38 protein-coding genes (1 of these 38 running past the window's edge) are annotated in these 57,671 nt (G+C 41.3%); 34 read left to right on the top strand and 4 right to left on the bottom strand.

The window, feature by feature from the left end:
• Positions 1 to 51, bottom strand: partial view of an RNA polymerase sigma-70 factor gene (locus DXB58_RS06210; protein WP_009000122.1) — the beginning only. 537 nt of this gene lie to the left of the window's left edge; the window shows 51 of its 588 coding nt (coding positions 1-51); its start codon is at positions 49 to 51; its stop codon lies beyond the left edge, outside the window.
• A gap of 328 nt (positions 52 to 379) precedes the next feature.
• Here DXB58_RS06210 and DXB58_RS06205 point away from each other — a divergent pair, with 328 nt between their 5' ends.
• The 6 genes from DXB58_RS06205 to DXB58_RS06180 are packed head-to-tail and all read left to right on the top strand — an operon-like array spanning position 380 to position 12,214.
• Positions 380 to 3,943 (top strand): TonB-dependent receptor, encoded by a 3,564-nt coding sequence (locus tag DXB58_RS06205; protein ID WP_122136249.1) that lies wholly within the window; start codon positions 380 to 382, stop codon positions 3,941 to 3,943.
• An 11-nt stretch (positions 3,944 to 3,954) separates the two neighbouring features.
• Positions 3,955 to 5,733 carry a RagB/SusD family nutrient uptake outer membrane protein gene (locus tag DXB58_RS06200; protein WP_122136248.1) on the top strand — a complete coding sequence of 593 codons (1,779 nt, stop codon included), beginning with the start codon at positions 3,955 to 3,957 and terminating at the stop codon, positions 5,731 to 5,733.
• Between the two features lie 13 nt (positions 5,734 to 5,746).
• Positions 5,747 to 7,033, top strand: a complete 1,287-nt coding sequence (locus tag DXB58_RS06195) for a family 43 glycosylhydrolase (RefSeq protein WP_158571550.1) — start codon at positions 5,747 to 5,749, stop codon at positions 7,031 to 7,033.
• Positions 7,034 to 7,045: 12 nt separating this feature from the next.
• Positions 7,046 to 8,569: an IPT/TIG domain-containing protein gene (locus DXB58_RS06190; RefSeq protein ID WP_122136246.1), complete on the top strand. Its 1,524-nt coding sequence runs from the start codon at positions 7,046 to 7,048 to the stop codon at positions 8,567 to 8,569.
• 38 nt (positions 8,570 to 8,607) lie between these two features.
• Complete coding sequence (locus DXB58_RS06185) at positions 8,608 to 9,681, top strand: cellulase family glycosylhydrolase (protein WP_099146839.1); 1,074 nt, start codon at positions 8,608 to 8,610, stop codon at positions 9,679 to 9,681.
• A gap of 7 nt (positions 9,682 to 9,688) precedes the next feature.
• Positions 9,689 to 12,214 carry a family 20 glycosylhydrolase gene (locus tag DXB58_RS06180; RefSeq protein ID WP_122136245.1) on the top strand — a complete coding sequence of 842 codons (2,526 nt, stop codon included), beginning with the start codon at positions 9,689 to 9,691 and terminating at the stop codon, positions 12,212 to 12,214.
• Positions 12,215 to 12,266: 52 nt separating this feature from the next.
• On the opposite strand, the gene DXB58_RS06175 is transcribed toward DXB58_RS06180, so the two are convergent.
• On the bottom strand, positions 12,267 to 13,292 hold the full coding sequence (locus DXB58_RS06175) for a LacI family DNA-binding transcriptional regulator (protein WP_122136244.1): 1,026 nt from the start codon (positions 13,290 to 13,292) through the stop codon (positions 12,267 to 12,269).
• A 397-nt stretch (positions 13,293 to 13,689) separates the two neighbouring features.
• Between DXB58_RS06175 and DXB58_RS06170 the strand changes: the two genes are divergently transcribed.
• The 14 genes from DXB58_RS06170 to DXB58_RS06105 are packed head-to-tail and all read left to right on the top strand — an operon-like array spanning position 13,690 to position 33,614.
• Positions 13,690 to 15,009 carry an FAD-dependent oxidoreductase gene (locus tag DXB58_RS06170; protein ID WP_122136243.1) on the top strand — a complete coding sequence of 440 codons (1,320 nt, stop codon included), beginning with the start codon at positions 13,690 to 13,692 and terminating at the stop codon, positions 15,007 to 15,009.
• Between the two features lie 5 nt (positions 15,010 to 15,014).
• Positions 15,015 to 16,805, top strand: a complete 1,791-nt coding sequence (locus DXB58_RS06165) for a sodium:solute symporter family protein (protein ID WP_122136242.1) — start codon at positions 15,015 to 15,017, stop codon at positions 16,803 to 16,805.
• A 31-nt stretch (positions 16,806 to 16,836) separates the two neighbouring features.
• The gene (locus DXB58_RS06160) at positions 16,837 to 18,201 is read left to right on the top strand and encodes a BACON domain-containing protein (protein WP_122136241.1); all 1,365 of its coding nucleotides are present in this window, start codon (positions 16,837 to 16,839) and stop codon (positions 18,199 to 18,201) included.
• A 5-nt stretch (positions 18,202 to 18,206) separates the two neighbouring features.
• Positions 18,207 to 21,293, top strand: a complete 3,087-nt coding sequence (locus DXB58_RS06155) for a TonB-dependent receptor (protein ID WP_122136319.1) — start codon at positions 18,207 to 18,209, stop codon at positions 21,291 to 21,293.
• A 24-nt stretch (positions 21,294 to 21,317) separates the two neighbouring features.
• Positions 21,318 to 23,057 carry a RagB/SusD family nutrient uptake outer membrane protein gene (locus DXB58_RS06150; RefSeq protein WP_032853741.1) on the top strand — a complete coding sequence of 580 codons (1,740 nt, stop codon included), beginning with the start codon at positions 21,318 to 21,320 and terminating at the stop codon, positions 23,055 to 23,057.
• 21 nt (positions 23,058 to 23,078) lie between these two features.
• Positions 23,079 to 24,032: a DUF6772 family protein gene (locus tag DXB58_RS06145; RefSeq protein WP_122136240.1), complete on the top strand. Its 954-nt coding sequence runs from the start codon at positions 23,079 to 23,081 to the stop codon at positions 24,030 to 24,032.
• 15 nt (positions 24,033 to 24,047) lie between these two features.
• Positions 24,048 to 24,377: a hypothetical protein gene (locus DXB58_RS06140; protein WP_009000107.1), complete on the top strand. Its 330-nt coding sequence runs from the start codon at positions 24,048 to 24,050 to the stop codon at positions 24,375 to 24,377.
• Complete coding sequence (locus DXB58_RS06135; protein WP_122136239.1) at positions 24,365 to 25,750, top strand: ComEC/Rec2 family competence protein; 1,386 nt, start codon at positions 24,365 to 24,367, stop codon at positions 25,748 to 25,750. Before DXB58_RS06140 ends, DXB58_RS06135 begins: the two co-directional genes overlap by 13 nt.
• Entirely contained in the window at positions 25,750 to 27,024 is a 1,275-nt protein-coding gene (locus tag DXB58_RS06130) for an FAD-dependent oxidoreductase (protein ID WP_122136238.1), read from the top strand. Before DXB58_RS06135 ends, DXB58_RS06130 begins: the two co-directional genes overlap by 1 nt.
• A gap of 40 nt (positions 27,025 to 27,064) precedes the next feature.
• Positions 27,065 to 29,302, top strand: a complete 2,238-nt coding sequence (locus DXB58_RS06125; protein WP_122136237.1) for a histidine phosphatase family protein — start codon at positions 27,065 to 27,067, stop codon at positions 29,300 to 29,302.
• Entirely contained in the window at positions 29,289 to 30,611 is a 1,323-nt protein-coding gene (locus DXB58_RS06120) for a mannitol dehydrogenase family protein (protein ID WP_122136236.1), read from the top strand. Before DXB58_RS06125 ends, DXB58_RS06120 begins: the two co-directional genes overlap by 14 nt.
• Before the next feature lie 21 nt (positions 30,612 to 30,632).
• Positions 30,633 to 31,718, top strand: a complete 1,086-nt coding sequence (locus tag DXB58_RS06115) for an SGNH/GDSL hydrolase family protein (protein ID WP_122136235.1) — start codon at positions 30,633 to 30,635, stop codon at positions 31,716 to 31,718.
• Positions 31,715 to 32,743, top strand: a complete 1,029-nt coding sequence (locus tag DXB58_RS06110) for a zinc-binding dehydrogenase (RefSeq protein WP_122136234.1) — start codon at positions 31,715 to 31,717, stop codon at positions 32,741 to 32,743. The genes DXB58_RS06115 and DXB58_RS06110 overlap by 4 nt, the downstream gene beginning before the upstream one ends.
• A 4-nt stretch (positions 32,744 to 32,747) precedes the next feature.
• On the top strand, positions 32,748 to 33,614 hold the full coding sequence (locus DXB58_RS06105; RefSeq protein WP_122136233.1) for a carbohydrate kinase: 867 nt from the start codon (positions 32,748 to 32,750) through the stop codon (positions 33,612 to 33,614).
• Between the two features lie 102 nt (positions 33,615 to 33,716).
• On the opposite strand, the gene DXB58_RS06100 is transcribed toward DXB58_RS06105, so the two are convergent.
• Positions 33,717 to 34,607, bottom strand: a complete 891-nt coding sequence (locus tag DXB58_RS06100) for an AraC family transcriptional regulator (RefSeq protein ID WP_122136232.1) — start codon at positions 34,605 to 34,607, stop codon at positions 33,717 to 33,719.
• A gap of 127 nt (positions 34,608 to 34,734) precedes the next feature.
• On the opposite strand from DXB58_RS06100, the gene DXB58_RS06095 reads away from it, so the two are divergent.
• From DXB58_RS06095 to DXB58_RS06070, 6 genes are all read left to right on the top strand, one after another.
• Entirely contained in the window at positions 34,735 to 35,991 is a 1,257-nt protein-coding gene (locus DXB58_RS06095) for a uroporphyrinogen decarboxylase family protein (protein WP_122136231.1), read from the top strand.
• A gap of 1 nt (position 35,992) precedes the next feature.
• A complete protein-coding gene (locus tag DXB58_RS06090) occupies positions 35,993 to 37,006 on the top strand; it encodes a uroporphyrinogen decarboxylase family protein (protein WP_122136230.1) in 1,014 nt (337 codons plus the stop codon).
• A 7-nt stretch (positions 37,007 to 37,013) separates the two neighbouring features.
• Complete coding sequence (locus DXB58_RS06085; protein WP_122136229.1) at positions 37,014 to 37,649, top strand: corrinoid protein; 636 nt, start codon at positions 37,014 to 37,016, stop codon at positions 37,647 to 37,649.
• Between the two features lies 1 nt (position 37,650).
• A complete protein-coding gene (locus tag DXB58_RS06080) occupies positions 37,651 to 38,328 on the top strand; it encodes a vitamin B12 dependent-methionine synthase activation domain-containing protein (protein ID WP_122136228.1) in 678 nt (225 codons plus the stop codon).
• Positions 38,329 to 38,477: 149 nt separating this feature from the next.
• Complete coding sequence (locus DXB58_RS06075; protein ID WP_122136227.1) at positions 38,478 to 38,681, top strand: hypothetical protein; 204 nt, start codon at positions 38,478 to 38,480, stop codon at positions 38,679 to 38,681.
• A 342-nt stretch (positions 38,682 to 39,023) separates the two neighbouring features.
• Entirely contained in the window at positions 39,024 to 43,049 is a 4,026-nt protein-coding gene (locus DXB58_RS06070) for a two-component regulator propeller domain-containing protein (RefSeq protein ID WP_122136226.1), read from the top strand.
• Between the two features lie 240 nt (positions 43,050 to 43,289).
• On the opposite strand, the gene DXB58_RS06065 is transcribed toward DXB58_RS06070, so the two are convergent.
• The gene (locus tag DXB58_RS06065; protein ID WP_122136225.1) at positions 43,290 to 44,804 is read right to left on the bottom strand and encodes an SLC13 family permease; all 1,515 of its coding nucleotides are present in this window, start codon (positions 44,802 to 44,804) and stop codon (positions 43,290 to 43,292) included.
• Between the two features lie 177 nt (positions 44,805 to 44,981).
• Between DXB58_RS06065 and DXB58_RS06060 the strand changes: the two genes are divergently transcribed.
• The 8 genes from DXB58_RS06060 to DXB58_RS06020 all read left to right on the top strand — a co-directional run.
• The gene (locus DXB58_RS06060) at positions 44,982 to 45,572 is read left to right on the top strand and encodes an RNA polymerase sigma-70 factor (protein ID WP_004307060.1); all 591 of its coding nucleotides are present in this window, start codon (positions 44,982 to 44,984) and stop codon (positions 45,570 to 45,572) included.
• A 71-nt stretch (positions 45,573 to 45,643) separates the two neighbouring features.
• The gene (locus DXB58_RS06055) at positions 45,644 to 46,657 is read left to right on the top strand and encodes a FecR family protein (RefSeq protein ID WP_122136224.1); all 1,014 of its coding nucleotides are present in this window, start codon (positions 45,644 to 45,646) and stop codon (positions 46,655 to 46,657) included.
• 267 nt (positions 46,658 to 46,924) lie between these two features.
• Positions 46,925 to 50,290, top strand: coding sequence for a SusC/RagA family TonB-linked outer membrane protein (locus DXB58_RS06045; protein ID WP_122136223.1), 3,366 nt, complete (start codon positions 46,925 to 46,927; stop codon positions 50,288 to 50,290).
• Between the two features lie 10 nt (positions 50,291 to 50,300).
• Positions 50,301 to 51,956: a RagB/SusD family nutrient uptake outer membrane protein gene (locus tag DXB58_RS06040; RefSeq protein WP_122136222.1), complete on the top strand. Its 1,656-nt coding sequence runs from the start codon at positions 50,301 to 50,303 to the stop codon at positions 51,954 to 51,956.
• Positions 51,957 to 51,987: 31 nt separating this feature from the next.
• Positions 51,988 to 52,986 (top strand): family 43 glycosylhydrolase, encoded by a 999-nt coding sequence (locus DXB58_RS06035; RefSeq protein ID WP_122136318.1) that lies wholly within the window; start codon positions 51,988 to 51,990, stop codon positions 52,984 to 52,986.
• 26 nt (positions 52,987 to 53,012) lie between these two features.
• Positions 53,013 to 55,061 carry a DUF5125 domain-containing protein gene (locus tag DXB58_RS06030; RefSeq protein ID WP_122136221.1) on the top strand — a complete coding sequence of 683 codons (2,049 nt, stop codon included), beginning with the start codon at positions 53,013 to 53,015 and terminating at the stop codon, positions 55,059 to 55,061.
• A 135-nt stretch (positions 55,062 to 55,196) separates the two neighbouring features.
• Positions 55,197 to 57,308: a beta-galactosidase gene (locus DXB58_RS06025; RefSeq protein WP_122136220.1), complete on the top strand. Its 2,112-nt coding sequence runs from the start codon at positions 55,197 to 55,199 to the stop codon at positions 57,306 to 57,308.
• A gap of 16 nt (positions 57,309 to 57,324) precedes the next feature.
• Positions 57,325 to 57,671, top strand: a 347-nt coding sequence (locus DXB58_RS06020; protein ID WP_304650858.1) for a glycoside hydrolase family 3 N-terminal domain-containing protein, incomplete at its 3' end; no start/stop codon positions are given.

Below are 57,671 nucleotides of genomic sequence, written 5' to 3'. Positions count from 1 at the left end.
TGCTATTACCAGAAAACGGTCGTCGGAAGTCTGTTGTTGGATATTTGACATAGTATTGTAGTAGAGATTCTATTGTTGGGGGTAAAAATAGAAAGATTATTTGGGATAAACGATAGTTTGATGAAAAAATAGTCCGGATGAAAAAATAATGTGATATGGGATGTGGCTTTTATTTTTAGAAACGTCTTATTGATAGGAACGAGAGAAAAACACATTTATTAACCTTTAAATAATACAAGCCATGGGAAAGACATAATCAGTGAATTTTACTTCCGAAAAAACTGATAAAAAAGGAAGGTCTGACTCACCTTCCTTTCCTAAGATTCAGTTATTCGTTAATCAACTTATTTGTAGAACCAATAACCAAACATGTAAAGGTATGAAACTTATTTCAATTAGAAAAATGAAAAAGAGAATTAATGTACCTGCGAATGTAAAAATGGGGAGAATTTGTGCTATATGGTTGTTTTGTATAGCTCTGCAAGCCGTCAGTATACCTATCCTTGCACAATCCGCCAAAATTACATTACGACTGAAGAACGTGACTGTAGAGGAGGTCTTGACTAGTATCGAAAATCAGACAGAATATCGCTTCCTGTATAACAAAGATATTGTTGATGTTAGCCGTATAGTGAGCATTTCTGTGAAGAATGAACTGATGACTCTGGTACTGGATAAACTTTTTAAAGGCGAAGGAGTATCTTATACGATTGAAAAACGCCAGATTGTATTAAACAAAGTTTCATCTCAACAGCAGGATAACAAGCCGACAGTCAAGGTGACAGGAAAGGTCGTGGACGAATCTGGAGAGACTCTTCCGGGAGTGACTGTGATGATAGAGGGGGTGACTCAAGGAACCATCACCGGTATAGACGGCAATTATCAGTTGCAGGTTCCGGAAGGTTCGACACTGAAATTTACTTCGATAGGTTACACTACATATACGCAGAAAATAACCAGGCCGATGACGTTGAACGTGACGATGAAAGAAGATTCAAAACAATTGGATGAGGTTGTTGTGGTAGGTTATGGAACGCAAAAGAAAATAAACTTAACAGGAGCCGTTTCAACGATTAATGTTGAAAAAGAATTGGATTCTCGTCCTTTGACTAATCTTTCAATGGCATTGTCCGGAATGAGTGCTGGAGTGCAGACTTTGCAGTTATCTGGTAAACCCAATAGTGATATGGCGACTATACGCATTCGTGGTGTTGGTACTTTGAATAATTCTAATCCTTTGGTGTTGGTTGACGGAATGGAATTATCATTTAATGATATTAATCCTAATGACGTTGCCTCCATTTCCATTTTAAAGGATGCAGCTTCATGTGCTATTTATGGTAATCGCGGGGCAAATGGCGTTATAATGATTACCACTAAAGAAGGAAAAAAAGGAAAAACATCAGTGAATTATTCGGGGAAATTTTCTTTAAATCAACCGTCGAATCTAATTCAGCTTGTGAGTAATAGCGCCGATTATTTCGAATTAATGAATGAATCTGCACGAAATATCGGGCAAAGTGATATTTTCAGTCAAAATACAATAAACGAATGGAGAGAGGCAGAAAAGAATCCAAATGAACTTACGGAGTCAGGTTATCCTAACTATGTCGCTTATCCAAATACAGATTGGTATAAGGAACTGTTTCAAAATAAAATTATGAGTGAGCACACAATTTCTGTTGTTGGTGCTTCTGATAATGTGAATTATAATTTCTCCGGTTCTTTTCTGGATAATCCAGGATTGGTGCAAAATACAGGACTACGGAAATATTATATACGCTCAAATATTACTGTAAAAGTGAAAGATTGGTTACAGATAGGCAACCGTTCACATGGCTATCATACAGACCAGGACCGTAATGAGGTAGATGCTTTTACAGGTGGAATACATGGGCAGAAACTTCCGCCGGATATTTATCCTGAATATGATGGAAAATTAGGACTTCCCGAAGCTGTGGAAGAAGATCCGACGTCTTCTAATCCTCTTCATTTATTAGCTTCTTCGGGTGGTTCTTTTAAATATGAACAATTAAATACTTCTATGTTTGCTGATGCAACAATTCTCAAAGATTTTGTATATCATGTAGAGTTTGACTATATGCGTTATCGACATGATGCAGACTGGCTTTCTAAACAAATTGGGAGATATAGTTTTAGAAGAGGTAAGTTAGTAGAACAACCTACAACTTTGGAAAACATGTCGAAGGCTGTTTATTCGGAAGAGTCTAAAAGATGGCGTTTTGTACAGACGTTGGATTGGACTAGAAGTTTTGGTAAACATGATTTGGGAGCACTTGTTGGTTATGAGGCTATACGTAATTGGGGATTTAATACGGATATGGCCAAGCAAGGAGCTGCCGATGCTAGTCTGACTGACTTGTCTACGTATACGGAATTGAGTAACATAACAGGGACTACTTGGGAAAATACTTCCCGGTCTTTTTTCGGTCGTTTGACTTATGCTTATAAAAGTAGGTATTTGTTTGAGGTCAATGCCCGTTATGATGGTTCCTCTCGTTTCGCACCGGAAAGCCGTTGGGGATTCTTTCCGTCTTTTTCTGGGGGGTGGCGTGTTTCTGAAGAATCGTTTATGCAGGGTTCACCTTTTGATAATCTAAAAATACGGTTGTCATGGGGGAAATTAGGTAATAATAGTATTGGAGACTATGAGTGGCAAGCTACTTATTCAGGGAGTAATTACATTTTTGGAGATAAGTTAACTTCAGGATTGGCACAAACTGTGATTGCTAACCAGAAATTACGTTGGGAGAGTGTTACGCAGACTAATATCGGACTGGATTTTGCTATTTTGAATAATAGATTGGTGGGAGAGTTTGATATTTATAATAAAGTAACTGATGGTATTCTCTATCGTCCGGGCGTTTATGCAACTATGGGAAACAAGACACCGGCTCGGCAAAATTATGCAGAGGTTACTAATAAGGGTGTTGAGTTCACATTAAATTGGAATGACCGTGTCGATGAATGGTCCTACTCTTTCTCTGGAAATTTCTCTTATAACAAGAATCTTGTTAGTAAATTTAAAGGAGCCTTAAAAAAAGGTTGGGAGTATGATGAAAATGGTAATTATATCTATAAATCAAATTTAGGGGATGTTTCTGATGGAGGAGATAACAGGATAATTGAGGGACATATCATAAATGAATATTATTTAAAAGAACCTTATAAAGGAGATGCTACTTACTTTTTTAACAATGGATTGGTTAATCCTGCCGGAGGTCCTAAAGATGGGATGATTCGTACAGAGCAAGATATGCAGTGGTTGAAAGCGATGCAAGATCAGGGTTATGTGTTTTATCCTAACCAGAAGATTGGGAAGGCCAATTTATGGTATGGTGACTATATTTATGCAGATATAAATGGAGATGGACTTTATGGGAATGATTATGATAAGAAATTTCAGAAGGTATCATCCGTTCCGAAATATTATTATGGATTACAAGGAGCAGTAACGTGGAAGGGATTTGATGTTTCTATGAATTGGCAAGGGGCAGCAGGATTTTCTATTTATTGGTATTCGGTAGGACAGAATTCTACATCCACAATTTTGGGTTATGGACTGTCGAAAGAACTTCAAAAAGATCATTATTTTTATGATCCGGAGAATCCCAATGATCCTCGTACCAATTTATATTCGAAAAACTCTCGTTTGACACTTAACCAAACTAATCAGGCTACAGAAGCTAGTACGCTGCATCTTGAAAAAGGAAACTTCTTGAAGCTACGTAATCTGACTATTGGTTATACACTTCCACAGGCATGGACACAGAAGTTTTATGCCAATAAAGTACGTATATATTTTTCGGGTGAGAATCTGCTGACTATCACTAAATTTTCTGGCATGGATCCGGAAATGCAGACTGGTATGGGGTATGTTACAATGCGTCAGTTAGCATTAGGTATTAATATTAATTTTTAATCTGTACAACAATGAAAAAGACTATCTCGATTATTACATTTGGAGGTATATTAATGTTGTTTGTCTATGCTTGTTCTGCAGACTTCTTAGATACGAAACCGGCTAATGTTATATCTACAGCCGGAGTTTGGGATAACGCAGATTTGGCAGTTCAAGTTGTGAATGGAGTGTATAATGCTCTAAGAGCCGACTATGCGACAAATAGCGGGTACGACGGTGATTTGCATTTTTATGATTATCGTTCCAGTATAATGGATATGGATCGTAATTGGATTTGGCATACACCGACGCTTTTTGGCGTAGCTACTCCTTCATCAACAGAGTTTCTCTCGGCTTGGAAGCGTTACTATGAATTAATTCACAGAGCTAATGATGTAATAGCCAATATAAAAAAGACACCGGGTATGAGTGACGGGAAAAAGGCACAATATATTGCAGAATGTAAGTTTCTTCGGGCTTACAACTATTATCGGATGAATATTTTATGGAAAGGAGTTCCGCTTTATCTGGAGCCTGTGACTGCAGAGGAATGCATTAAAGGGCGTTCTACGGAACAGGAAATCTGGGATGCAGTGTTGACAGATTTAACAGCTTGTGTCGAGGAATCTAATTTACCAGAAAAATATGCTGCCAGTAGCTCTGAGTATGGACGGATAACTAAAGCTGCTGCTTATTCATTGCGGGGGAAAACTTATTTGTGGCTGAAACAATATGATAAGGCAGAGGACGATTTCAGGGCAATTACTAAAATGGGGTATTCATTATTCGGAGATTATAAGGCTCTTTTTAAAGAAGCTAATGAGCGTTGTGATGAAATGATATTTACTATTCCTTGTATAGAGAATCCATCAGGTTACGGGTCTGTATTTAATTGGGCTTTTGGCAATCGGACAACGAGTGGCTCCGGATGGAATAATTATCTGCCGAATCCAGCTTTTGTGGATAGTTATGAATGTGTGGATGGTAAACCGTTCAGTTGGGATGATTATTTGCCCGGTTATTCTACAATGACTCCGAGGGAACGTTCTGTATTTTTTTTAAGGGACAATCTAACCGATGGAGAAATTAAAATAATGGGGAGTTATGGTGCTGATATGAAGCAGTATCTTCCCGATGGTAATGAAGCACGTATTAAAGCTGCTTATGCTAATAGGGATCCACGTCTGGCTATGAATGTAATAACTCCTTATGCTACATATTTGGGAGGTGTAACTGGCTCTGCTATTTCATATACATTACGTTGGCCATATCGAGGAGCTGATGATGCGGAACCTTATGATATTCGGACAGACACTAATGATAAATTTTATTATTTGATCCGTAAGTTTGTGTATGAAGGTACGGAACATACGATAATGGAGCGTTCTCCGATTGATATTCCATTAATTCGTTATGCAGATGTACTTCTAAATTTGGCTGAGGCTTTGACCGAACAAGGGAAATGGGAAGAAGCTATACCGTATGTAAATGATGTTCGTAACAGAGTAGGAGTGCAGGCTTTGAATTCTAATGATTATACAACAGTAAAAGGTTTGGATGATATGCGCCAACGTATCCGCAAAGAACGATATTGGGAATTAGCCTTTGAAGAATATATGTTTTTTGATGAACTTCGATGGGGAACCTGGAAAGAGAAAAAGTTTTACGAAGGTAACGGTCTAATGGAAGTCTGGGGAAATACTACCTATTCTTATATGTGGGGTGGCGATTATCTTTGGAAATGGGCGGTACCTGCTTCGGAGATGGAAAAAAACTCAAATTTAGTACAAAATGAAGGATGGAATAATTAATATGAAAACACATATGTTTATTATAATAAATTTATTAACTACATTGATGTTTTTTACATCATGTAAGCAAGATGCAGAAGAGTCTTTTTTCTTTAAAATAGAAACTGGATTATTAGAATGGCATGTAGGGGCAGAAGGAGGACAACAGGAATATATAGTTGAATCTAATGCTCCGTGGCAAATTGTACATAAAGGTATAGGCACATGGGCTAAAGTATCTCCTCGTAGAAGTGAAGGGACAGGAAGCTTTCTGATAACAGTCAAGGAGAATGAGAGCGAGGAAGAGCGTTCTGTATCACTTGCTGTACAACTGGCAGGTAAGGATTATCCTGTTAATATTACTATTATGCAGGAAGGCATATCTTCAGAACCTGTGCCGCCGGTAGAGGAAGATTATCCGATAGTGTATAATTCATTCCGTATACGTGATCCGTTTATTTTTGCCGACCCTGTATCTAAAAAATATTATTTGCATGTTCATGCGGATGATGCGCTTTATCCAACAGCAGCTAATCAGATAGCTGTGGCCATTAGTCGTAATTTGCGTGATTGGCAGAAAGGTGGAATCAGCTACGAAGCACCAGCAAGTTTCTGGGGAAAGGCAGATTTCTGGGCTCCTGATCTTTATTATTATGAAGGTAAATATTATATGTTTGCTACTTTTAGTGGAACAGATGGAATACGGGGAGCATCTGTATTGGTATCTGATAAACCGGAAGGTCCATTTATTCCATTGGTTAACCGGCCGATTACCCCTAATGGATGGCAAGCATTGGATGCCGCACTTTTCGTTGATGAGAATAAAGATCCGTGGATTGTATTTAGCCATGAATGGACACAAATTTCAGACGGAACAATTGTTGCACAGAAATTAACAAAAGATTTGAAAGAAGCAGCTGAAGAACCGGTAACCTTATTTGCGGCGAGTGAAGCACCTTGGGTTATAAGAAATTCATATTATGTATCAGATGCTCCATTTTTATATAGGGCAAATAATGGTGAACTTTTGATGCTTTGGTCTAGTTTTTTGTTGGGAAAAGATGGGAATGGCCAATATGCCATTGGGGTGGCACGTTCTCAATCGGGTACTATTTTAGGACCTTGGCTACAAGATCCACAGCCATTGAATCCGAATGACAATGGAGGGCATGCTATGATTTTTAGGGATTTTGATGGGGTTCTGCGTATCTCGTATCACTCTCCTAATACTCCGGGGGGAAGTGAGAGGCTTACAATACATAGAATTGTTGATAATGACGGACAATTATCTATTGATTTTACCTCGGCATTAAGTAACTAAACTTGATATAATATGAAGTACATAATTCTATATGGAATGTGTATAATAGCGCAGATGTTATTATTCACAGGATGTGAAGATAAAGAACAGGTTTCTTCTTATTTGGCATTGGATAAAGATGAACAAAGTCAGTCGTTTACGGCTGCGGCTAGTACAAAAGAGATAACTCTGTTTTCTAATTTGGGAGTTATTGCTGATATATCTCCTGCGGAGGCAACAGCTTGGTGCCGGTTTAGTTTAAAAAGTGTGACAGAAGCTGAATCGGTTCTGATTATTAGTGTAGATGAAAATACGGTAAAGAAAGGGAGGAAAGCGATCATAACTCTCACTGCCCCTGATTATCGGAATGTAAAAGTCAATATTACCCAATCTGGTATCATTTTACCCATCAAATTAACAGAGTTTGAACCACATAATGGAGGGAAGGGTGATATAGTGACACTCAAAGGTGAAAATTTTGGAGATATAGCAGCTAATTTACATGTTTCTTTTGGAAATACTGTTGCAGAGATTCTTTCGGCAAGTGATACGGAACTACAGGTTAAGGTTCCTAAAATTACGAATAATCAACCTTGTAGAATAAGTGTGAAATTGGATAAAATGGAGGAAGCTTATACTGATAATTTTGTTTATGAGAAGCGCTGGTGGATAGAAAATTTGAAAGTGGATGTATTACCTTCAGCAATTGCTGTTGATAATACAGGAAAGAACATTCTCTTTCTACGTCGTTTTCCAGATGATCGGATTCCGGCAGAATTGGGACTTTATCGTTTGTCGGAAACTGGTGAAGTATCTTTTCTCGCTGGCTATGATCGTGTTGCGGGAGGGTATGGTTTTACGAGTGTTGTTTATGATAATGTTTCTAAGAAGTTTTACGCAATAGCTGAATGTGGAGGTACAGCTATTCAACTAATTGTAGTTGACCCAACTAATAACTGGTCGACTGAGGTGAAGGCTGTCGAAGCGGGTATTGATGGCTATTGGGGTGTTGGATTGACAGCTAGCAAAGATGGTAAATTATATACTCGTCAAGGGTGGACTAATACAGTTATAGAAATAGATCCTGCAACATGGACTGCAAAGACAATAGGAATAGTGGAACGACATGGTAATCAGGAGTTTTCAACTGCCCTTGCTGTTGCGACCGGTACGAATAATTTGTATGTGCAAATTAGATCAACATCTGAGTTAGCGTATATTGATGTTGTGACAGGCGAGGTTACTTGGTTGAATACTTCTGTTGAAACAGGTTATTGGGATGGTATATTTGCTGAAGCTCGTTTCTTGAGAGGTGAACAGATGTGCTCGGACGATGCAGGCAATATCTATATTGTCGATCAGGATAATCATGCGATTCGTATGGTGAATAGTACAGGAGTTTCGACAGTCATTGGGGGGAATGGTTCTGGCGCTGTTAATGGTGTTGGCAAAGATGCAAAATTATGTGCTCCTTCAGGATTATGTATGGATGCTAATGGGGTTATGTATATTGGAGACACATGGAATGCTAGTATTAGAAAAGCCGTCTTTGAGTAGTCTTTCTGATTATAAAATTTTGAAATATTAATTCGATTATGAAAAAGATATTACTCTTATTTTTTATTGGCATTATGTTAATTGCCTGCAGTCAGAAAACAGTCTCTGTTCGTGAAGTCTGGACAAAAGAACAGGCTAATGAATGGTATCAACAATGGGAATGGCTCCGAGGGTGTGATTTTATTCCGAGCACGGCAATCAACCAATTGGAGATGTGGCAGGCTGATACTTTTGATCCGGTGACTATTGACCGTGAACTAGGCTGGGCAGAAGATATCGGAATGAATTGTATGCGTGTATATTTGCACCATCTGGTTTGGGAAACGGATAAGGAAGGTTTTAAGAAACGTATTAATGAATACCTTACTATTGCCGCCAAGCATCATATCTCTACCATCTTTGTCTTTCTGGATGATTGCTGGAATCCTACTTACCAGGCAGGAAAGCAACCGGAACCACAACCGGGAGTACATAATTCGGGATGGGCGCGTGATCCGGGAGATTTGTATTATAAAGGTGATACGGCAGTGATACTTCCGGTCTTGGAGAATTATGTGAAAGACATTCTTACCACCTTTAAGGATGATAAGAGAATTGTGTTGTGGGATTTATATAATGAGCCCGGCGGTTCGGGTGGATATAGATACGGTGAAAGAAGTCTGCCGTTATTGCAGAAGATATTTACGTGGGGACGAACGGTTAACCCGTCGCAACCCTTGTCAGCCGGAGTTTGGGATATGAGTTTGACTAATTTGAATAAGTTTCAGTTGGAAAACTCGGACGTGATAACCTATCACACGTATGAAGGTCTGGATTCGCATCAACAGCTCATTGACACATTGAAGCAATATGGGCGTCCGATGATTTGCACGGAATATATGGCACGTACTCAAAATAGTACTTTCCAGGATATTATGCCGATGCTGAAGAAAGAAAATATCGGTGCAATAAACTGGGGACTTGTAGCCGGAAAGACAAATACAATCTTTGCATGGGATACTCCGTTGCCTGACGTAGCTGAACCGTCTTTGTGGTTCCATGATATTTTCCGTAGCGATGGGACACCTTATTCGACAGAAGAAGTGGAATGTATTCGTTCATTAACTAAATAATTCCCTTATGATAACTATGAGGAATATATGGATAATGATGTTGGGGATATGCTTGTTTGGTTGTGGGGCTGGTAAACAGCCCCCTTCCTCACAGCTTTCTTTGACATGGAAACTGGAAAAAGATAGTGTGGAAGCCAGATATTTTAAGAATACATTCTGTTTGACGAATAACGGGAATAAATCCTTGGCTGATAATTGGGTGATCTATTTTAATCAGACACCAATTTATTATCAGCAACCTATTAATGCCCCGTTGGAAATAGAATGTATTGGTTCGACTTACTATAAAATGTATCCTACTGAACACTATCAGGCGTTGGCACCGGGTGAAACACTCTCTTTTACTATATTGAGTGAAGGAAATGTGATTAATGTATCTTCGGTTCCTGAAGGGGCTTATATTGTAGCTACCGATGAAAAAGGGAAAATGTTGCAGCCGCAAAATATTCCGATTGAGATCGGACTGTTTACGCCCGATGCCCAATGGATTCGTTCGAAGAATAGTTTTCCCTATGCAGATGGAAATTATTTGTATAAGCAGAATGATGATTTCAGCAAGCCTGTAGATTGTGATATACTTTCTCTCTTTCCTACTCCTAAAAAAGTAGAGAAGACGGGTGGTGTTTCTACTTTCTCTCCAAAGTTAGGTCTGAAGTTTGACGGTGTATTTAAAGAAGAAGCTCTTTTGTTGAAAAAGCAATTGACTTCACAGTTAGGATGTACCGTTTCTGACAAGGATGAAGAAACAATCATTGAATTGAAGAAAACAGAACTTCCTGCCACCTGCCAATGTCCGGATGAGTATTACGAAATTGTGATAAAGAATAACCTGCTGACTTTGAAAGCTAATGATGCGCATGGCATATTTAATGCTTGTCAGACATTGGTTGCTTTATTGGATAACATGAAGCTAGCTTCCTCTCCGCTCCCCAATCTTCATATTACCGATTATCCGGACATGGGACATCGGGGAATCATGCTGGATGTAGCCCGCAATTTTACAAAGAAGACGGACTTACTGAAACTGATAGATATACTGTCATTCTATAAAATGAATGTACTGCACCTGCATTTGAGTGATGATGAGGCTTGGCGTGTAGAAATACCCGGATTGGAAGAATTGACAGAAATAGCCTCTCGCAGAGGACATACTACAGATGAACTGACATGTCTTTATCCTGCTTATGCTTGGGGATGGAATGAGGTAGATACCACCTCATTGGCTAATGGGTATTATTCTCGCAGTGACTTTATGGATATTTTGAAATATGCAAAAGAAAGGCATATCAGAATTATTCCTGAAATAGATATTCCCGGCCATTCACGGGCAGCAATAAAAGCCATGAATGCCCGTTACCGGAAATATATCGATACGGATCAGTCGAAAGCGGAAGAATATCTTCTGATTGACTTTGCAGATACTTCCCAATATCTATCGGCACAAAATTTCACTGATAATGTTATTAATGTCGCCATGCCTTCTACATACCGTTTTCTTGAAAAAGTGATTGATGAAATCGGGCGGATGTATCAGGATGCGGGAGTAGAATTGCCTGCTTTCCATGTAGGTGGAGATGAAGTGCCGGAAGGCATTTGGGAAGGTTCTTCTATCTGCCGTACTTTTATGAAAGAACATGGATTGGCTAAGATACGGGATTTGAAAGATTATTTTCTGGAGCAAATTCTGGAAATGTTGGATAAACGCAATATACAGGCAGTTGGATGGCAAGACATTGTTATGAAGCCGGATAATACCGTGAACGAACATTTCAGAAATAGCAAGGTCTTGAATTATTGCTGGAATACAATTCCGGAACAGGGTGGGGATGAAGTTCCGTATAAGTTAGCAAATGCGGGCTATCCTATTATACTCTGTAATGTGGGTAATTTCTATTTGGATATGGCCTATTGTTATCATGTGGAAGAACCGGGATTGCGTTGGGGTGGTTACGTAGATGAGTACGTAACGTTTGATATGTTGCCTTTTGATATTTACAAGTCTTTACGGCGGAATCTGAAAGGTGAATCTGTGGATGTAAAAACAGCCTCAAACGGTAAGCAACCCTTGACAAAAGAGGGTTATAAGAATATCAAAGGTTTGTCCGGACAAATTTGGGCGGAGACAATCCGTAGTTTCGAACAAATAGAATATTATCTTTTCCCAAAAGTTTTTGGGCTGGCAGAACGCGCTTGGAACGCTCAACCATCGTGGGCATTATCTCCGGACAGTAAGGTATATGCAGATGCCAAACGAAAATATAATGCTGGTATTGTAACTTATGAGTTGCCCCGTTTGGCAAAACGAGGTATTAATTTCCGGGTATCTCCTCCAGGTATTATAGTAAAGGATGGATTGTTGTTTGTCAATGCCACAAATCCGAATGCGGTAATCCGGTACACCACCGATGGTAGTGAACCAACGGAAAATTCCGTGAAATGGCAAACTCCGATAGCATGCGATGCTCCACAGATAAAAGCAAAGGCATTTTATTTAGGGAAGGAAAGTGTAACTACAGTATTGATAAACGAATAGTATTCAACAATGTGCAAAACCCTCTGAAGAAGAATTTCTTTGGAGGGTTTTATTATTTATATACTTCTATGGGTGGGGTGGATGCACGCATTTTGATTTCTGCGTTCAGCACGATTGAGTGGTTCGGTGATGCCGGATCCTTGATCTTTTCTAAAATCAGTTCGGCTGCACTTTTCCCCATTTGGTACAGAGGTGGTTCGACGGTAGTCAGTTTGGGATAGACTATGTTGGAAAGCTCAGTTCCTGAAAAGCTGGCTACGGCAATTTCGTCCGGTATCTTTTTTCCAAGTTCTTTCAATCTGTTCATGGCTCCAATGGCTAGTGTTTCCGTGAAAGCAAAAACAGCATTGAAAGGTATATTTCTTTCCATTAATATATCCGCTGCTTTTTTTCCTTCTTCAAAAGTTATACCGGTTCTTATCAGCATATTATCCTTATCAAAAGGAATCCCGAATTTCGCCAAAGCGTCTTTGTATCCTCTGACACGTTCTATGGAGTTATAAATATCGTCCGGTCCCTGTATATGAACAATCTGCTTGCGCCCGCTTCGGATAAGACTTTCCACGAGAAAGAAGGATTTCATATAATCGTCCACTATTACCTGTGGAACTTCAAGCCCATAGGGAATACGATCATAGAATACCATAGGCATTCCTGCTTCCTGTAAACGGAAATATTCCTCCTTGTTTCTTTTATAACTGCAAAGACAGATGATGATACCATCCACCATGAATCGTTCCATCAGTTGCAAGTTCTCTTTCTCTTTTTCCGGATCTCCTCCTGACTCTGCAATAATCACCTTTATATTTTTAGCATGGAGCACTTCTTGTATCCCGTTTATTACTCGTGAAGCAAACGGGGTAACCATTTCAGGAACTATCACTCCCACGGCATTAGTATGTCCGTATTTAAGGTTGATTGCTACAGGATTGGGTCTATATCCCAATTCTTTAACCGCTTCCATCACCTTTTCTTTCGTTTCCTTACGGATATTCTTATCATCCCCCAATGCACGAGATACAGTGGAGACAGATATTGACAAATGTCTGGCTATGTCTTTAATGGTTATATACTTCATGGTTGATGATTGTTTAAATCAAAACAAAGATATCGGTTTCGATCAACAAATCCTAATTTTTAAGAACGTTTGTGCTAGAAGCCGAATGCCGTTCATGTTTATGCAATGCTTTTGTAACGTTTGCAGATTTTGGGAACGTTCCCGCAATCGTTTGCAGGAAAAAGATCTGCAAAAAAACATTTTTCCAGGTTCCCATTCTTTATCTTTGTTACATCATAATTATGTCGAACTAAATCTAAAGAAAGTATGAAAACACAATTCTTTTCTTGTAAGTGCGATCCAAAACAAATCAAAGTTTACTATACATTGAATCGGTAAGATTCTAAATATATGAATGATTTTGAAATGATTCATTTTGAATTTAACACCAAAGTTAAACTTAAGGATAAAAATAGGAATGGACAAGAAAGTACTAAGTATGGAAATCACGAAGCGGGGTCCAATAGTGGGCAACTATGATGTAGTTGTTTGCGGTGGAGGGCCTGCTGGTTTTATAGCAGCAATTGCTGCTGCTCGATGTGGCGCGAAGACTGCTGTTGTGGAACAATATGGCTTTTTAGGTGGAATGGCTACAATGGGGCTTGTAACTCCTTTGAGTGTATTCACTTATAATAATGAGAAGGTGATAGGTGGCATTCCATGGGAGTTTATCGAACGACTTGAGAAAATGGGGGGCTGTATCATTGAGAAACCTCTCGGAAATGTGGCTTTTGATCCGGAGCTTTACAAACTTTTATGCCAGCGAATGATGCTCGAAGCCGGCGTGGATATGTATATGCACTCTTATCTAAGTGGTTGTCAGATAAAAGATGGCAAAATATCCAGTGTCCTTTTTGAAAATAAGAATGGGACAGAGGCTATCAGTGCCGATATATATATCGATTGTACGGGTGATGGTGATCTTGCTGCTATGGCAGGTGTTCCAATGCAGGCTGATGAATGTAAACCTCTGCAACCTCTTTCAACCTATTTTATTTTAGGAGGTGTGGATACGGATTCACCTATGATAATCGATGCCATGCACCATAACAAACAAGGGCAGAATTGTCATTGCATTGCAGTTCGTGAGAAACTTCTTGAAATGAAAGATGTGCTTGGTATCCCCGAATTTGGAGGTCCCTGGTTTTGTACAACTCTTCGTCCGGGTGAAGTAACGGTCAATATGACTCGTACTGCAGGAAATGCTGTCGATAATCGAAATTTTACCGCAGCCGAATGTCGTTTGCGGGAAGATGTATTCAAAATAGCACGAATCCTTAAAGAAAACTTTGAAGAGTTTAAAAACAGTTATGTGACGACGGTTGCCGTACATGCCGGTATTCGTGAGACACGTCGTATCAAAGGTATACATACAATCACAGGAGAAGAGTATGTGAACGCTTATAAGTATCCTGATAGCATATCACGCGGCGCACACCCTATAGATATCCATGTTGCAGCAGGTGCAGCACAGAACGTTACTTTCCTTAAAAAAGCTGCGTATGTACCTTATCGAGCTCTTGTAGCTGATAACTTCCCGAATTTGCTTGTAGCCGGGCGTTGTATAAGTGCCGATAAAACTTCTTTTGCATCGCTTCGTGTTCAGGCAAGTTGTATGGGGGTAGGGCAGGCTGCAGGAGTGGCGGCCGCGCAATGTATAAGGGCCGGTGTGACAGTACAAAAGGCTGATGTAGACAAACTCATAGAAGAATTGAAGAAACTTGGAGCAATAATATAAAGTATATGGAATCTTTAGACTATTTTGTTATCTTACTCTACTTTCTCGGATTGATAGCCGTGAGTGTTGTGATGTCGCGGAAAATTAAAAACTCCGAAGATATGTTTATTGCCGGGCGAAATTCTTCGTGGTGGCTGTCGGGAGTCTCTTCTTACATGACCATTTTCTCGGCAAGTACCTTTGTCGTTTGGGGAGGCGTTGCTTATAAATCAGGTATAGTTGCGGTAATTGTTGCACTTTGCCTTGGTGTGGCATCATTTATTGTCGGTAAATGGATCTCCGGCAAATGGCGTCAGTTGCGTATCAAATCGCCGGGGGAGTTTCTCACGATCCGCTTCGGACACCGCACAGTGAGTTTTTACACGATTTCAGGAATTGTAGCCCGTGCGGTGCATACGGCAGTGTCTCTGTATGCGGTAGCGGTTGTGATGTGTGCGCTTATCAAGGTCGATGGCGGCAGTATTTTTGCGAGTACAGGTATGCTAGGCGATTCACCGGAGGGTTATCTTAGCATTTGGTGGGCACTTCTCATACTTGGTGCCATCGCTCTTGGATATACCATTGCCGGAGGTTTTCTTGCCGTACTAATGACCGATGTGATTCAATTCGGAGTACTTCTGGCTGTGGTTGTATTTATGATCCCTCTCTCATTTAACGCAGTTGGAGGTGTAAGCGCATTCATCGATAAAGCAAATGAGATACCGGGATTCTTCTCGGGTACGTCTCCGACCTATACATGGGTATGGCTTTTATTGTGGATATTTCTTAATGTAGCCATGATTGGTGGCGATTGGCCGTTTGTACAACGTTACATAAGTGTGCCTACTACAAGAGATGCGAAGAAGAGTACTTATTTGATAGGAATACTTTATCTCGTCACTCCCCTCATTTGGTATCTGCCTACCATGATTTATCGTGTAATGGAACCCGGACTTGCACTTGATTTGGATGCAACTACAATGACTTTCAACGGTGAACATGCTTATGTGAATATGAGCAAACTCGTGCTCATGAAAGGAATGGTAGGCATGATGTTGGCAGCGATGCTATCGGCCACATTGAGCAATGTTTCGGGCATTTTGAATGTGTATGCAAATGTATATACTTATGATATTTGGGGACACAAAGAGAAAAATCGTCAGGCAGATGAGAAAAAGCGTATAAAGGTAGGTCGTCTCTTTACATTTGTTTTTGGACTTGTGATAATTGCCTTGTCGATGTTCATACCTTTTGCCGGAGGTGCAGAAAAGGTCGTGGTAACCCTTCTTACTATGGTGATGTGTCCTTTATATATTCCGTCAATATGGGGACTGTTCTCAAAGCGGTTGACAGGTAACCAACTTATTACTGCAATGGTGCTTACTTGGTTCGTGGGTATTATGGCTCGTATCATCATTCCTGCCTCCGTCATTAGTCCAAGCATAATAGAATCGGTTTCCGGTTGTGTACTTCCCGTACTTATTCTTGTAATGATGGAAATTTGGTCGGTACGCAAAAAGTATGAAGACAATGGCTATCAAGCCATTTGCGAATATACTGATCCTGATGCCGACCGCGAGCCAACCTCAAAGGAGAAAAAAGCGGTACGAAATTATTCGCATTTGGCCGTTAACTGCTTTTGTATAACCCTTGGAGTCGTTGCACTCTTGCTGGTTGGTCTGCTCATTGTCGGCGATCCAAAGACTCTTGCGGTAAAAAATATCGTAATAGGAAGTATCGTACTGATTGTTGCCACTATACTTGCTTATGTGATATACAGAATCATGTATGCAAAGCAGGTGAAAATATCTAATTAGTCATTATTAATTAACCCTAAATACTAATCAAATGAACCTAAAGATGTTATTGTTTGCAAGTGTGTCGCTTGTTATTTTTGCATCTTGTCACGATTCGGATACTCCGTACATGACACTCGCGACAAAGACACTTGTTGTAGAAGCAGAAGGTGGTCTTTTCACCGTTGATCTTGAATCAAATGTCTTTTACAGAGTCAATAACGACTGCCAGGCCGAAGGAAGCGATAGCCATTGGGCAGTTATTGATTCTCATGAGACACAAGGTGAGATTACTAAATTTACAATCAAAATTTCTGAAAATTCATCGGCTACTTCTCGTACTGGTGCAATTCGTTTCATTGGTGATGATGTAACTCCTCTAAAGCTGGCTATTACTCAGAAGGGGATTGTTCCTAAGGGCATCAGCCCTGCCACCGAATCGGTTGATGCAGCTACAACGGAATCTTCGTTCAAAGTCTTTGGCGATAAAGAGTGGAGAGCTGTTTGTATAGATGCGGATGTGACCGTTTCTCCTACAAATGGGGTAGGCGAATGTGACATTAAACTTACTTTCCCGGAAAACAAGACATTTGTAAAGCGGACAATAGAAGTAACGGTAACCATCCTGGATGATAAAGACTATACATATACTCTTGTACAAGATGCTTTTTCGGGTATTTTAGCTGATTGGGATTTGAAGAGTTTAACCAGCAATACGAGTGGAACATTTGCTGATGGTGAAGCACAGTCGGTATTCCCGGGAGCCAATGGCAAGTATATTGCTCCAAGTGCCGGAAGTGGTAAAATAGAGTATTGGGCATGTGACCGAACAGGTTATATAGCGCAGACAGCTATTTGCGACCGCGCAGTGGGCGGTAATGGTGACCCGTATGTATCAGGAGCTATTCCTGGCGATTATTGGTATATCTATGGCGATGCGAAAGGTGCGATAATTCCTGCCGGTACAAAGATCCATTTCTATTTTGTGACTAAATTGGGAACGATGTGTTCCAGCTACTGGATGATCGAGTTCAAGGATGGGGAGGAATGGAAACCGGCTCTTCCGACTTCGACTCTTCTGGAAAGTGCGACAGAAACGATATCGGGTGCTTCCATTGATTATTCGGCAACAATTACCTACAATTTTGCAGGAATGTTGCTTGATACCAGCAACAATGGTGCATATATCCCTGCCGAAGGAGTATTTACGACAACTAAAGATATGGATGAGATTGTCTTAAGATTTGGACAAGCAGGTCGTTTAGGTCTTAGTGGTGCTAGATATTCTGGAAAATATATCGACTGCACACACGCAAGTGGTCAGACACGTTTTTCGGCGCAACATCCGAGTAACCCTGAAACAGGTGCGGCGATCAAAGAGTATAACCAACATGTATTGCTTGAAATCGTAGAATGAATATTATGAAGAAAAGTATATTAAGCCTGTTATTGGCATGTTTCCTGCAAATCAATCTGGCTTTTGCACAGAATGTAATGAAGGGTGTCGTTAGCGATGCCAATGGTCCTCTTGTCGGAGTTGTGATCCATGATAAAAACAATGGAAAAGGTACTACCTCCGATATGTCGGGAAAGTATGCGCTTAGTGGTGCGGAATCAGGGCATACAATAGAATTCCGTTATCTGGGTTATATGACCGAACATGTTGTATGGGATGGTAAAAGTGTGGTAAATATAAAACTTAAAGAGGATGCTGTACAGCTTGAAGAAACGGTCGTTATCGGTTATGGATCTGTAAAGAAGAAAGATCTTACAGGTGCAGTCGGTGTAATCAACAATTCATTGATCGAGAGGCAGAGTACTTCGCAACTTTCGCAATCTTTGCAAGGATTGATTCCGGGACTTACGGTTACTCGTTCAAGCAGTATGCCGGGAGCGAGTGCTACGGTGCAGGTTCGTGGTGTGACAACCATGTCTGATTCGAGTCCGCTTATCCTTGTCGATGGTATGATGGTCAGTAGCCTCGATAATATAGCAAGTGAAGACGTGCAGCAGATTACTGTACTTAAGGATGCGGCTTCTGCATCTATTTATGGTGCCCGTGCTGCTGCTGGTGTTATCTTGATAACAACTAAGGAGGCAACCGAGGGACAACTTTCGATCGGTTACAACGGGGAGGTTTCCTTATCTTCTCCTACCGAATTTCCGAAATTCCTGACCGACCCTTATCATTACATGACAATGTATAATGAATGGTCATGGAACGATGCCGGTAATCCTGCGGGGGGCGAGTTTGCCAACTATTCACAGGATTACATCGACAACTATGCTACCAACAACAGGTATGACCCCATTCAATATCCTATCTATGATTGGAAAGATGCCATTCTTTCGAGCACCGCTATGCGGCATAAGCACAATTTGACAATGACGTATGGCAACAAGGTAATCAAGAGTCACACTTCCGCTACTTACGAAAATGCTGACGCTGTCTACAAAGGTTCAAACCACGAAAGAATCTCTATCCGTTCTCGTAATAATCTGAAGATTAGTGATAAACTCTCCGGTTCTATTGATTTTTCGGTACGTTATGCCACGAAAAACGACCCCACTTCCGGTAGTCCGATTCGTGCGGCTTATATGTATCCTTCCATTTATTTAGGACTTTATCCGGACGGTCGTGTAGGTCCCGGTAAAGACGGCAGTCTTAGTAATACACTTGCCGCTTTATTGGAAGGCGGAGAAAAAAAGACTGTATCTAATACAATGACCGGTAAATTCTCGTTGAGCTATAAGCCTATAAAAGATTTGACCATTACTGCTAATTTGACTCCTACCATTGGAAATGTTTCAATCAAGGAGATGAAGAAAGCCATACCTGTTTATGATGCATACGAAACCGATGTTATGTTGGGATATGTTTCGGGATATACTTCTAATTCGTTAAGTGAAGAACGCCGTAACATCAAATCATTGGAGAAACAATTCATCGCTACATACGATAAAACCTTTAGCAAGGTACATAACTTCAATGCCATGGTCGGTTATGAGGATTATAGCTATACGTATGAAACGATGTCGGGGTCGACAAACGATATGTCTTTGTCTTCTTTCCCTTATCTTGATTTGGCGAATAAAAATGCTCTTGCTGTAGCCGGCAATTCTTATCAGAATGCCTATCGTTCATTTTTTGGCCGTATCATGTATAATTACGACAGCCGCTACTACCTCCAACTCAATGCTCGTGAAGACGGATCTTCACGTTTTCACAAGGATCACCGTTGGGGATTCTTCCCGTCGGCATCGGTTGGTTGGGTAATTTCTAATGAGAAATTCATGCAAAATATAACCCCGATAAGTTATCTGAAGTTTCGTGCCTCTATCGGTACTCTCGGTAATGAGCGGATTGGAAATTATCCTTACCAGACATACATTTCGTTCAACAATGCCATTATGTATGACAGTGCAGGATCTACTCCTCAATCTTCAATGTCCGCCGCACAACAAGATTATGCGTATGAGAATATCCATTGGGAGAAAACACAGAGCTGGGATATAGGTGTGGATGCCGCTTTCTTTGACAACCGCCTCGACTTTAGCGCAGACTATTATTATAAAAAGACAACAGATATGCTCTTGTCGGTGGCAATCCCGTCGTTTACCGGTTACTCGGCACCTGACAGGAATGTAGGTAAAATGCACACCCGCGGTTGGGAAGTAAAACTTGGCTGGTCTGACCGTATCGGGGATTTTAGTTATGCGGTAAGTTTTAATATCTCTGATTACAAGTCTATTATAGATAATCTTAACGGCAAGCAGCAGTTTAACAGCGATGGTACTATTATTACTGAAGGTGCAGAATATAACTCATGGTATGGATATAAGACTGCAGGTTTGTTCCAGACCGCAGAGGAAGTCAGCGAAAGTGCTTTGCTTTCGGCTTCTACCAAACCGGGTGATGTAAGATATGTAGATATCAGCGGATCAGATGGTACTCCTGACGGAATTATCAATGAGACATATGACCGCGTAGTGCTTGGCAGTTCGTTGCCACACTATCTTTATGGAGGTTCTATTAGTTTGGGTTGGAAAGGCATCTCCTTCTCTCTACTTTTCAATGGTGTCGGGAAACAACTTTCACGCCTTACCGAAAGTATGATTCGTCCCATGCAGGGACAATGGCTTCCGGCTCCGTCAGTCCTTCTGAACGACAATGGTGACCGTAATTACTGGAGTGTGTATAATACAGCAGAACAGAACGCATCAGTCAGGTATCCTCGCTTGAGTCATCAGGGCGGTGAATACAACAACTATAAAATGTCAGATTTCTGGCTTAGGAGTAGCGCATATATGCGTATAAAGAACATCAATATTGGCTATACAGTTCCTAAAAAAATCGTCTCTAAGGTCGGAATCAAGGGACTTCGGGTGTATGTCAATATCGATGATCCATACTGCTTTGATAGTTATCTTTCTGGATGGGACCCTGAAGCAGGCGCTTCTACCTATATCACACGTACTTATACGTTTGGAGTTGATATTAAATTCTAATAGAGTATGAAAAAATTACATAATATGAAAAAAATACATGTATTGATTTACATGATAGTTCTTCTATCTGTAACTTCTTGTGTGAACCTCGACCTGAATCCTCCTTCAGCTGCATCCAGTGAAAACTGGTTCTCGTCACCGGAGGAAGTTCGAATCTCATTGAATGATTTTTATCGTAGTACCTTCTTTGTTATAGAAGAAGGTTGGACGTTGGACCGTAATACAGATGACTGGGCGCAACGAACCAATATTTATACAATTGCGGCAGGTTCACTGAATGCGTCTTCTACAAGTAATCCCAACATTAAGACTGTTTGGAGTTACACTTATAAGAACATTAGTCGTGCAAACCGGATTTTGGAGGCACTCGACAATCTTGAAGGTAAATATTCCACCACAGAACTTAATACGCTTCGTGCCGAAGCCCGTTTTTTCAGGGCGTTTGCTTATTCACGTTTGATTACTCTTTGGGGAGATGTTCCTTTCTATCTGACTTCAATTACTCCAGAGGAAGCATTTGAGATGGGACGTACCGACAAAGCTGTCGTTTTAAAACAGGTTTATGAAGATTATGACTATGCAGCAGAAAATTTGCCGGTCGCAAATAATAATAGCGGTGCCACCCGTGTGGATAAAGGAACGGCCTATGCTTTCAAGGCTCGTACAGCTCTCTATCAGCACGACTATGGGACTACCGCAAAGGCTGCACAAGACTGTATGGATCTGGGAGTATATGATTTAGCCCCTGATTATGGAGAACTTTTCCGCGATAAGACAAGAGGTAGCAAGGAAGTCATCTTCTCTGTTGTTCACTCAAGTGACCTTGAATTGGATGAAAACGGTCAGCCTACTACACAGTCTATCGGTTCATTCATTGCCCGTTCGGCAGGTGGTACACATAATGCGCAACCTTCATGGGAACTTCTTGCTGTCTACGAAATGACGAATGGTAAGACGATCGATGAGCCCGGCAGTGGTTTTGATCCTCGCGATCCATTTGCCAACCGTGATCCCCGTTGTTTGGAAACATTTGCTGCTCCCGGTAGCCGTATCTATGGTATTGAGTGGAATCCTGCGCCAAATGCACTTGAGGTAATGGATTATACGCAAAATCGCATGGTTACAAACAAAGATTCAAAAGGCGGTTCGGATGCTTCCAACTGCGCTTACAATGGTTGCTGCCTGCGCAAAGGCGCGCAAGAATCATGGCGTACTACTTTGTATAACGACAATCCCGTCATTCTCATGCGTTATGCCGATGTGTTGTTGATGTATGCCGAAGCTAAGATTGAACTGGGAGATATTGATGCTACTGTTCTGGCTTGTATCAACGATGTCCGTGCTCGTGCTTATAGCACTACCCGTACGCAAACCAACGACTATCCGTCCATCACCACCACCGATCAGACGGTATTGCGTAAAGTGCTTCGTCGTGAGCGTCGTGTGGAGTTTGCATGGGAAAATCTGCGTTATTTCGACTTGCTTCGTTGGCATCAGTTTGAGAATGCTTTCGGACACAATATGTACGGATTTACTCGTACGGCCAATAGAGCAAAGGAATATTTTGCGGCAGGCAACTGGTTCTGGCCACAGACTCCGGCATTTGATGAAGACGGATTCCCTTCCTTTGAAGCGATGGCTGATGGGACTTATATCGTTCAGCATGGAGAACGTAAGTTTGATGAGAAGATTTATTTGTGGCCATTGCCAAGTGATGATGTACTAATCATGAATGGCAAACTTGTTCAGAACCCAGGGTACTAACTTTATTAAATAAATGATAATATGAGCATTGGAGAAATTTTATTGCACAGTCGGTATCAACCATTAAAGAGGGTGTTGAGCTATGATGTATTCAACACAGGCTTTAACGGCTGGATGACATTGATGCCTAATTTTACGGAATATCCGAATTTTGATGTTCCTAAGACATTGGTCAATAAAGATCAGTGGCCACCGGTCATGCTTAGTTCCGCTACCTTTAGGTATCCGGGTACTCATGGGGCAATGTCCGGTACTTATTCTCTTAAACTCTCGACAAGACCTGTTGCAGCGCCTTATACGGAGATTCCGGCAGAGGGATGCCTGGGACATGCCATTAAGCGACTTTCATTCTCTCGTCCGGGCTGCAAATATTTGCAGATAGAATGCTGGTTTACATATACGGCGGAGCAGGATGTGGTTGATGGCGGTGATCGTCCGCAACCGGGTTTACATGAGAGTTCAATCCGCGACTTCGGTATGGGATTTGATGTACAGGAAGGTGGAAAACGCTATCATGTAGGAATACGCTATCTCAATGCAGTGGACGGAAAGTTAATGCAGAAGTGGCAGTATGAACATTCGGATGAAGACGTTACAGATCGTGATTGGGCTTATGGACTTGACGGAGATTGGTGTAAGAAGGGTGTCGATCCTTGGTGGTTTGGTCGTCGTTATCCTAATGGTGACCATGATGGGTTCAAAGATTTGAACGATGGTCATCAGAAACTCATTTACAATGAGACTGATTGCAAACTCAATTGGCAATATATGCGCCTGAAACTTGACACACAGCTTCGCGAATATGTGGAGTTCCAATGTCAGGACAGAATTTGGGATATGCGTGGCATTGCAGCCGATACTGTTGATGGATATAACCGTATCGACAACCTTATCAACCCTCTTTTCTGGGTGGGTACTGATACCAATCGTCGTGTATTCTTTTATATAGATTCAGTTGTTGTTTCACAAGAATAAGGAGGAATGTAATATATGAAAATGTTTAATGATTCCCATCTTGAGGTAAAGAAGTTTTTTAAAGGAACTTTCTTCACTCATCCTTACGAGGCTGGTTGGGCAGATGAGGCTATATTCTTTGTTATGGTTGAGAAAATAGAGGGAGATCCTGTATTCGAAGGTCGTGTACAACTATCGCAAGACGGTGTGCATTGGGCTGATGACGGCAGTATTCCTACGATCTTCAAAGGACTTGGCCAACATATTATAAAAGTGAATTCAAATTTTGGTAATTATATTCGTCTTGCCGTCAGCATTGAAGGCGGAGAGATGTTTTTAAATCTTCATATAGCATGCAAAGGTTAATATTTATTTTCAGTTTGTTCATCCTTGCGATTGTAGGGTGCAGTTCTAATGAATCTCAATCATTTTTGATTCGTCCGGACGGAGGTGAAGAAGGTGGAGATGACTCTGCCACCGAAATAGAGATAGGTAAAACTATTCCTGCTTGGCAAGAAGGTGTGATGGATATTCATTTCATCAATACAACTACGGGTGAAAGCGTGTTTGTAATATTCCCGGATGGTACGCAAATGCTTATTGATGCCGCAAGTTCGAGTGTTACAACCAACTCTAATGGTAATACGACCAACACCGGTATTCGTAGTCGTTGGGATCCAACCTTAACTTCTACCCGTGGCTCACAAATTATAGCTGATTACATTCGTAAGTGTATGGCATGGACAGGTAACAGTACGATAGATTATGCGGTACTTACCCACTTCCATAATGACCACTTCGGTGGTTATAATACATCCTTGCCGAAATCTTCCAATTCCGATACCTATTCGTTGATAGGTTATGCCGAGATCTTTGACAATTTTAAAATTGGCACGCTTCTCGATCGTGGTTACCCCGATTATAACTATCCGTTCGACATGGCGACAATGGCAGATAATGCTTCAAGTTGTAACAACTATATCAATGCGGTGAAATGGAATGTTGCTAATAAAAAGTTCGAGGCTGCGATATTTAAAGCAGGGGCAAATAATCAAATAGTTCAGAAGTACAATTCAGCGAAGTATCCTACTGCAAAGGTGCAAAATGTTGCTGTGAATGGAGAAATTTGGACAGGTTCGGGCACTGCCACAAAGAAGACATTCCCTGAACTCTCGGAGATTTCATACAAAAACAGCAAAGACATTACAGCCAGTGACAATTGTCCGCCGGAGAACATAACCAGTTGTGTGATGAAAGTCTCGTATGGCAACTTTGACTTCTTTGCCGGTGGTGATCTTCAGTATAACGGACGCTCGAGTTATGCATGGAAAGATGCCGAATTGCCATGCGCAAAAGCCGTAGGCCAGGTAGAAGTGATGAAAGCCGACCATCATGGTGTAACCAACACCAATCAGGCCGATGCTCTGAAAGCACTCAATCCACAAACGATTGTTATTAATTCATGGGTCGATTGTCATCCCCGCACCGATATATTGAATTCGATGGAGACAACACTCCCTGCGTGTGATATATTTATCACTAACTTCTGGCAGGGCGATCGTCCCAGTGGAGTAGACGACCGGGTAACGGCAGAAGAGGCTGCGAGAGTAAAGGGATATGATGGACATATTGTAGTTCGTGTGACCGATGGAGGAAACAAATATAGAGTAATGACGACCACAGATTCTGATGGGGCAATGACTGTTAAGGCTGTTTCCGGTCCATATACAAGCAGATAATGAATACAAAATATTATGATGTATTAGTAGCAGGTGCAGGGCCTGCCGGAATATGTGCGGCTGTAGCCGCTGCCCGGCAGGGGGCACATGTTGCTCTTATCGAAAGATATGGAGTCATTGGAGGTAATCTGACCGCTGGGTATGTCGGTCCTATTCTCGGTAGTGTAGGTAAGAACACTATGCGCGATGAGGTTTGTTCTATTCTTGGCGTCAAAGACAATGACTGGATTGGGGAGCATGGAAATGCTCACGATTTTGAAGAGGCAAAACTTACATTGGCAGAATTTGTTGCGAAGGAAAAGAATATCGATGTCTTTTTGCAATGTTGTGTGTCGGATGTTATTCGTGACGGAAAAGTGATAAAAGGCATTAAGTGCGCAAGTAACGAGGGGACACTCTGTTTTGAGGCTGCAGTTACCATAGATTGCACTGGCGATGCAGTGGTGTCTTTTCTTGCCGGTGCAAAAATAGAAAAAGGGCGCGATGACGGACTTATGCAGCCTGTAACCCTTGAATATACTATTGACGGAGTAGATGAATCAAAGGGGCTTATTTGCATTGGAGATGTAGATGATGTTCAACTTAATGGCGAGCGTTTCCTTGATTGGTGCAAAAAGAAAGCTGACGACGGTAAACTTCCCCCAATTCTTGCTGCTGTACGTTTGCATCCATCAGTCAGATCGGGTTGCCGTCAAGTAAATACGACACAGGTCAATAGAGTGGATATAACTTCAGTAGGATCTATTTTCACCGCTGATCTTGAACTTAGACAACAGATACGTCTCCTGACTCAATTTTTGAGAGAAAATTTGCCGGGTTACGAGAACTGTAGAGTGATCGGAAGTGGTACAACAACTGGAGTGCGTGAAAGCCGCAGAGTGATGGGCGACTATGTGATTGATGCCGATGAGATGGCGGAAGGCTGCCGCTTTGCTGATGTGGTAGTACATAAAGCATTGTTCATTGTCGATATACATAATCCTGATGGAGCCGGACAGGCGGAACCGAGCATACAATATTGCAAACCATACGATTTGCCGTATCGTTGTTTTCTCCCGTTGGGCTTAGAAGGGCTTCTTGTGGCGGGACGGTGCATATCGGGTACTCACAGAGCCCACGCTTCATACCGTGTCATGAGTATTTGTATGGCAATGGGAGAGGCTGTTGGTATTGCTGCTGCCATGAGTGCATCGCAGAATTGTACTCCGCGTGCTCTCGATGTAGGAGAGTTGCAGCGACGGCTTGAATCGTTAGGCGTAGAGCTATTCGATTAACGTAGAACATAATCATACTTTAAATTTATAGAGCATACTTATGAAAAAAATATATTTGTCTGTCGTGTGCTTATTGGTCTCTATTCCCCTTATCGCCCAGTTGTATGTTGAGCCGGAGAAGGAAGTAGAGTGCTCTGTCTTCTTGGCAAAGGAAGGACGGGGGCGAGCACAGCAAGGACTTGAAATATGGGATGATTACATATTCTCGTGCGAGGATGGAGGGCATGTGAATATATATGATTTCAAAAGTGCAGATTCGAAACCCTTAGCAGGCTTTGAACTGGCTTCCTCCCATCCTGACAACCATGTAAATAATGTATGTTTTGGTGTTGAGACAAAACGAGGAGCATCATTTCCTTTACTATATATAACAAATGGCAAGGTAGGAAGTGAATTGGAATGGTTGTGTTTTGTAGAGAGTATAACTCGCCGTGGGAAACGTTTTAGCAGCGAAATCGTACAGACAATCGAACTAGATGGTTCGAAGTGGGCGGAGAAAGGGTATGTCTCTATCTTCGGAGCGCCGAGTTGGCTGGTCGATCGGGAACGTGGCTTTATATGGATATTTTCGGCACGTAAGCGTACGGTAGCGAAAGTGACAAAGAATGCATGGGAGAACCAGTATGTCGCCACCAAGTTCCGCATACCATCGTTAAGTGAGGGTGCAAAGGTGCGGCTTGACCAAAATGACATTCTTGATCAGGTGGTGTTTCCCTATGATGTATGGTTCACGCAAGCGGGCTGTATGCATGATGGTAAAATATACTATTGCTTCGGAGTTGGGAAGCAAGATGACAACCGTCCTTCCTGCATCCGGGTGTATGATACTGATACGCGGACAATTACTGCACGATACAATGTGCAGGAACAAGTCATTTACGAACCGGAAGATATTGTGATAAAAGATGGAGCCATGTATGTCAATACCAATACAAACGCAAAAAAGACATCCGACCTTCCTTGCATATTCAAACTCTCTCTTCCAAAAGAAAAGCGGATAGGGGAAAATCCTCTCGATGAGATACGCAAGGATCCGGAACGTGCAGGTGGCGTGTATTATGTGACCGATCTTTCACATAGGGTTACGCCGACCCCTAAAGGGTATAAACCTTTCTATATAAATGGCTATTTCCGTCACGGAGCACGTCAGATAGACGATGCGGTAACTTATCCTGCCATATACGGCGTATTGGAGAAAGCTCATGATACGAACAACCTTACAGACTTCGGGAAGGCTCTATACGAACGCCTTGAACCGTTCAAGATGAATGTGTTCTATAAAGAAGGTGATCTGACGCAGATCGGTTATCGCCAGACGCGGGAAATAGGCCGAAGAATGGTACAAAACTATCCTGAAGTATTTGAAAACCATCCTTATTTGAAAACTAACGCGACAAATGTACTTCGAGTGGCAGCTACAATGCAATCGGTGAATTCGGGGATTTTGTCACTGAAACCCGAGCTTGAATGGGCAGAGATAGACAACTCTCGTTCATTTCTTACCACACTGAATCCTTATGGCAATGTATGTCCCGACAGAAGTACGCTCGATAAGTATATACTTGGTAAGGAAAATAGTTGGTATAAAAAATATCGTTCATACATAGATGAAAAGTTGGATGTTGATGTTTTTTTTACAAGGCTGTTTATAGACATTACACAAATAGAAAGTGAGTATGATAAATATGACCTTGTCCATCGCTTCTGGTTAATGGCGTCACTTATGCAATGTCTCGACCGGCAAGTGCCTATCTGGGATATCTTTACAGAAAAGGAAATATTGGCTTGGGCAGAAATCGAAAACTATAAGTATTTTGCGCAGAAGGGGCCTGAGCCTGTATCCCACGGGCGGAGTTGGGGGCTTGCATCGCGCACGTTACGCCATCTATTAGACGAATCTGCCGAAGATATTGCCCGTAAACGTCATGGTATAAATCTCAACTTCGGACACGATGGTGTTCTTATGGCCATCTTGACAAATCTACAGGTTGGGACGTGGGCACGTGAGGCAAGTAATTCCAAAGAAGCTTTGCAGAGTTGGAAGTATTGGGATATTCCGATGGGGGCGAATCTTCAGATGATATTTTATCAATCGGAAGACAATTCGGATATTCTAGTCAAGTTTATGCTGAATGAAAAAGATCTTCAGCTACCGCTTGAAGCGGTTGAAGCATCTTATTACAAATGGAACGAGGTTTATAAATTCTATATCGAACATTGCGACAAGGTTGAAAGATCACTTGCCGAAACACTGAAATTATCGTATGAAGACTTTTAATTACAATCGTGCCGAAATTAAGGCTGGAATAGTACATTTCGGCGTTGGGAACTTCCACCGTGCGCATCTCGAAGCTTATACAAATCTTTTGCTTGAAGATCCGTCGCAAAAATGCTGGGGTGTGTTTGGAGCAATGATTATGCCTACAGACGGGATACTGTTCAATGCTCTCAAAGAAGAAAATGGTATATATCAGTTAACGACCTGCAGCCCTTCCGGCGAACGGCATAGTATGTTGATTGGCTCGCTTGTCGAACTCGCATGGGGGGAAATAGATAGTGAACCAATCATTGCTAAAATAGCATCGGAGGAGATAAAAATCATTACTTTGACCATAACTGAAGGGGGGTATAAGGCTGATTTAGATAAGCCACGCACAGTATTCTGGTATGTAGCCGAAGGACTTAAACGTCGAATGGAGCAAGATTTGCCGATTACGATTCTTTCGTGCGATAACATGCAACAGAATGGCAATGCTGCAAAATGTGCGTTTATGTCATACTTCGAAGCGAAATATCCCGAGGTGGCAGCGTGGGCAGAAAAGAAAGTGACGTTCCCCAATTCGATGGTGGATAGAATCACTCCTGCAACAAAATCGGGGAAAATTACTAATGTGTGCTGTGAAGATTTCATACAATGTGTCGTTGAAGATAATTTCATTGCAGGCCGCCCTGCATGGGAGAAAGTGGGAGTTACATTCACGGACGATGTGACCCCGTATGAAATCATGAAATTAAGTCTTCTCAATGCATCGCATACACTTCTGTCTTATCCTGCCTATATGGAAGGATTCAGGAAGGTTGATACTGTATTGGCAGATGAGAGGTACCGCACAATGATAAAGTTGTTTATGAACAGGGATGTTACTCCTTATGTTCCGGTTCCCGAGGGTGTTGACCTTGAAGCGTATAAAGATTTGCTTATCAAACGATTCTCAAACAAGGCGATAAGCGATCAAGTATCGCGACTTTGCGGTGATGGCATCGCGAAGTTTGCAGTCTATGTAGTACCCATACTCAAACAGATGTTACGGGATGGAAAGGATATTTCGATAGAGGCTTTCCTGGTAGCTGTTTATTGCAAATATCTTGTAGGTGCACACACAGAGTCTGGGGAGGATATAACTATTTTCGAACCTCACATTACTCCGGCGGACAAGATGCTGATTTCTGGAGGATCACCAGTTGAGTTCTTGAAAATATCGCCTTTTGTGTCATTGGAACTAGACAAATATCCTGTATTTATGGAAAAGTATGAGCTGTTTTATGGCATGAGCGTAGCAGAAGGATTAAAGGTCTTATTGCAGTAAACAACTAAAAACAACAAAACCATGAAGAAGTTTTTTATTCCGGTTGTTCTGTTACTGTTGTGTGTAGTATCGGTTTCGGCACAAAAACAGGTTGAAGCATCTACACTTAACCTGATAGGTAAGCCGTTTGAATTGACCCCCAATCCATATCATAGAGTCGATACATTGGTTTATAAAGGTTTTAATCGGACGGAAAATCGGCAAGTTCGTTGCCCGGCTGGTATGGCTGTACTGTTTAAAACAAACACACGTAATATACATATTACGACAAAGTGGGGGTATGTATATTCGAGTAACTCGACAATGCCAATCTCTTATAAGGGATACGATCTTTATATCAAAAATGCGGACGGACAATGGCAGTATGCGGCAAGTGGTTCATCGAAAGCGTATAAAAGCGAACGTATTGAGACGTTTGCACTTATAGAGAATATGGATGGTACAATGCACGAATGCATGATGTATATGCCGATGTATTCAGAGGTTATTTCTTGTAAGATAGGGATAGATGACGACGCTGTTATCGAGCCGTTGAAGTCGGACTTTCGTCATAAGATAGTGGTATATGGCTCTTCATTTACGCAAGGAGTAAGTACGGATCGGTCTGGCATGAGTTATCCTATGCAATTTATGCGCAATACGGGCTTTCAAATCGTGTCGCTTGCAACAAGCGGACGTTGTTTGATGCAACCTTACATGACCGATGTCCTTGTGGAAGTAAGAGCTGATGCTTTTATATTCGATACCTTTTCGAATCCTGATGCAGAATTGATAAGAGAGCGCTTGATACCGTTTATCAATCGGCTCATAGCAGCGCATCCGGGCACTCCGTTGATATTTCAGCGTACTATCTATCGTGAACGACGCACATTCGACACAGTTCTTGATGCGAAAGAACAGGCTAAAGCCGCAACTGTAGAAGAGTTGTTTGCAAAGATCCTTGTTGACCCGAAATACAAAGATGTTTATCTAATCACGCCTAATGCTTCCGATGCACACGAGACATCGGTTGATGGAACTCATCCTAATAGTTATGGATATACACTTTGGGCTAAGTCGATAGAGGCTCCGGTAATAGAAATCTTAAGTAAATATGGAATAAAATGAGACAAGCTGTATTGGTAGAACCGAAACATATAGAGTTTCGTGAGGTCGAGGCACCTAAAGCGTCAGACCTGAAAGAACATCAGGTTCTTCTGAATATAAAACGAATAGGTATTTGCGGAAGTGAAATACATTCTTATCATGGATGTCATCCGGCAACCTTCTACCCGGTAGTTCAGGGACATGAATATTCGGCAGTGGTAGTCGCTACAGGGATGGCGGTCACAATATGTAAGGCAGGTGATATTGTCACTGCACGTCCGCAACTTGTGTGTGGGAAGTGTAAGCCTTGTAAAAGAGGAGAGTATAATATTTGTGAAGAACTGAAGGTACAAGCCTTTCAGGCAAATGGAGCCGCGCAAGACTTTTTTGTAGTAGATGATGATAGGATTGCGGTGTTACCTAAAGATATGTCACTTGACTATGGCGCTATGATAGAACCGGTGGCAGTTGGTGCGCATGCAACAATGCGTGGCGGTGATTTAAAAGGTAAAAATGTAGTTGTTTCGGGTGCTGGAACGATTGGAAATCTCGTGGCACAGTTCGCAAAAGCCAGGGGAGCTAAACAAGTTCTAATTACCGATGTGAGTGACTTCAGACTTGAAATGGCCCGTAAATGTGGCATAGAGGATACGCTTAATGTTGCTAAGACGCCATTTAAGGAAGGGATTAAGAGTGTTTTTGGTGATGAAGGTTTCCAAGCCGCATTCGAAGTCGCCGGGGTTGAGTCGAGTATTTGTTCGCTCATGGAATGTATTGAGAAAGGGAGTACCATCGTTGTGGTGGCGGTATTTGACAAAGATCCTTCGCTTAGTATGTTCTATTTGGGAGAACACGAATTAAAGCTGAATGGAACGATGATGTATCGCCATGAAGATTATCTTGCAGCTGTCGATATGGTAAGTTCGGGAGCTATCCATCTCGAACCGCTTATCTCGAATCGCTTCCTGTTTGAACAGTATGATGAGGCATACAAATTTATAGATGAGAATCGTTCGACATCCATGAAAATAATTATTAAATTATAAAACCATGAAAATAATAGGTATAGGAGAAGTTGTTTGGGACTGCTTCCCGGAAGGCAAAAGACTTGGCGGAGCACCTATCAATTTCTGTTTTTTTGCAAAAGAGTTGGGAGCAGATTCGTATCCTGTTACGGCAATAGGCGAAGATGAACTGGGTGATGAAACGATTGTGGTGCTTAAAAAGACCGGACTTGATTTAAGATATGTTTCTCGTAATTGTTTGCCGACGGGAAAAGTGCTAGTGTCGTTGAATGAGGCTGGCGTTCCGCAATATAACATTGTTGAGAATGTTGCTTGGGATGCAATCGAGTGTAGTCGTGCAACAATGGAATTTGTTAGCGATGCAGATGTGGTTTGTTGGGGCTCTTTGGCACAGCGAAGTGAAAAGTCGCGTACTGCAATCTTGAGATTTATAGATGCAGTGCCGAGTACCTCCTTGAAGGTATTCGATATTAATATCAGGCAACATTTTTATTCGACAGAGTTAATTGTGGAATCATTGCAAAAGGCCAATGTTCTCAAATTGAATGAAGACGAGTTACCGTTGCTGATTTCTCTTCTTTCTCTTTCGACAGATTTTGTTGAAGCTATCGCAGAGCTTATTTCTCGTTTCTCACTTAAGTACGTCATATTTACGCAAGGCGCAATGTGTAGTGGAATATACGATGTAAGTGGGGAAGTTTCATCCATTGACACGCCCAAGGTCGAGGTAGCCGATACTGTAGGTGCAGGCGATTCGTTTACCGCTACCTTTGTTGTTAACATACTTAGAGGTGAATCGGTGGCGGAGTCGCATCGTAGAGCAGTTAATGTCTCGGCATATACTTGTACGAAAAGGGGGGCGATAAATCCGTTGCCGGATAGTCAAAAGTAACCTTTAATAACTTTTTCAACCTGTCACTTTTTCCAGAGGCATTCTGTTTATCAATGTTTCGGAAGGGAGACAGGTTGTTTTTATCTGTTTTATATCTACAGTCTATAATTTAAATCCCTGTTCTCTAAATTTTTTCGGAGAAATCCCCATTATCTGCGTAAATATTCTGGAGAAGTAGTAACTATCTTTAAATCCAAGTTTGGAAGCAATTTGTGTGATCTTTAAATCTGTTTTTATCAGTTCAATGCAAGCCCTGTTGACCTTCATTTGAATAAAATAGTTGATAGGTGATTGCCCGGTTGCCTTATAAAATTTGCGGTGGAAGTAAGAAACCGAGTATCCTAAAAAAGCGGCCATTTCTCCGATTGTTACTTTTTGATTGATATGATGGTTCATATAGGCAATTACCCGGTTAATAATACTTTCTGAATACTCACTAACCACTTCGGACGATTTATGGGAATCTTGAAACAGGAAGGTTGCCAGAAAATGTTTCAGACAAATATTCGTATAATTCAGATTGTCAATAGTAAAGCCATTGCGGAGTGTGGAATACATTTCTTCAAAGAGTTTAAACCGTTCTTCTTCACTGGACGAACCGGTATAGTTGGCTTTTGTAGGTATATAAAATTTTTTGGAGAACAATTCTGCTTTTGTACCAATGAAATGCATCCAGTAAATACTCCAGGGAGATTCTTGAGAAGCACCGTAACTATGTGGAATATCAGGAGGCAAAACAATAAATTCATTGGCTGTTAAAGTGTATTTTTGTTTATTTACTTCAATCCAGCCTTTTCCCTCTTTACAATAGATAAAAATATATTGTTTACATCCATGGATACGGTTGATGTAGTGGTACTGTGCATGTGAAAAATGACCAAGAGAATAGAGTATCAAATCTCCGGTTAAAGGGCTGTCTATCATTACATCAATTAAGGAAAGCGGTAGATAGATGAAACGCTCTCCTGGGAAACCTAAGGCTAATTGAATCATAATTTAATAAGATTACATTTACACCGTAAAGTAAGCGATAATAATCTATCTTTTATGCCACTTTACTCCATTTTTTTTGTTTTTTATCCCGACTATCTTTGCAAAAAGGAATTTAATATTAGAAAACATGACTTCAAGAGAAAGATTACAAACAGTATTGTCACACAAAGACGCGGATAGGATAGCGCTGGATTTCGGGGCTACAACCGTCACAGGACTCCATTGTATAATAGTGGAAAAACTGCGTGAATATTATGGTCTTGAAAGGCGACCGGTCAGAATTATCGATCCCTTCCAGATGTTAGGCGAGGTAGACGACGATCTACTGGATCTCATTGGTATAGATACTATCGGTGCATGGGGACGCAAAAACATCTTCGATATTGATGAGACGTGTTTGCACGAACAAGTCACCCCTTGGGGACAAACCATATTGATTGCCCGAGACATCAACCTGACACCGGATGAAGAAGGTGATATATACATCTATGCAGAAGGCGACTGTTCCTGTCCTCCTAGTGCTGTGATGCCTGACGGATGTTACTTCGTGAATGCCATAGAACGGCAAAAAACGATTGATGATGATAACCTGAATCCGGAAGATAATCTTGAAGAGTTCGGCTATATTACAGATGAAGATTTGGACTTTTTGAAACAGGATATAGAAAAGCGTGCTGCAACAGGAAGAGCTGTCGTGGCGAGTTTTGGAGGAACTGCCTTGGGGGATGTAGCCTTTGTGCCGGGGATGGGATTGAAGGATCCTAAAGGTATACGCAGTGTTGCGGAGTGGTACATGTCAACGATGATGCGTCAGGACTATATTCATCAGGTTTTTGAAAAGCAAATTGATATTGCTATTGAGAATTACAAGAAATTATGGCAAGCGGTGGGCGACAAAGTAGATGTTGTGTTTACATGTGGCACAGATTTCGGTTCACAAGAATCACAATTCTGTTCACCGGATACCTTTCGTGAACTATGGCTTCCACATTATAAACGGATGAACGACTGGATACACCAAAATACTACCTGGAAAGTGTTTAAACACTCATGCGGAGCGATTCTCCCTATCCTGCCGGGGATTATTGATGCGGGATTCGATATAATCAACCCTGTTCAGATTAATGCGAAAGATATGGACCCGGTTCGCTTGAAAGAAAATTTTGGCGATCAAATTACTTTCTGGGGTGGAGGTATTGACACTCAAAAAGTGCTGCCTTTCGGCACACCGGAAGAAATCCATACTCATGTATTGAAACAATGTGAAATACTGGGTAAGAATGGCGGATTTGTGTTCAATACCGTTCATAACATACAGGCAAATGTGCCTATAGAGAATGTCGTAGCTATGATTGATGCTTTAAAAACCATAAGAAACAAATAGAATGAGTCAGATCAATATGAAAAGTTGGATAAGTCAAGTTATCCAAAGTAAGGAGAGGATGGCAATTCCTATCATGACACATCCGGGTATCGAACTGACAGGTAAAAGCGTATATGAAGCTGTGACCAATGGCAAGATACACTTTGAAGCAATCAAAGCCCTTTATGATCGATATCCATCAGCGGCAACCACTGTTATAATGGACCTGACCGTAGAAGCAGAAGCTTTTGGGGCGTCGATTACGTTTCCTGAAAATGAAGTACCTTCCGTGACTTGCAGGCTGGTGACTGATTATGAATCAGTCAAGACGTTGGAGATACCAGACTTGGGAAAAGGACGTATTACCGAATATCTTAAAGCTAACGAACTGACTGCAGAATATGTAAAAGACAGACCGGTATTTGCCGGCTGTATCGGTCCTTATTCATTAGCGGGACGTTTGTTTGATATGACGGAAATCATGATAGCTATCTATACCGAGCCCGAAACGGTGGAATTGCTTTTAACTAAATGTGCAGAATTCATCACATCCTACTGTCTGGCGTTAAAATCGGTAGGAGTAAACGGAGTAATCATGGCCGAACCGGCATCCGGATTACTGTCGAATGATGACTGCTCCAGGTATTCGTCTGTATATATAAAAAAGATTGTAGACAAGGTTCAGGATGAAACATTCTCCGTAGTTTTACATAATTGCGGCAATGGTGGACATTGTACAAAAGCAATGTTGGAAACGGGAGCTGCATCTTATCATTTTGGTAATAAGATAAATATGACAGACGCACTCCGTGAATGTCCGTCCGATGTATTGGTCATGGGGAATCTGGATCCGGTCGGTGTGTTCAAGATGGGAACAGCAGAAGAAATAAGGGAAGCAACTTTAAACTTGCTGGAAGAGACCAGGGAGTATGACAATTTCGTGCTTTCTTCCGGCTGTGATATTCCACCGGAAGTACCTGCCGAGAATATCGAATCATTCTACGATGCACTTAATGAATATAACAAGAAAAACTAATATCAGTATGGCGAACTTAAATGATTTATATACTGCAATTCTTACAGGAAAGCTACCTGTTGCAGTAGCAATTACGAAAGAAGCGATAGAAGAGAACGTTGATCCGCAATATGTAATCAACGAATATATGGTCAAAGCTATGGAAGAGATTGGTAGTCGTTTTGAAGCTGGTAAGGCTTTTGTGCCGGAATTATTAATGGCTGCACGTGCTATGAAAGGCTCTTTAGAGTTATTAAAACCGCAATTAGCTAATAATCATAGTCAGCCTATCGGTAAAATAATTATTGGAACTGTAAAAGGTGACTTACATGACATCGGTAAAAATCTTGTAGCATCTATGTTTGAAGGATGCGGGTTTGAGGTAATCAACTTGGGAACAGATGTTTCCGCTAAGAAATTTGTCGATGCAGTGTGTGAACATCATGCTGATATTCTTTGTATGTCCGCCCTGCTGACTACTACAATGAATTATATGCGTGAAGTCATTGCTGCGTTGAACGAATCAGGAATGCGCGGAAGAGTAAAGGTAATGATTGGTGGCGCTCCCACAACGCCCGAATTTGCGAGACAGATAGGTGCGGACGGGTATAGTGATAACGCTAATTCTGCCGTTATATTGGCTAGGAATCTATTGGCATCTTAAGATGGACGATACTGTTATTTCTTGCTCTTCTCTCCAGTTTTCTGTCGAAGGAATATATGAAGCTATGGGATATGGCGGGAATGTGCCGGATCATTCGGTGAATGAACTTGTCAATAGTATCTGGAAGCGTGTTAGAAAGGCCATTACACTACATTTCTATTATCAAATTTTCGATTGCGAGATACTATCTGATAAAGTTCGCATTCAAAATACTATTTTTGAGACTGGAAAGGTTATAGCACGTTCATTAAGGAAATCAAAGCAGATTGCTGTTTTTGTTGCAACTGCAGGGCAGGAATATGAGAATCTGGTTAATGAGATGAAAGCGGAAGACGATCCTGTTTCTTTGTTTATTCTTTATTCCATAGGTACATGCCTGGTAGAAAGTACAGGAGACTATATGGAAAGAGTGTTAAAAGAAGATATTGGAGATAATAATCATACCAACCGTTTTAGTCCGGGGTATTGCGGATGGAGTGTAGAGGAACAGAAAAAACTGTTTTCACTTCTCCCCCTGGGAGTCTGTGATGTTAGATTATCAGATTCGTGCTTGATGCATCCCATAAAATCAATCAGTGGGTTTATAGGTATTGGAGAGGGAGTGACTACAAAAGTTTATAGTTGTCACATTTGCAGGATGAAAAACTGTTTCATGAGAAAAACTAAGAGAAAAGCATGAATAATAAGACTCTTCGTTATCAATAGAATGGTGAAAAGAACGAGGGTACTTCAAAAGGGTACTCTCGATTTTTTATTCGCTCTAAAAAGTTTATCTTGGGACATGTTCATCGATTGTGCAAATATACAACTTAAGGAGGCTTCTGGGGTATGAATTCCAGATTTCCTTCCCGTCTTGACGAAAATATTTCTTCGGATACTCCGGTCAGCCTTGTGAATCAAATTGTTGACGAGCTTGATGTCAGTCCATTGTTGTCCACTTATAAGGGTGGTGTTGTCCTGCGTATTATCCTCGCATGCTTTTGGGTGTTGCTCTTCGCTTACCTGACAATGTGTACTCTTGCTGTAAGATAGCGCGTCTGGAAAAGAAGATTACATGAAGAACGGACAGTTTAAACTGGGATATGGATGCAGATGTCTACAGAAAACCAGTTCATAACAAACTGTGCTTTCTATCACAATCCCGGTGACACGTTGACTTTGATTTCATTTCTATTCTTTTGTGTGTTTTGGAAACTTTAAAATATTGAAATCTACAGAGATTTCAGGCTCTTCTTTACAATACTCAACAGACTTAACTTGGATACATGGGATTTATTTTTAATTGTTAGTTGAAATATGAATACATTTATCATATTGCGTTTTTATTAATTTTTTCATATTTTTGCAGAGAGTTTTTTGAATATTTGTGAAGACATGAATTGTTTTGTGAAAATGAGAAGGCTTTTGTTGTTTATATTCCTTTTCATTAATGTTACTGTAAGCAAGGGACAGATCTATAAGTACATAGGACTTGAAGATGGTTTGAACAATCAGAAAATATACTATATCCAGAAAGACCGAAGAGGGTATATGTGGTTTTTGACCCAGGAAGGGGTAGACCGTTATGATGGTAAACATATCAAGCATTACACCTTTTCAGACGATAGCATGAAGCTGGATTCGCGGATTGCCTTGAGTTGGCTCTATATGGATAGAAGGGATGGCTTATGGGTGATTGGACAAAAAGGACGGATTTTCAAGTATGATTCGAAACATGATAAATTCGAACTGACATATGTACATCCGGAGCTGATTAGAAATAAGTCACAGGCGTTTCTTAATTACGGTTATTTGGATAAGAATGACCATATCTGGCTATGTTATAAAGACACCCTTACTTGGTATAATATCCGTACAGGAAAAATTCTACATTTGGCAATACCGGTTCATGAGGAAATAACTGCCATTGAACAGACGGATAGTAACCAGTTTTTTATCGGTACGGGAAGCGGTTTGTTTCGTGTTAGAGTAGAAGGGGAAGAACTGAAGCTGGTTTCTGATGAGGTTGTGAAAAGTATTGCTGCACCTGTACATGAGCTTTATTATCATGCCGTTTCACAACAGCTGTTTGTGGGAACCTACAAAGAGGGAATACTTATATATGACATGGTTGGAACAGGAAAAATCATCCCCTGCCAATCCCCCAATAATGTAGAGGTTAACCAAATTGTAGCTTTGAACGCTCATGAACTCCTGGTAGCCACAGGTGGAAAAGGAGTATACAAACTGGATGTGAATACGGCTATGAGTGAGCCTTATATAACGGCTGATTATAGTAGCTATAATGGGATGAATGGAAACAATATCAATGATATTTATGTGGATGAAGAAGAACGTATTTGGCTTGCTAATTACCCCACCGGTATCACAATCCGTAATAATCGTTATCAGAGTTACGACCTGATAAAACATTCCCTCGGTAACAACCGGTCTTTGGTGAACGATCAAGTACATGACGTGATGGAGGATAGTGACGGTGATCTTTGGTTCGCAACCAGTAATGGCATTAGTCTCTATCAGACTAAAACAAAAGAATGGCGTTCTTTTTTAAGTTCTTTTGATCCGATATTGGAAGATGGGAATCACATCTTTTTAGCACTTTGTGAGGTTTCTCCCGGTGTGATATGGGCCGGTGGTTTTACCTCCAATATTTATAAGATAGAAAAGAAAGGGTTTAAAATCAGTTATCTTTCTCCTGCTTCTATTGCAGGAATACGTCCCGACCAATATATTTTTGATATTAAAAAGGATTCAAGCGGTGATATATGGTCCGGCGGGTATTATCATTTGAAACGAATCAATCTGGAGAGTAAAAGCGTGCGTTTGTATCCGGGGGTAAGTTCTGTCACCACTATTCTGGAGAAAGATGCCCGGCAGATGTGGATTGGTACGAGGATGGGACTCTATCAGCTTGATAAGCAATCTGGAATTTATCAGTATATTGACCTGCCCATTGAATCTCTTTATATATGTGCATTATATCAGAGAGAAGACGGTATTTTGTATATTGGTACTCGCGGAGCTGGACTTCTTGTTTATGATATCGATAAAGGGAAATTTGTGCATCAGTACCGAACTGACAATTGTGCGCTGATTTCCGATAATATTTATACGATTCTTCCACGTCAGGACAACAGCTTCTTGATGGGGACGGAGAACGGTATTACAATTTATTCACCCGAGGAACACTCCTTTCGTAACTGGACGCGGGAGCAGGGCCTGATGAGTGTCAATTTTAATGCAGGTTCTGCCACAGCTTACAGTAATAGTACCCTTGTTTTTGGTGGGAATGACGGCGCTATCAGGTTCCCGACGGACATACAGATACCAGAACCACATTATTCGCGTCTGTTGTTACGTGATTTTATGATAGCTTATCATCCTGTTTATCCGGGTGACGATGGATCTCCTTTGAAGCAGGATATTGACGAAACTGATCGATTGGAATTAGCTTACGGACAAAACACGTTCTCTCTTGATGTAGCTTCTATTAATTATGATTATCCTTCCAATATTCTTTATTCATGGAAAATTGACGGTTATCATAAAGAATGGAGTCGTCCGAGCTATGATAATCGAATTCTTGTCAGGAATTTGCCTCCCGGTAGCTATACGTTACAAATTCGTGCCATATCCAATGAAGAGAAATATAAGACTTATGAAACGAGGAGCATCCAGATCATTATTACGCCTCCAGTATGGGCCAGCATGTGGGCCATGGTGGGATATGCAATCCTGTTGCTGTTGGTTATGATTATCATATTCCGTATTGTCATGTTGCACAAACAAAAGAAGATTTCGGATGAGAAAACACGTTTTTTTATTAATACAGCTCATGACATACGTACACCGCTTACATTGATAAAAGCACCGTTGGAGGAGGTTGTAGAGAATCATATGGTGACTGATAAAGCATTACCCCATATAAGTATGGCTCTTAGGAATGTGAATACATTACTTCAACTGACAACCAACCTGATAAACTTTGAACGGATAGACATTTACTCTTCTACCCTTTATGTCTCTGAGTATGAGCTGAACTCCTATATGAATGATGTTTGCGCCACTTTCCGCAAATATGCCGAAATGAAACATGTTAGATTTGTTTACGAAAGCAATTTCGACTATCTGAATGTGTGGTTTGATAGTGACAAGATGAGTTCTATTCTGAAAAATATTTTGTCAAATTCGTTAAAGTACACGCCAGAAAATGGTAGTGTGTGTATTTGTGTTTATGAGGAAGGAGCTACTTGGAACATTGAAGTAAAAGATACAGGAATTGGTATTCCTTCATGTGAACAGAAGAAATTGTTCAAGAACTATTTTAGAGGTAGCAATGTTGTCAATCTGAAAGTAACGGGTAGTGGAATTGGGCTTATGTTAGTGTATAAACTGGTTCGGTTGCATAAGGGAAAGATTCAGATCCAAAGTACTGAACAACAGGGTACTTGTGTTCGGATAACTTTTCCGAAAGGAAATAAGCATTTCCATAAAGCTAAATTCATTTCCCCTAAAGAGGTGGATGAATGTCCGGAAGCTACCATGTTGGGTGAAGCTCCGAATTTGCCGGTCATGAAATCGCCACAGATGAACAGCTCTTCGCAACGTGTTTTGGTAGTGGAAGATAATGATGATTTGCGCAATTATCTTTTTGATATGCTTGCTGTGAGTTATAACGTTCAGTCTTGTTCTAATGGAAAAGATGCACTTGTCATTATACGGGAATTCAATCCGGATCTTGTCATATCCGATATAATGATGCCCGAGATGAGTGGGGATGAACTATGTTCAACTATAAAGAGGGATATTGAAATGTCTCATATTCCAGTCATTTTGCTAACCGCACTAGGGGATGAGAAAAATATGCTTGGAGGACTGGAAATCGGAGCGGATGCTTATATCACCAAACCTTTTAGTGTGGGAATATTCAAGGTTACCGTTAAAAACATACTTGCGAATCGTGCATTGCTTCGTCAAGCTTATAATAGTATTGAAGATGAAGAAAAGCATTTACCAGCCAATTGTTCTAATACTTTGGATTGGAAGTTTATAGCTTCAGTTAAAGAATGTATAGAGAAGAACATGGGAGATCTGGACTTTACTGTGGATATACTTAGCAGTCAGCATCATATGAGTCGTACGAGTTTCTACAATAAATTAAAGGCATTGACCGGTTATGCCCCGGCTGATTATATCCGGATGATACGTTTGCAACATGCTGCACAGTTGTTGAAACAGGGCGAACATACAGTAACGGAGGTTGCTGATATTGTTGGATTTTCGGATGTGAAATACTTCCGCGAAGTATTTAAAAAATATTATGATGTAAGTCCAAGCAAGTATGCAGAGTCGGGAAAAGATGTCGTTTCTTCGGCAACCAATTCGGTAAACATAGAATAGTATGTGAGGTGAATAAACATTATTTTATTTCTGGTTGTTATGTTCTGTAAATAGAAACAGATCCGGTGGCAACATCTCGTTTCCCATATTATCAGTGGGAAGAAGTCCGCAAATATTTTGAACAACGAATAATAATGTCGAGAAAGATACTTTCCAATTTTCGAAATGAGACTGACTAATCAAAAAGCCCTGTAAGAATGTTTTTTCTTGCAGGGCTTATCTTTATGGAAAAGAAATTATTTATAGCAAATTGTTGGAGCCAAGTATAATCAACATGGTATATCCCAATATTAGTCCGATAATTCCCATAATGATACCGACTTTTTCCATATCCTTTTGTTGAATCATACCTGTAGCATGTGCCAGTGCGTTGGGAGGAGTACTGATGGGCAATATCATTGCTAATGATGACCCGATTGCTACCCCGATCAATAAAGTTTCGACTCCACCTAATGAAAATAGGTTTTCACGCATACTGCTTCCCGCAATAGCAAGAATAGGGACTAGCAATGCCGCAGTAGCCGTATGTGAGATGAAATTTGCCATGGCATAACAAATCAGTCCGGAGCCGACAATCATTAGTGCAGGAGGCCATGTGTTGAAGGGGATAGCTTCAATCATATGTTTGGCTAGTCCTGTTTCCTGTAAGGCAACACCTAGTGCGAATCCACCAGCTACCATCCAGAGTACACTCCAACTGATTTCTTCCAGGTCACGTTTGGTGATAACTCCTGTTATACAGAATACGGCTACCGGAATCATGGCTACTACATTGGAATTCACTCCTGTCACTTTGTCAAACATCCATAGGACAACAGTGATAGCGAAAGTGATATAAACCACAATGGAACGCCAATCTTTTTTGGCTTCACCTTCGATTTGTAATTCAATATTTTTTTGTTTAAAAGGGAATAGTCTTAAGAGAATAAACCACGCAATAAACAATACAATAATGGTATAAGGCAACATAAAACTCATCCACTCTCCAAAACCGATGTTCAGGTTTAGCCCTTCCGGATCATTCAGGTATTTTAAAGCAATGGCGTTAGGTGGTGTACCGATAGGAGTTCCCATACCGCCTACATTGGCCGCTACAGGAATAGCCATGGCCAGCCCTATTTTCCCTTTACCGTCTGCTGGCAGTGCTTTTAATACAGGAGTAAGGAAAGTGAGCATCATGGCAGCTGTAGCTGTATTGCTAAGGAACATTGAAAAGGCAGCCGTAACGAGAATGAATCCTAATAATACATAGCGTGACTGTGTTCCGAAAGGTCGCAGCATGACACGTGCCAACAATACGTCCAGTCCGCTTTTGGTTGCTGCGATGGCAAGTATGAACCCACCTATAAATAGCATAATGATAGGATCGGCAAAGCAGTGCATAATGGACTTATATTTGACTGTCTGGCCTAACTCATCAGCTGAAATATTTTGCGTGAGGAACCATAAGCTACTGTCAGAAACGGTAAGTAATAGTAATACAACAATCAATACGGAGGTTGTCCACGCAGGGATAGCTTCGAATACCCACATCAGTGTGGCAAAAATAAAGATGGAAATAAGTCTTTGTTCTATGACGGTTAATCCTTCTATTCCAAATGTGCCAATAGGGAGGAACCATAAAATAAGAGAGAGAGTAATAGCTACGGTTAACTTTATGCATCGGGTTACTGTCCGGTTTTTTGCCAACCGTTTGGCTTTTTTTAAATCTTGATAAGCTTCCACTAAATGGAAACCATGAAAAATTTTGTACATAATATTAGGTTAAGATAAAATTAAAAAAAACGGTGCAAAAATAACTTTTTATTCCATATATAGTTATTCGAAGATAATTTTTTTCTAGTCAAAGTGTCTTTGGAGATATTAATATAGATATTAGGTTAATTAGGACAAATTCTCTAAATTTGTGCCATTAACTTGACTAATACATCCATGGAGCATACTGAAACTTTAATAGTGGAGCAGTTGAAGACAGGCAATGAAGATGCCTATCAATACATCTATGACCGTCACTATGCCCTGTTGTGTCATGTCGCGAATGGCTATGTAAAAGATCAATTCCTCGCGGAAACCATCGTCGGAGATACTATTTTTCATTTATGGGAGATTCGTGAAACGCTGGAGATTTCCGTTTCCATCCGTAGCTATTTGTTGAGAGCCGTCCGTAATCGTTGTATCAACTATCTTAATTCAGAATGGGAAAAGCGCGAGATTGCGTTTTCATCTCTAATGCCTGATGAGATCACAGACGATAAAATGACGATATCCGATTCGCATCCGTTGGGGACATTGCTGGAGCGTGAACTGGAAGAGGAAATATATAAAGCCATTGATAAATTGCCGAACGAATGTCGCCGCGTGTTCGATAAAAGCCGTTTTGAAGGAAAATCATACGAAGAAATTTCTCAAGAGTTAGGCATCTCTGTCAATACGGTTAAGTATCATATAAAGAATGCATTAGCATCTTTACAAACGAATCTAAGTAAATATCTGATTACTCTACTTTTATTTTTTTTCGGGTAAAAACGAAAAAAAGTCATTTTTAGACTACCCTCAATTAAAAATCTACTGTCTCCTTTATAGAACGCAGAAAAATGGAAGAAGAAAAGAAACATATTGATGAATTGATTGCAACCTATCTGACCGAAGGTTTGGACAAAAATGCTTTAGCCGAACTGAAAGCATGGATAGCTGCATCACCTGAAAATGAGGATTATTTTATTCAGCAACGGGAAGTCTGGTTCTCTGCCGTGAGCCGTGAAGCCGCGTCGAAATACAATAAAGACAAGGCATTCGATACCTTTAAGAATCGTATCGGGAGCCGGAAACAAGTGGAGAAAGCTCCTCGCCAGGAATTCCGTTTGTCGGCGTTGTGGCGTTATGCCGCGATTATCGCAGTCATACTTGCAGTAGGATGCTTCTCATATTGGCAGGGAGGAGTGAATGTAAAAGACACTTTTGCAGATATATCCGTAGAGGCTCCTTTAGGATCAAGAACGAAACTTTATTTGCCTGATGGTACATTGGTTTGGTTGAATGCCGGTTCACGAATGACCTACTCACAAGGCTTCGGAGTAGATAACCGTGAAGTAGAATTAGAAGGCGAGGGATATTTTGAAGTCCAACGGAATGAGAAACTTCCTTTCTTTGTAAAGACTAAAGATTTGCAATTGCAGGTACTGGGAACTAAATTTAATTTCCGTGATTATCCGGAAGATCATGAAGTCGTAGTATCTTTATTGGAAGGAAAAGTAGAACTGAATAATTTACTGAAAAAAGAGAAAGAAGCAGTTCTTGCCCCTGACGAAAGAGCGATATTAAACAAAACGAACGGACTGATGACAGTAGAAACAGTCACAGCCTCCAATGCTTCGCAATGGACAGGCGGCTATTTGTTTTTTGATGAAGAACTTTTGCCGGACATCGTGAAAGAACTGGAACGTAGCTACAATGTGAATATCCACATAACTAATGATTCATTAAATAAATTCCGGTTCTACGGAAACTTCGTCCGTCGGGAACAAAGTATTCAGGAAGTGTTGGATGCGTTGGCATCTACAGAGAAAATGCAATATAAAATTGAAGAGCGCAATATAACTATCTATTAACCGGTTACCAGAGATTATAATACTATGATTGTTTAACCTTATAATTGAAGAATATGAGTAAAGGAAATAATACTGAATAGTCTTTAGTGAATGATAAGGAGAGAAAAATAAAAACCGGAAGATCTCGAACATCTTCCGGCTCCTGAATCTCTTCTTCAACAACTTTCAAACGTGAGCATGTTTTCAAAAGAGATTATGCAAAGTTAGCAAAATACATCTCTTTTAAAACGAGTTATTCAAGTTTTAATTAAATAATTTGTTTATTTTATGAATTACAGGAAGAAGGCCATATTAATGGTCGTGGCTCTCTTTTGCCTTAACATAGCAATGCTAGCCCAGGCCGTTTCATTGAAAATGAATAATGTTTCAGTGAAAGAAGCAATGACGCAATTGAAGAATAAAAGCGGATATTCTTTCGTTTATAAAGTGGGAGACCTGGATACCAGGAAGATTGTAAGTGTAAAGGCAAAACAATTGAATGAAGCTATCGATCAGATATTGTACGGGCAAGAAGTTGTTTATGAGGTAAAGGGCAAGAATATTATTGTCCAAAAAGGGCAAGCGCGGCAGAATACCTCTAAAGACACTAAAAAGCGTAAAGTCACAGGTACAGTGAACGATGCCAACGGTGAACCGATCATCGGTGCTACCATCAAGGAAAAAGGAACAACCAACGGAACCGCATCTGATTTGGATGCTAACTTCTCTCTGGAAGTGTCACCGGGAGCTGTATTGGAAGTCTCCTATATCGGTTATCAGACACAGGAAGTAAAGGTGGGCGACCGGGTATCTTTATCTGTCACCTTGGCTGAAAATCAGCAAATATTGGACGAGGTGGTAGTGGTGGGGTATGGTACAACCTCCCGTAAAAACCTGACTACTTCTATCGCTACCGTAAAAACAGAAAAAATATCCAAAGCGGCTACTAGCAATATCTCCGGAATGTTGCTGGGACGTGCTGCCGGTTTGCAGGCAACCGTTGCCAGTCCCCAGCCGGGAGGAGGTATTAATATCTCCATTCGTGGAGGTGGTACACCGATTTATGTGGTGGATGGAGTAGTTATGCCTAGCGGCTCTTTTGAAGTCGGCACGGGAAGTACGTCACTTCCTTCTTCCGTCAATCGTGCCGGACTGGCCGGATTAAACCCCAATGATATTGAATCCATTGAAATCCTGAAGGATGCTTCTGCAGCAATTTATGGTATCGGAGCAGCGGATGGTGTTATTCTGGTGACAACCAAAAAAGGAAAAGAGGGAAAACCGACCATCGTGTATGAAGGAAGCTATTCCGTGCAAAAACATTATCCTTACCTGGATGTATTGAGCGGACCCGAACTGATGAACATGGTGAATGTGTTCAGTAAAGAGAATTATTTATATGACAAAGGTCAGTATCCTTATGGAAACGCCGCTTATGACGATAAATGGACACCTATCTTTACACCGACACAAATAGCCAATGCCCCGACTACGGATTGGCTGGACAAGGTACTGAAAACAGGTGCAGTGACCAATCATAATCTGACGATTAGCGGTGGTTCGGAAAAGTTTAAATACTATCTGGGCGTTAACTACTATAAAGAAGACGCTACCGTTTATAATTCGGATATGGAGCGATACTCCCTGCGTACAAACATCACATCCCAGCTGACTAATTTCCTGAAACTGACAACAATTGTCAACTTGAATCAGAATAATTACACGAACTCTACTGTCGGCGGAGATGTCGGAAACTTAAGAGATCAGGGAGCCGGAGCACTTTTCGGAGCAATTTTCTATCCCTCTTATCTTCCCGTGTACGATGCCGAAGGACAATATAATGTATTCAGCCGGACGCCTAATCCCGTTTCCATGCAAGATATTAATGACAAATCCGAGCAAAATGGTTACTACATGAACTTCTCACTGGATGTCGATATTATCAAGAATATGCTTTCAGCCAAAGTATTATATGGCTTGAACAAGGAAAATACTTCTCGTGATTCTTACATTCCTTCTGATATTTACTACGCATTGCAACGTAAATCCAGAGGAAACTTAGGATATGGAAAAAGGCAGCAAAGCACTCTCGAAGGTACATTAACATTCCAACATAAATTTGGAGAGTTATTGGATATGAATTTGATGGCCGGTATGGGACGTTATCTTGATAGTGGCGATGGTTCGGATATATCTTATGAAAATGCCAATGACCATATACAGGGAAGTAGCGTAGGTATGGCAGACGGTCCTTTCTATCCGACTTCCTATAAATATAAGAATGAAAAGAGATCACAGTTTGTCAGAGGAAGTTTCGACTTATTCGGACGTTATGTAGTATCCGCTTCATTGCGTCGTGACGGTACGGATAAATTCTTTCCCAGTAAGAAATACGCTCTCTTTCCATCTGTTTCTCTTGCATGGAAGATGAACGAAGAATCATTTATAAAGAATATCTCCTGGATTAATATGTTGAAATTAAGAGCCAGTTACGGTGAAACTGGTAGCGATAACCTGGGTACAACACTATACGGTATTGTAACGACAACCCGCGAGGATGTTCAATTCAATAATAATTCGGTAACTTACATTCCCTACATATTGTCCGGCGCTAACTATGAAGATGTCACCTGGCAAAAGACAGTCATGAAAAATATCGGATTGGATTTTTCTATTTTTAGAGATCGAATCTGGGGTAGTGTAGATGTATTCCGTAACGACGTAACCCATTTGTTGGGAACAGCACCGACAGAATTATTGGGAATGCACGGAACACGTCCTATCAATGGAGGGCATTATAAACGTACCGGAGTAGATGTAAGCCTGAACTCATTGAATCTCCAGGCACATGATTTTAAATGGACCTCTCAAATTACGATGTCCCATTACAATGCAGTATGGATCGAACGTATGCCTAATTATGATTATCAGAAATATCAGAAAAGGAAAAATGAACCGATGAATGCATTCTATTATTATAAAACGACCGGTATTATCGATGTGGATAAGAGTAATATGCCCGAATCGCAACGTTCATTGGGACCTGCCGCCTGTATGCCGGGTTATCCTATTGTCGAAGATAAAAACGGTGATGGAATCATTGACGTGAATGACTCTTACATGGATAACATGCTTCCTAAATTGTATTTTGGTTTTGGCAATACGTTTACATGGAAAAACTTTGATCTGGATATATTTATGTACGGACAACTAGGTGTAAAGAAATGGAATGACGCATATAGTTATAGTGCAGATGCCGGAAATCTCTCCAGGGGAGTGGATGCGCACAATGTGGGTATCTATTCTTATAACATCTGGAATACCCAGACAAACACGAACGGACATTTTCCGGGTATTGCAATCAGTAAATCAGTGGCTTTACCCGAAAATCTGGGCTTTGATTATACAAGAGAAAATGCCTCTTATATACGTGTGAGAAACATCACACTGGGATATAACCTGGGCCCCAAAGAATTATCCGTATTTAAAGGATATATTAGAGGAATACGTGTGTTTGTTGACTTTCAGAATCCTTTGACCTTTACCAAATACAAAGGATATGACCCTGAAATCAACACTTCCTCTTCGAATCTGACCGGAGGACAATATCCTCAAATGAGAGTTTATTCAATAGGTGCAAAATTAACCTTCTAAACTTCAAGCTATGAAATCTAACAAATTATGTCGTATGAAAAAGAAGTTTTTTTTACCGATGCTTGTTTCCTTGCAACTCTTATTCGGTAGTTGTGAGAATAATTTTGATCCTTATATTTACGGAGCTTTGTTGCAGGGAGAATATCCTTCCACAGAGCAGGAGTATGTTTCCTATATGATGGTTTGCTACCTGCCTTATACTACGGTTTGGACGTATGATATGGGTTCGGGTGGTTTGCAACATGGTATTCATATACAGTCTGGAGGAGCGGTGCGTATGTTTGATTCTGCTTCTGATATATGTGCGCCTGCTACCACAGTAGGTGCAGACTGGGAACGCCTTAGTAAAGGAGATTATAGTAATTGCTTTTATTACTGGCGCGGAAATGTAGACGACGGTGGCAACTTGAATCATTTCCCGAAAACAGCCCAGGTAACCCGTATGACTGAAGTGATTGGAACGTTGGAAAAAGCTCCCCTGACTGCTCTTACGGAAGAAAAGAAGAATAATTTACTTGGAGAAGCACGCTTGTGTCGTGGATTAATGATGTACTTCCTGTTGCATGTTTACGGTCCCGTACCGGTAATCCTGGATCCCGAAAAAGTAATTGATCCGGAAGCGTTGTCGAATACCGTGCGTCCTTCTTTGGATGAAATGACTCAATGGATTACGGATGATCTGGAATTTGCCGCAAAGAATGCTCCTGAAGTAGCCCCGGATTTGGGACGCTATACGCGTGACTATGCCCGCTTCTGTCTGATGAAACACTGTCTGAACGAGGGTGAACACATGGAAGGTTATTATCAGAGAGCGATTGATATGTATAATGAACTCAATACGGGCAAATATGATTTGTTTAAAACCGGAAGTACTCCGTACGTTGACCTGTTTAAGAATGCCAATAAATTCAATAAAGAAATGATTATGGCTGTCAGCTGTAGCCCGGCTGCCGATGGTAACCCGAAACATGGAAATGCGAATCCTTTCCTGATGTGGGCTTTACCTTCTGATGTGGCAAAAGGGGATCCTTTTCCAATGGGAGGCGGATGGCTCCAGGCTTTCAGTATGGATAAAAAATACTACGATGCTTTCGAAAGCAACGACGGTCGTCTGAAGACCATTGTAACCAGTTATAAGGATAAGAATGGTGTCGTTATCAACAAAGATAATCTGGGAGTGAGATGGAACGGATATATTATAAATAAATTCCCGCAGGAGACGATGACTACTTTCCAGGGTACCGATATTCCTTTGGCAAGATGGGCCGATGTATTATTGATGTATGCAGAGGCAGAAGTGCGCAAAACAGGAACTGTACCTTCCGTAGCTGCTATAAATGCGGTGAATCAGGTGAGAAAAAGAGCCGGGCTGTCGGACTTGCCGAGTGTGACAACCAATACAAAAGACGCTTTTTTAAACGCTATTCTGATAGAGCGGGGACATGAATTTTTCTATGAAGGTAATCGAAAGATTGACTTGATCCGCTTTAATAAATACGCGCAAGAAATGTATAAGGCAAAAGGCATAATGCCGACGCATCAATACATGCCGATTCCTAACTATGCAGTCGAACAGGCCATTTCTTATGGAAAAGAGCTGAAGCAGACTTGGGAACGTCCGGGTTGGGCGGAGGATAAGAGCAAAGCGCAGCAAAGTATAAATTAAACCTATTAACTGAATAAAAGATATGAAACGTATGAGTTACTATATAATTGGTCTATTATTGTCTTTAATGAGTTGGTCGTGTTCGGATGATGCAGAAACAGGCAGAGAAGAAATTCCGGTGGAAACTGATGGCGGATATTTGTTCGCTCACATGACTAATGCGAATTATGGAAAGTTGTATTATGCTGTTTCCCGGGATGGCATCAATTGGGAAACGCTGAATAAAGGCCGGATCATCAATAGCGCTTACATTGGACATCCTGATATTTGTCAGGGACATGACGGAGCTTTCTATATGATTGCAGTCAATCCGTTGGCTTTGTGGCGTTCGGAAAATCTGGTGACATGGACATCTACCCAGTTGAATGAAATGATTTTTAATCGTAGCAATGCACAGGGATTCTATACTACCTATTATTGGGGAGCACCCAAAATGTTTTATGACAAGGATAGCGAACAGTACATTATAAGCTGGCATGCCTGCAACGACCCGGATAAGGACGATTGGGACAGTATGCGCACTCTCTATGTGTTGACAAAGGATTTCGAGACCTATACGGAACCACAGAAATTATTCAATTTTACCGGTACGGATGAGAATATGGCTATTATCGATGCTATTATCCGTAAAGTAAACGGTGTTTATTATGCGATTATGAAAGACGAACGCGATCCGGCTGTTGCCCCGGAAACAGGGAAAACAGTCCGTATTGCCACCTCTTCCAATCTGACTGGTCCCTACACTAATCCGGGAGCACCTGTCACTCCGAATGATATGATGCGTGAAGCACCTATTTTTATCGAACGGCCGAATCATAGCGGTTGGTTTATTTATGCGGAATCTTATGCAGCCAAACCTTATGGGTATCATTTGTTTCAGTCGACCTCTATGAACGGCCCATGGAAAGAACGTACTTTCTCCGGACCTAATGTAAAGGATGGTACGGACAGACCCGGCGCACGACACGGCTGCATCGTAAAGGTGAACGAAACAGTTTATCAGGCTCTGCTGAAAGCATATAAAAAATAAATGTATAATCTTAATATGACTGCATTATGAAATATTATATATATACGGTTCTTCTGTTGCTGTTAACGGCATCTTGCAGTGATGACGTACAGAAATGGGATCAATGGCCGGAATGGAAACTTGCCTCTCCTCTTTCTGTAGGAGGTCAAGTGTTGGATGAAGAGATTTACTCTAATTTTCAGGGAAAAAAGCTTCATCTGGAAAAAGGACAGGAAGTCGAGTTTTCGGGGATTGACGAAATAGAATCCATTCTTTCACCGGATTACTTTGAATATGTGTCTGAAAATAAGGCCCGTTTCAAAGGAGAGACGGCTGATTATAGTGTGCTTTATGATCCTGCTAATGAGCTTTTGTACATAGAAAAAGCCGGGGCGACCTATCCGGACGGATTATGGCTCTGCGGAGCCAACTGGGGACATCCTCAAGCGAGGCTGGTTACCACAAGCGGCTGGAGTATGGACGGACCCAACAATGTGCTTTATTGCTATAAAAGTGCCGACAATGTTTTTCAACTGACTCTCTATCTGGCTAATAACTTCTCATTTAAGTTTTTCAAGCATAGAGGCTGGGGAGAAGGAGACAATGAGATCACTACTCTTCCCGAAGATAATATCACTCTAACTACCCCTTTCCTGGTTGCCGGAAAGACGGGAGGAGATTTTATTCCGGGACCTCTGTTCCAACCCGGAGTTTATCTTATCACGCTCGATTTGAACAATAACACTTGTGCTTTTGAAGCGAAAGATGAGAATATTCAAGAACAATCCTTCCTGGTTAACGGTCAGGAAATGGGTATATTAGAAGAGGCTTCATCTTTTCTGGGCATTGCTTTGGAACTTCATAAAGGTGATGAAGTGACTTTCAGCAATTTTGGTGATGTGAGAAAGATGCTTCAACCGGATTTCTTTGAAAATATAACAAAAGATAAAGCCACATTTATAGGAGTAGACGGAAACTATAAATTGTATTATGATCCGATAAACAAACTGACATATCTGGAAAACCGCTCGGTGAATTATCCGGATGGGTTATGGGTTTGCGGATCCAGTTTCGGACATCCTCAAGCCGGACGGGTGACTGTCGGTGCATGGACTTTCAACTTGCCGAGTGATGCATTCCAGTGTGTGAAGGTATCAGACAATATTTTTGAAACTACTCTTTATCTGGTTAAAGATTTCCAGTTTAAATTCTACAAACAACGTCCTTGGGGAGGTGAACTGGCTAGTACTATTGTCAATACGCAACCTGTTAATTTATTGGGTAAGGGATGGTATTACAGTGATCCGGCAACAGGTGGCACTGGTGGCGGACATTTTACCGGTGATTTTGTAGCCGGACCGGATTTCACACCGGGAGTATATCGTGTCCGGATAGATTTGAATAAGAATATATGTATGTTTATTGATAAGGTGGATGAAGGACAACTTGGACCGGAATCTTATAAAATAAATGGTACGGAACTGACTCAATCTACTAATCCAAGCTATATCGCTGTAGAGTTAAACCTCACGAAAGGACAAATGGTCGATTTCGAAGGATTTAGTTATCTGGACTATATGCTTCAACCGGAATACTTTACGAATGAAAATGGACAATATAAGTTTAACGCTCCGGACGGTAAGTATCGGATTTCATATAATAAGGATAGAGAACTTATATATGTAGAGAAAACGACCGATACGGAATTCCCGGAAACAGTATGGATAACTGGAGCTGCCTTCGGCCATCCTAGAATCAGCGGACTCCTTCCCGATGACATTGGAAATTGGGGATGGGATAATCCAAAAGACTTTATTTGTTGTGTGAAGACCGGAGATCGTGTATATGAAACTAACCTCCTTCTGAACAACGATTTCATGTTCAGATTTTATAAAAGAAAAGGTTGGAATAATGAAATTACTTCGTTTGATGTGACCATCGTATCTGAAGGTGATTTAATAGCCCGGGGCGGTTATTGGGATGGAGATCAATGGAAGGAAACAGAGAACTTCGGACCGGGAAATAATTTCAGAGCCGGTATATATCATGTCAAACTGGATATGAATACAAATACCTGTACGTTTACAAAGAGATAATAGTCTGACATAGGTATTAGTGTTACATAAGATAAAGAGGCCGGGTTTCACCGAAACACGACCTCTTTATACAAATAGCAATGTGGCTTTTTCTTTCAGAAATGTCTTATCATATAGATTCTAAAAATAATATCCATGAAGAATTTCCTATTTGTCTTAACTTTATTGTTTTCATTATCATCCTTTTCCCAGTCTCCGGTCGATAAGTCTTTTCCTCCGGAAGAGTTGTTTGCTTTGGGCTCTTACTATTATCCCGAGCAATGGGATTCCTCCCAATGGGAGCGTGATTTGAAGAAAATGTCGGAAATGGGCATCAAGTTCACCCATTTTGCAGAGTTCGCCTGGGCTATGATGGAACCGGAAGAGGGAGAATATCATTTTGAATGGCTGGATCGTGCAGTCTCTCTGGCGGAGAAGTATGGTCTGAAAGTAATCATGTGTACACCTACCCCCACGCCTCCCGTCTGGCTGTCGAAAAAATATCCCGACATACTGATTCAACGGGATAATGGAGTGACCATTCAACACGGACGACGTCAGCACGCTTCCTGGAGTAGCGATCGCTACCGTCATTATGTAGAAAATATCGTTTCCCGCCTGGCAATACATTATGGCAATAATCCTACTGTTATCGGCTGGCAGATTGACAATGAACCGGGACACTACGGGGTGGTAGATTACAGTGAAAATGCACAAGCCAAATTTCGTATCTGGTTACAGAAGAAATACGGCACTATTGACAAACTGAATGATACCTGGGGTGCCTCTTTCTGGAGTGAAACCTATCAGAACTTCGAGCAGGTTCGCCTTCCCAACCAGCAGGAAGTACCTGATAAGGCCAATCCTCACGCCATGCTCGATTTGAACCGCTTTATGGCGGACGAACTGGCAGGCTTTGTCAATATGCAGGCAAACATCCTCCGGCGGCATATCCACAAAGACCAATGGATCACTACCAACCTGATACCTATTTTCAATCCGGTCGATCCGGTACGGATCGATCATCCGGATTTCCTGACCTACACCCGCTATCTGGTGACCGGACATAATCAGGGAATAGGCGGCCAGGGTTTCCGGATGGGTATTCCGGAAGATCTCGGTTTCTCAAACGACCAGTTCCGTAATCGCGTAGGTAAAGCCTTTGGAGTTATGGAACTCCAACCCGGGCAGGTGAACTGGGGAGTGTATAACCCCCAACCTTTACCCGGTGCCGTCCGTATGTGGGTGTATCACGTCTTTGCAGGTGGTGGGAAATTCGTATGCAATTACCGTTTCCGTCAACCTCTGAAAGGCAGTGAGCAATATCATTACGGTATGATAATGACTGATGGAGTAACTCTTTCTCCGGGCGGTGAAGAATATGTACGCATTACGCAGGAGATGAAAAAACTGCGTGCCGCCTACGATAAGAAAAATCGTATGCCCGGTCAACTGGCCTCCCGGCGTATTGGTTTACTTTTCGATATGAGTAATTATTGGGAAATGGAGTTTCAGCGGCAGACGGATCAATGGCGGACGATGGCTCACGTGCATAAATATTACAATCTGCTAAAATCTTTTGCAGCTCCCGTAGACGTGATTTCGGAGAAAGAGGATTTTTCCGGTTATCCTTTCCTGATAGCTCCTGCCTATCAGTTGCTTGACAACAAGCTGGTGGAACGTTGGACTGAATATGTGAAGAAGGGAGGACATCTGATCCTGACTTGCCGTACCGGTCAGAAAGACCGTGACGCCAAACTGTGGGAGGCTCCTTTGGCTGCTCCGATCCATCAACTGGCCGGAATAAATAGCCTGTATTATGACCATCTGCCACACAATCTGTACGGAAAGATCGATTTCGAGGGTAAGGAATTTGCCTGGAATAATTGGGGAGACGTACTGACACCGGCTGCCGGAACAGATGTGTGGGCTGTCTATACAGACCAGTTTTATAAAGGAGCCGCTTCCGTGATACACCACAAACTGGGTAAGGGAACGGTCACTTATATCGGAACGGATACCGATGACGGCAAACTGGAAAAAGAGGTGGTACGTCGTGTATATACAGAAGCAGGCGTATCGACCGAAGATTTGCCGTACGGAGTAGTGAAAGAATGGCGTGACGGTTTTTACATCGCCTTGAATTATACGTCGGACATTCAGGAAATAGTCATTCCCGATGAGGCGGAGGTACTGATTGGCAGTGCACGCCTTGAACCTGCGGGAGTAGTGGTGTGGAAAGAAAAATCGGACAACAAGCATAAATAACCCAATAACAAGAAAAATGAAGATAAAAAATCTTATATCTTGTGCCCTTTGCGGGCTTACTCTCTTTGCCTGCTCACCGTCCGGGGGAGGGAAAGATGCGGAAATGGACTGTTTCATTACCGACTTAATGGAGCGGATGACTCTTCGTGAGAAACTCGGACAACTGAACCTGCCTTCGGGCGGTGATCTCGTGACAGGTTCGGTGATGAACGGTGAACTTAGCGATATGATTCGCAAACAGGAAATAGGCGGCTTCTTCAATGTCAAGGGGATCCAGAAAATTAATGCCCTGCAACACCTTGCGGTAGAAGAAAGCCGGTTGAAAATACCTCTACTTGTAGGTGCAGACGTTATCCACGGTTA

The organism is Bacteroides sp. OM05-10AA, from assembly GCF_003439055.1.
Classification (GTDB): Bacteria; Bacteroidota; Bacteroidia; order Bacteroidales; family Bacteroidaceae; genus Bacteroides; species Bacteroides intestinigallinarum.
Note: the sequence above shows the minus strand (reverse complement) of the source record. Positions and strands in the feature narration are given on the sequence as shown.

Coding starts and splice junctions, on each gene's coding strand:
- DXB58_RS06120 (WP_122136236.1), top strand. CDS start 29,289: ATGAAGACTTTTAATTACAATCGTGCCGAAATTAAGGCTGGAATAGTA.
- DXB58_RS06185 (WP_099146839.1), top strand. CDS start 8,608: ATGAAAAAGATATTACTCTTATTTTTTATTGGCATTATGTTAATTGCC.
- DXB58_RS06160 (WP_122136241.1), top strand. CDS start 16,837: ATGAACCTAAAGATGTTATTGTTTGCAAGTGTGTCGCTTGTTATTTTT.
- DXB58_RS06075 (WP_122136227.1), top strand. CDS start 38,478: ATGAATTCCAGATTTCCTTCCCGTCTTGACGAAAATATTTCTTCGGAT.
- DXB58_RS06110 (WP_122136234.1), top strand. CDS start 31,715: ATGAGACAAGCTGTATTGGTAGAACCGAAACATATAGAGTTTCGTGAG.
- DXB58_RS06170 (WP_122136243.1), top strand. CDS start 13,690: ATGGACAAGAAAGTACTAAGTATGGAAATCACGAAGCGGGGTCCAATA.
- DXB58_RS06040 (WP_122136222.1), top strand. CDS start 50,301: ATGAAATCTAACAAATTATGTCGTATGAAAAAGAAGTTTTTTTTACCG.
- DXB58_RS06035 (WP_122136318.1), top strand. CDS start 51,988: ATGAGTTACTATATAATTGGTCTATTATTGTCTTTAATGAGTTGGTCG.
- DXB58_RS06085 (WP_122136229.1), top strand. CDS start 37,014: ATGGCGAACTTAAATGATTTATATACTGCAATTCTTACAGGAAAGCTA.
- DXB58_RS06025 (WP_122136220.1), top strand. CDS start 55,197: ATGAAGAATTTCCTATTTGTCTTAACTTTATTGTTTTCATTATCATCC.
- DXB58_RS06180 (WP_122136245.1), top strand. CDS start 9,689: ATGATAACTATGAGGAATATATGGATAATGATGTTGGGGATATGCTTG.
- DXB58_RS06125 (WP_122136237.1), top strand. CDS start 27,065: ATGAAAAAAATATATTTGTCTGTCGTGTGCTTATTGGTCTCTATTCCC.
- DXB58_RS06195 (WP_158571550.1), top strand. CDS start 5,747: ATGTTTATTATAATAAATTTATTAACTACATTGATGTTTTTTACATCA.
- DXB58_RS06045 (WP_122136223.1), top strand. CDS start 46,925: ATGAATTACAGGAAGAAGGCCATATTAATGGTCGTGGCTCTCTTTTGC.
- DXB58_RS06115 (WP_122136235.1), top strand. CDS start 30,633: ATGAAGAAGTTTTTTATTCCGGTTGTTCTGTTACTGTTGTGTGTAGTA.
- DXB58_RS06130 (WP_122136238.1), top strand. CDS start 25,750: ATGAATACAAAATATTATGATGTATTAGTAGCAGGTGCAGGGCCTGCC.
- DXB58_RS06175 (WP_122136244.1), bottom strand. CDS start 13,292: ATGAAGTATATAACCATTAAAGACATAGCCAGACATTTGTCAATATCT.
- DXB58_RS06135 (WP_122136239.1), top strand. CDS start 24,365: ATGCAAAGGTTAATATTTATTTTCAGTTTGTTCATCCTTGCGATTGTA.
- DXB58_RS06190 (WP_122136246.1), top strand. CDS start 7,046: ATGAAGTACATAATTCTATATGGAATGTGTATAATAGCGCAGATGTTA.
- DXB58_RS06140 (WP_009000107.1), top strand. CDS start 24,048: ATGAAAATGTTTAATGATTCCCATCTTGAGGTAAAGAAGTTTTTTAAA.
- DXB58_RS06055 (WP_122136224.1), top strand. CDS start 45,644: ATGGAAGAAGAAAAGAAACATATTGATGAATTGATTGCAACCTATCTG.
- DXB58_RS06155 (WP_122136319.1), top strand. CDS start 18,207: ATGAAGAAAAGTATATTAAGCCTGTTATTGGCATGTTTCCTGCAAATC.
- DXB58_RS06100 (WP_122136232.1), bottom strand. CDS start 34,607: ATGATTCAATTAGCCTTAGGTTTCCCAGGAGAGCGTTTCATCTATCTA.
- DXB58_RS06095 (WP_122136231.1), top strand. CDS start 34,735: ATGACTTCAAGAGAAAGATTACAAACAGTATTGTCACACAAAGACGCG.
- DXB58_RS06200 (WP_122136248.1), top strand. CDS start 3,955: ATGAAAAAGACTATCTCGATTATTACATTTGGAGGTATATTAATGTTG.
- DXB58_RS06165 (WP_122136242.1), top strand. CDS start 15,015: ATGGAATCTTTAGACTATTTTGTTATCTTACTCTACTTTCTCGGATTG.
- DXB58_RS06060 (WP_004307060.1), top strand. CDS start 44,982: ATGGAGCATACTGAAACTTTAATAGTGGAGCAGTTGAAGACAGGCAAT.
- DXB58_RS06080 (WP_122136228.1), top strand. CDS start 37,651: ATGGACGATACTGTTATTTCTTGCTCTTCTCTCCAGTTTTCTGTCGAA.
- DXB58_RS06205 (WP_122136249.1), top strand. CDS start 380: ATGAAACTTATTTCAATTAGAAAAATGAAAAAGAGAATTAATGTACCT.
- DXB58_RS06145 (WP_122136240.1), top strand. CDS start 23,079: ATGAGCATTGGAGAAATTTTATTGCACAGTCGGTATCAACCATTAAAG.
- DXB58_RS06150 (WP_032853741.1), top strand. CDS start 21,318: ATGAAAAAAATACATGTATTGATTTACATGATAGTTCTTCTATCTGTA.
- DXB58_RS06090 (WP_122136230.1), top strand. CDS start 35,993: ATGAGTCAGATCAATATGAAAAGTTGGATAAGTCAAGTTATCCAAAGT.
- DXB58_RS06105 (WP_122136233.1), top strand. CDS start 32,748: ATGAAAATAATAGGTATAGGAGAAGTTGTTTGGGACTGCTTCCCGGAA.
- DXB58_RS06065 (WP_122136225.1), bottom strand. CDS start 44,804: ATGTACAAAATTTTTCATGGTTTCCATTTAGTGGAAGCTTATCAAGAT.
- DXB58_RS06070 (WP_122136226.1), top strand. CDS start 39,024: ATGAATTGTTTTGTGAAAATGAGAAGGCTTTTGTTGTTTATATTCCTT.
- DXB58_RS06030 (WP_122136221.1), top strand. CDS start 53,013: ATGAAATATTATATATATACGGTTCTTCTGTTGCTGTTAACGGCATCT.